Source organism: Citrobacter sp. Ca225, from assembly GCF_030337175.1.
GTDB classification, from domain to species: Bacteria; Pseudomonadota; Gammaproteobacteria; order Enterobacterales; family Enterobacteriaceae; genus Citrobacter_A; species Citrobacter_A amalonaticus.
The window spans coordinates 1-56664 of record NZ_JAOWCD010000049.1; the positions used below are offsets into that span (position 1 = coordinate 1).

56 protein-coding genes and 2 pseudogenes (1 of these 58 only partly in view) are annotated in these 56664 nt (G+C 52.0%); 29 read left to right on the forward strand and 29 right to left on the reverse strand.

Features of this window, described 5'->3' with window-relative positions:
- Positions 1 to 223 (forward strand): annotated as a pseudogene (locus OGW13_RS02710) (hypothetical protein); the annotation flags it as partial.
- A 168-nt stretch (positions 224 to 391) separates the two neighbouring features.
- Here the strand turns inward: OGW13_RS02710 and OGW13_RS02715 are convergent.
- The gene (locus OGW13_RS02715; protein ID WP_287115588.1) at positions 392 to 2125 is read right to left on the reverse strand and encodes an AsmA family protein; all 1734 of its coding nucleotides are present in this window, start codon (positions 2123 to 2125) and stop codon (positions 392 to 394) included.
- A gap of 121 nt (positions 2126 to 2246) precedes the next feature.
- Complete coding sequence (xanP, locus tag OGW13_RS02720) at positions 2247 to 3638, reverse strand: xanthine/proton symporter XanP (RefSeq protein WP_042998645.1); 1392 nt, start codon at positions 3636 to 3638, stop codon at positions 2247 to 2249.
- 230 nt (positions 3639 to 3868) lie between these two features.
- Here xanP and gltS point away from each other — a divergent pair, with 230 nt between their 5' ends.
- On the forward strand, positions 3869 to 5074 hold the full coding sequence (gene gltS / locus OGW13_RS02725) for a sodium/glutamate symporter (protein WP_042998644.1): 1206 nt from the start codon (positions 3869 to 3871) through the stop codon (positions 5072 to 5074).
- A gap of 51 nt (positions 5075 to 5125) precedes the next feature.
- On the opposite strand, the gene recG is transcribed toward gltS, so the two are convergent.
- From recG to gmk, 5 genes are read right to left on the reverse strand one after another with little or no spacing between them, the layout of a single operon-like run.
- The gene (gene recG, locus OGW13_RS02730; RefSeq protein WP_042998643.1) at positions 5126 to 7207 is read right to left on the reverse strand and encodes an ATP-dependent DNA helicase RecG; all 2082 of its coding nucleotides are present in this window, start codon (positions 7205 to 7207) and stop codon (positions 5126 to 5128) included.
- Between the two features lie 3 nt (positions 7208 to 7210).
- The gene (trmH, locus tag OGW13_RS02735) at positions 7211 to 7900 is read right to left on the reverse strand and encodes a tRNA (guanosine(18)-2'-O)-methyltransferase TrmH (protein WP_058587384.1); all 690 of its coding nucleotides are present in this window, start codon (positions 7898 to 7900) and stop codon (positions 7211 to 7213) included.
- 4 nt (positions 7901 to 7904) lie between these two features.
- Positions 7905 to 10016, reverse strand: a complete 2112-nt coding sequence (spoT, locus tag OGW13_RS02740; protein ID WP_044254385.1) for a bifunctional GTP diphosphokinase/guanosine-3',5'-bis pyrophosphate 3'-pyrophosphohydrolase — start codon at positions 10014 to 10016, stop codon at positions 7905 to 7907.
- An 18-nt stretch (positions 10017 to 10034) separates the two neighbouring features.
- The gene (gene rpoZ / locus OGW13_RS02745) at positions 10035 to 10310 is read right to left on the reverse strand and encodes a DNA-directed RNA polymerase subunit omega (protein ID WP_000135058.1); all 276 of its coding nucleotides are present in this window, start codon (positions 10308 to 10310) and stop codon (positions 10035 to 10037) included.
- Between the two features lie 54 nt (positions 10311 to 10364).
- Complete coding sequence (gene gmk / locus OGW13_RS02750; protein ID WP_042998640.1) at positions 10365 to 10988, reverse strand: guanylate kinase; 624 nt, start codon at positions 10986 to 10988, stop codon at positions 10365 to 10367.
- A 257-nt stretch (positions 10989 to 11245) separates the two neighbouring features.
- On the opposite strand from gmk, the gene ligB reads away from it, so the two are divergent.
- Positions 11246 to 12931: an NAD-dependent DNA ligase LigB gene (ligB, locus tag OGW13_RS02755; RefSeq protein ID WP_287115590.1), complete on the forward strand. Its 1686-nt coding sequence runs from the start codon at positions 11246 to 11248 to the stop codon at positions 12929 to 12931.
- Here ligB and OGW13_RS02760 read toward each other — a convergent pair.
- Positions 12928 to 13545 carry a trimeric intracellular cation channel family protein gene (locus OGW13_RS02760; RefSeq protein WP_042998638.1) on the reverse strand — a complete coding sequence of 206 codons (618 nt, stop codon included), beginning with the start codon at positions 13543 to 13545 and terminating at the stop codon, positions 12928 to 12930. The genes ligB and OGW13_RS02760 overlap by 4 nt on opposite strands.
- 254 nt (positions 13546 to 13799) lie before the next feature.
- Complete coding sequence (locus OGW13_RS02765) at positions 13800 to 14663, reverse strand: YicC/YloC family endoribonuclease (RefSeq protein WP_042998637.1); 864 nt, start codon at positions 14661 to 14663, stop codon at positions 13800 to 13802.
- A gap of 124 nt (positions 14664 to 14787) precedes the next feature.
- Here OGW13_RS02765 and rph point away from each other — a divergent pair, with 124 nt between their 5' ends.
- Positions 14788 to 15504, forward strand: a complete 717-nt coding sequence (rph, locus tag OGW13_RS02770; protein WP_044254376.1) for a ribonuclease PH — start codon at positions 14788 to 14790, stop codon at positions 15502 to 15504.
- A gap of 78 nt (positions 15505 to 15582) precedes the next feature.
- Positions 15583 to 16224 (forward strand): orotate phosphoribosyltransferase, encoded by a 642-nt coding sequence (gene pyrE / locus OGW13_RS02775; RefSeq protein ID WP_287115591.1) that lies wholly within the window; start codon positions 15583 to 15585, stop codon positions 16222 to 16224.
- 39 nt (positions 16225 to 16263) lie between these two features.
- Here pyrE and slmA read toward each other — a convergent pair whose 3' ends face one another.
- From slmA to coaBC, 3 genes are all read right to left on the reverse strand, one after another.
- A complete protein-coding gene (slmA, locus tag OGW13_RS02780) occupies positions 16264 to 16860 on the reverse strand; it encodes a nucleoid occlusion factor SlmA (RefSeq protein ID WP_042998634.1) in 597 nt (198 codons plus the stop codon).
- 108 nt (positions 16861 to 16968) lie between these two features.
- Positions 16969 to 17427, reverse strand: coding sequence for a dUTP diphosphatase (gene dut, locus OGW13_RS02785; protein WP_042998633.1), 459 nt, complete (start codon positions 17425 to 17427; stop codon positions 16969 to 16971).
- Positions 17405 to 18625 (reverse strand): bifunctional phosphopantothenoylcysteine decarboxylase/phosphopantothenate--cysteine ligase CoaBC, encoded by a 1221-nt coding sequence (gene coaBC / locus OGW13_RS02790; protein WP_287115664.1) that lies wholly within the window; start codon positions 18623 to 18625, stop codon positions 17405 to 17407. Before coaBC ends, dut begins: the two co-directional genes overlap by 23 nt.
- A 173-nt stretch (positions 18626 to 18798) precedes the next feature.
- On the opposite strand from coaBC, the gene radC reads away from it, so the two are divergent.
- The 4 genes from radC to mutM all read left to right on the forward strand — a co-directional run bounded on the left by radC (position 18799) and on the right by mutM (position 21063).
- Positions 18799 to 19464 (forward strand): RadC family protein, encoded by a 666-nt coding sequence (gene radC, locus OGW13_RS02795; RefSeq protein WP_042998631.1) that lies wholly within the window; start codon positions 18799 to 18801, stop codon positions 19462 to 19464.
- A 266-nt stretch (positions 19465 to 19730) separates the two neighbouring features.
- Positions 19731 to 19967: a 50S ribosomal protein L28 gene (gene rpmB, locus OGW13_RS02800; protein WP_002436699.1), complete on the forward strand. Its 237-nt coding sequence runs from the start codon at positions 19731 to 19733 to the stop codon at positions 19965 to 19967.
- Positions 19968 to 19987: 20 nt separating this feature from the next.
- A complete protein-coding gene (rpmG, locus tag OGW13_RS02805) occupies positions 19988 to 20155 on the forward strand; it encodes a 50S ribosomal protein L33 (RefSeq protein WP_003024094.1) in 168 nt (55 codons plus the stop codon).
- A 98-nt stretch (positions 20156 to 20253) separates the two neighbouring features.
- Positions 20254 to 21063, forward strand: a complete 810-nt coding sequence (gene mutM, locus OGW13_RS02810) for a bifunctional DNA-formamidopyrimidine glycosylase/DNA-(apurinic or apyrimidinic site) lyase (protein ID WP_044328861.1) — start codon at positions 20254 to 20256, stop codon at positions 21061 to 21063.
- A gap of 25 nt (positions 21064 to 21088) precedes the next feature.
- Here the strand turns inward: mutM and coaD are convergent, their stop codons facing one another.
- Positions 21089 to 21568, reverse strand: coding sequence for a pantetheine-phosphate adenylyltransferase (gene coaD, locus OGW13_RS02815; protein WP_287115592.1), 480 nt, complete (start codon positions 21566 to 21568; stop codon positions 21089 to 21091).
- Between the two features lie 8 nt (positions 21569 to 21576).
- Complete coding sequence (gene waaA, locus OGW13_RS02820; RefSeq protein WP_044263542.1) at positions 21577 to 22854, reverse strand: lipid IV(A) 3-deoxy-D-manno-octulosonic acid transferase; 1278 nt, start codon at positions 22852 to 22854, stop codon at positions 21577 to 21579.
- 411 nt (positions 22855 to 23265) lie between these two features.
- Here waaA and rfaQ point away from each other — a divergent pair, with 411 nt between their 5' ends.
- From rfaQ to OGW13_RS25810, 11 genes are all read left to right on the forward strand, one after another.
- A complete protein-coding gene (gene rfaQ / locus OGW13_RS02825; protein ID WP_072185418.1) occupies positions 23266 to 24336 on the forward strand; it encodes a lipopolysaccharide core heptosyltransferase RfaQ in 1071 nt (356 codons plus the stop codon).
- On the forward strand, positions 24333 to 25457 hold the full coding sequence (locus OGW13_RS02830) for a glycosyltransferase family 4 protein (RefSeq protein ID WP_287115593.1): 1125 nt from the start codon (positions 24333 to 24335) through the stop codon (positions 25455 to 25457). The genes rfaQ and OGW13_RS02830 overlap by 4 nt, the downstream gene beginning before the upstream one ends.
- On the forward strand, positions 25450 to 26247 hold the full coding sequence (gene rfaP / locus OGW13_RS02835; RefSeq protein WP_099433931.1) for a lipopolysaccharide core heptose(I) kinase RfaP: 798 nt from the start codon (positions 25450 to 25452) through the stop codon (positions 26245 to 26247). The genes OGW13_RS02830 and rfaP overlap by 8 nt, the downstream gene beginning before the upstream one ends.
- A gap of 50 nt (positions 26248 to 26297) precedes the next feature.
- A complete protein-coding gene (locus OGW13_RS02840) occupies positions 26298 to 27242 on the forward strand; it encodes a WaaS/CpsH family glycosyltransferase (protein ID WP_054177217.1) in 945 nt (314 codons plus the stop codon).
- A 34-nt stretch (positions 27243 to 27276) separates the two neighbouring features.
- Positions 27277 to 28356 (forward strand): lipopolysaccharide 1,6-galactosyltransferase, encoded by a 1080-nt coding sequence (waaB, locus tag OGW13_RS02845; protein WP_287115666.1) that lies wholly within the window; start codon positions 27277 to 27279, stop codon positions 28354 to 28356.
- A gap of 5 nt (positions 28357 to 28361) precedes the next feature.
- Positions 28362 to 29375: a lipopolysaccharide 3-alpha-galactosyltransferase gene (gene waaO, locus OGW13_RS02850; RefSeq protein WP_287115596.1), complete on the forward strand. Its 1014-nt coding sequence runs from the start codon at positions 28362 to 28364 to the stop codon at positions 29373 to 29375.
- A gap of 20 nt (positions 29376 to 29395) precedes the next feature.
- Complete coding sequence (locus tag OGW13_RS02855) at positions 29396 to 30412, forward strand: glycosyltransferase family 8 protein (RefSeq protein ID WP_287115597.1); 1017 nt, start codon at positions 29396 to 29398, stop codon at positions 30410 to 30412.
- Between the two features lie 13 nt (positions 30413 to 30425).
- Positions 30426 to 31124, forward strand: coding sequence for a lipopolysaccharide core heptose(II) kinase RfaY (rfaY, locus tag OGW13_RS02860; RefSeq protein ID WP_044267560.1), 699 nt, complete (start codon positions 30426 to 30428; stop codon positions 31122 to 31124).
- Positions 31125 to 31304: 180 nt separating this feature from the next.
- Positions 31305 to 32159: a 3-deoxy-D-manno-oct-2-ulosonate III transferase WaaZ gene (waaZ, locus tag OGW13_RS02865; RefSeq protein WP_287115599.1), complete on the forward strand. Its 855-nt coding sequence runs from the start codon at positions 31305 to 31307 to the stop codon at positions 32157 to 32159.
- Between the two features lie 37 nt (positions 32160 to 32196).
- Positions 32197 to 33273: a glycosyltransferase family 9 protein gene (locus tag OGW13_RS02870; protein ID WP_287115600.1), complete on the forward strand. Its 1077-nt coding sequence runs from the start codon at positions 32197 to 32199 to the stop codon at positions 33271 to 33273.
- Between the two features lie 99 nt (positions 33274 to 33372).
- Positions 33373 to 33465, forward strand: coding sequence for a hypothetical protein (locus OGW13_RS25810; RefSeq protein WP_418225177.1), 93 nt, complete (start codon positions 33373 to 33375; stop codon positions 33463 to 33465).
- A gap of 53 nt (positions 33466 to 33518) precedes the next feature.
- On the opposite strand, the pseudogene OGW13_RS02875 reads toward OGW13_RS25810, so the two are convergent.
- The 4 genes and pseudogenes from OGW13_RS02875 to rfaD all read right to left on the reverse strand — a co-directional run.
- Positions 33519 to 34571, reverse strand: a pseudogene (locus OGW13_RS02875) (O-antigen ligase family protein); the annotation flags it as partial.
- Between the two features lie 10 nt (positions 34572 to 34581).
- Positions 34582 to 35544, reverse strand: a complete 963-nt coding sequence (gene rfaC / locus OGW13_RS02880) for a lipopolysaccharide heptosyltransferase RfaC (protein WP_042998617.1) — start codon at positions 35542 to 35544, stop codon at positions 34582 to 34584.
- A gap of 3 nt (positions 35545 to 35547) precedes the next feature.
- Positions 35548 to 36594: an ADP-heptose--LPS heptosyltransferase RfaF gene (gene rfaF, locus OGW13_RS02885; protein ID WP_042998616.1), complete on the reverse strand. Its 1047-nt coding sequence runs from the start codon at positions 36592 to 36594 to the stop codon at positions 35548 to 35550.
- A gap of 12 nt (positions 36595 to 36606) precedes the next feature.
- Complete coding sequence (gene rfaD, locus OGW13_RS02890) at positions 36607 to 37539, reverse strand: ADP-glyceromanno-heptose 6-epimerase (protein ID WP_287115601.1); 933 nt, start codon at positions 37537 to 37539, stop codon at positions 36607 to 36609.
- A gap of 215 nt (positions 37540 to 37754) precedes the next feature.
- Between rfaD and kbl the strand changes: the two genes are divergently transcribed.
- From kbl to OGW13_RS02905, 3 genes are all read left to right on the forward strand, one after another.
- Complete coding sequence (gene kbl / locus OGW13_RS02895; protein ID WP_042998614.1) at positions 37755 to 38951, forward strand: glycine C-acetyltransferase; 1197 nt, start codon at positions 37755 to 37757, stop codon at positions 38949 to 38951.
- A 9-nt stretch (positions 38952 to 38960) separates the two neighbouring features.
- On the forward strand, positions 38961 to 39986 hold the full coding sequence (gene tdh, locus OGW13_RS02900) for an L-threonine 3-dehydrogenase (RefSeq protein WP_042998613.1): 1026 nt from the start codon (positions 38961 to 38963) through the stop codon (positions 39984 to 39986).
- Between the two features lie 236 nt (positions 39987 to 40222).
- On the forward strand, positions 40223 to 41257 hold the full coding sequence (locus OGW13_RS02905) for a glycosyltransferase (RefSeq protein WP_042998612.1): 1035 nt from the start codon (positions 40223 to 40225) through the stop codon (positions 41255 to 41257).
- Here OGW13_RS02905 and OGW13_RS02910 read toward each other — a convergent pair.
- From OGW13_RS02910 to gpmM, 3 genes are read right to left on the reverse strand one after another with little or no spacing between them, the layout of a single operon-like run.
- Complete coding sequence (locus tag OGW13_RS02910; RefSeq protein WP_044254340.1) at positions 41244 to 42203, reverse strand: divergent polysaccharide deacetylase family protein; 960 nt, start codon at positions 42201 to 42203, stop codon at positions 41244 to 41246. The two genes, OGW13_RS02905 and OGW13_RS02910, sit on opposite strands and share 14 nt — an antisense overlap.
- A 3-nt stretch (positions 42204 to 42206) precedes the next feature.
- Positions 42207 to 43490, reverse strand: a complete 1284-nt coding sequence (gene envC, locus OGW13_RS02915) for a murein hydrolase activator EnvC (RefSeq protein WP_287115602.1) — start codon at positions 43488 to 43490, stop codon at positions 42207 to 42209.
- A gap of 9 nt (positions 43491 to 43499) precedes the next feature.
- Positions 43500 to 45044 (reverse strand): 2,3-bisphosphoglycerate-independent phosphoglycerate mutase, encoded by a 1545-nt coding sequence (gpmM, locus tag OGW13_RS02920; protein ID WP_044254337.1) that lies wholly within the window; start codon positions 45042 to 45044, stop codon positions 43500 to 43502.
- A gap of 247 nt (positions 45045 to 45291) precedes the next feature.
- Here gpmM and OGW13_RS02925 point away from each other — a divergent pair, with 247 nt between their 5' ends.
- The 5 genes from OGW13_RS02925 to cysE all read left to right on the forward strand — a co-directional run bounded on the left by OGW13_RS02925 (position 45292) and on the right by cysE (position 48457).
- Positions 45292 to 45723 (forward strand): rhodanese-like domain-containing protein, encoded by a 432-nt coding sequence (locus OGW13_RS02925; protein ID WP_042998608.1) that lies wholly within the window; start codon positions 45292 to 45294, stop codon positions 45721 to 45723.
- A gap of 32 nt (positions 45724 to 45755) precedes the next feature.
- Entirely contained in the window at positions 45756 to 46007 is a 252-nt protein-coding gene (gene grxC, locus OGW13_RS02930; protein WP_012908148.1) for a glutaredoxin 3, read from the forward strand.
- A gap of 62 nt (positions 46008 to 46069) precedes the next feature.
- The gene (gene secB, locus OGW13_RS02935) at positions 46070 to 46537 is read left to right on the forward strand and encodes a protein-export chaperone SecB (protein WP_003024155.1); all 468 of its coding nucleotides are present in this window, start codon (positions 46070 to 46072) and stop codon (positions 46535 to 46537) included.
- Positions 46537 to 47556: an NAD(P)H-dependent glycerol-3-phosphate dehydrogenase gene (gene gpsA, locus OGW13_RS02940; RefSeq protein ID WP_042998607.1), complete on the forward strand. Its 1020-nt coding sequence runs from the start codon at positions 46537 to 46539 to the stop codon at positions 47554 to 47556. The genes secB and gpsA overlap by 1 nt, the downstream gene beginning before the upstream one ends.
- 79 nt (positions 47557 to 47635) lie before the next feature.
- Positions 47636 to 48457: a serine O-acetyltransferase gene (gene cysE / locus OGW13_RS02945; protein ID WP_022646641.1), complete on the forward strand. Its 822-nt coding sequence runs from the start codon at positions 47636 to 47638 to the stop codon at positions 48455 to 48457.
- A 78-nt stretch (positions 48458 to 48535) separates the two neighbouring features.
- On the opposite strand, the gene trmL is transcribed toward cysE, so the two are convergent.
- From trmL to OGW13_RS02970, 5 genes are all read right to left on the reverse strand, one after another.
- Positions 48536 to 49012, reverse strand: a complete 477-nt coding sequence (gene trmL / locus OGW13_RS02950) for a tRNA (uridine(34)/cytosine(34)/5-carboxymethylaminomethyluridine(34)-2'-O)-methyltransferase TrmL (RefSeq protein ID WP_042998605.1) — start codon at positions 49010 to 49012, stop codon at positions 48536 to 48538.
- A 39-nt stretch (positions 49013 to 49051) separates the two neighbouring features.
- Positions 49052 to 50239 carry an FMN-dependent L-lactate dehydrogenase LldD gene (gene lldD, locus OGW13_RS02955; protein WP_200016173.1) on the reverse strand — a complete coding sequence of 396 codons (1188 nt, stop codon included), beginning with the start codon at positions 50237 to 50239 and terminating at the stop codon, positions 49052 to 49054.
- Positions 50236 to 51012, reverse strand: a complete 777-nt coding sequence (gene lldR / locus OGW13_RS02960; RefSeq protein WP_042998603.1) for a transcriptional regulator LldR — start codon at positions 51010 to 51012, stop codon at positions 50236 to 50238. Before lldR ends, lldD begins: the two co-directional genes overlap by 4 nt.
- The gene (lldP, locus tag OGW13_RS02965) at positions 51009 to 52664 is read right to left on the reverse strand and encodes an L-lactate permease (RefSeq protein ID WP_042998602.1); all 1656 of its coding nucleotides are present in this window, start codon (positions 52662 to 52664) and stop codon (positions 51009 to 51011) included. Before lldP ends, lldR begins: the two co-directional genes overlap by 4 nt.
- A 256-nt stretch (positions 52665 to 52920) precedes the next feature.
- A complete protein-coding gene (locus tag OGW13_RS02970; RefSeq protein ID WP_042998601.1) occupies positions 52921 to 53283 on the reverse strand; it encodes a YibL family ribosome-associated protein in 363 nt (120 codons plus the stop codon).
- 287 nt (positions 53284 to 53570) lie between these two features.
- Between OGW13_RS02970 and OGW13_RS02975 the strand changes: the two genes are divergently transcribed.
- Positions 53571 to 53777 carry a hypothetical protein gene (locus tag OGW13_RS02975; RefSeq protein WP_042998600.1) on the forward strand — a complete coding sequence of 69 codons (207 nt, stop codon included), beginning with the start codon at positions 53571 to 53573 and terminating at the stop codon, positions 53775 to 53777.
- A 15-nt stretch (positions 53778 to 53792) separates the two neighbouring features.
- Here OGW13_RS02975 and mtlR read toward each other — a convergent pair whose 3' ends face one another.
- The 3 genes from mtlR to mtlA form a co-directional block, all read right to left on the reverse strand.
- On the reverse strand, positions 53793 to 54380 hold the full coding sequence (gene mtlR / locus OGW13_RS02980; protein ID WP_046401674.1) for a mannitol operon repressor MtlR: 588 nt from the start codon (positions 54378 to 54380) through the stop codon (positions 53793 to 53795).
- A gap of 2 nt (positions 54381 to 54382) precedes the next feature.
- Complete coding sequence (mtlD, locus tag OGW13_RS02985; protein ID WP_042998598.1) at positions 54383 to 55528, reverse strand: mannitol-1-phosphate 5-dehydrogenase; 1146 nt, start codon at positions 55526 to 55528, stop codon at positions 54383 to 54385.
- A gap of 136 nt (positions 55529 to 55664) precedes the next feature.
- Positions 55665 to 56664 carry the 3' portion of a PTS mannitol transporter subunit IICBA gene (mtlA, locus tag OGW13_RS02990; RefSeq protein WP_042998597.1) on the reverse strand. 914 nt of this gene lie beyond the right edge of the window, so only the last 1000 of its 1914 coding nucleotides appear in the window; its start codon lies off the right edge, out of view; its stop codon occupies positions 55665 to 55667.

A 56664-nucleotide genomic window follows, 5' to 3' on the forward strand; every position in this document is an offset into this window, starting at 1 on the left:
AATCGGCCCAGATCCGCGAAATTTTAATCAGCGAGTCAGCTTGGGAAGAAATGACCTGCTTATTCGCACCTTCCCTAAGGATCATAACTGTATTGAAGTCTATGGCGTACCCACAAAAACGGGCGCTATAAAAATAAATATTAGCGGTGGAATATATGGAAGCATGATCGCTCCAGCTAGCTATTTCAGTAAAGATTATACGTTAAATATAGTGAAGCCCTGAAGCAGAAAGGAGCTTCTTAAAAGAGTTTGGTATGAACACTGAACTGCCCCATCAAGATATGAGAGGGTAAAAAACAATCTTGATATGCAATAATTTTTAATATCCAAACCGCCCCTTCAGAGACAGAACGCTTCCGGATAATGAATATCCGGGAGCGCTAAGGAGAGATTATGGCGTAACGGGCGCGGGGGAAACGGGGGCAGGTTCGGTCGACGTCACTTCACCCGCGGAGACGACTCCGGCCTGCATGGTTTGCGTGACCTGCTGTTTATTCGCATTCACGGCGTGCAATTGCCCATTCACTGTGGGCTTGAGCGGCGCGTCTGCCTGCACCGTTCCGCTGGCTGTCAGCTGAATATTACCGTCACCGGCGATCGGCAGTGCCGGCCAGCCCCATTGCTGTAGAACGTTCACCGGGACACCGCGGCCATTCAGGCTGATCTGTGTCTGGCGCGGCGGTAACTGTGACACGCTGGCGGTCGCTTCCAGAATCCCTCTTTCCGTAAAAGCGCTCAGTTCGCTGATATTCACCGTGTTGGCGTTGGCAGCTAAAGACAAGGAGGGGCGGCGCACGTCAACGCGGTTGAAGGTGGCGGCGGCGGCATTCAGGGTCGCGTTTCCGCTCCAGACGCCCCATTTCTGGTTCTGGACCAGACCCAGATTCGCGCCATAACCATCCAGCGCGGTCAACTGCCAAGGGAATGTCGGGTCGATATCAATCACCAGGTTGCGGCTGGCAGTAAATTTCTTCAGCGTCAGGCTGTTCAGCCATGTCGGCAGCGGTTGCATCCAGCGCTGTTTCCAGTTTTCCGGCAGGGTGTACTCGATGCCCGCGATGGCTGCGTCATCGAGGATAAGGGCTTTACCTTCCCGCAGCCAGTTGCCGGAAGTCCTGACCATTCCGCCTTCCCAGCGGGTAGTGAACTGGCGCAGCGCGATACCTTGCGGCGAAAACTCGGCATTCAGAATAGGGTCGAACAGATGCAACGAGCCAAAAATGAACTCGCTGGCATTCATCGACAATTTGCCTTCCTGCGTCTGCCAGTCGTCCTTGCTGAAGGTCAGATTGCGCAAACTAAGGTCAAGGTCAGTGACTGCCCAGTCTGGTCCCTGTAGACGCGCGTCAGTGACCTCAAGGCGATTAATCTGTAGCGATGGAATGGCGTTCAGCGGCGCGAAAAAGTCGGCCAGCGATTTATCGCTTTGCAGTCGGATGTCGTTCAGCCGCAGATTCTCCACCATCCAACTGCCATCAGCATGGCGTTTTGCCACACCGGTTAACGCACCGCGCGCGATATCTGCGCCGATAGTGCTTAATGTCACCTGTTCGTTATCGATACTGCCTTCAATCAGTACGTTAGCAGCAGGAACGTCATTTAATGTCAGAGAACCCGCGCTGAGCTGAATCTGCGCTTTGCTGCCGAGCACTTTACCGGCTTCGGGCAGCCAGGGAATGATGCCACCATTAACCCGCTGAGCGCTCAGATCCCACTCGCTGCCCGGGCTATTAAGCGCCATATCCTGCAACTGCAGGCGGTCAGACTGAAAGGGGAGCGGTGCCGTCTGAGGCGAAATATTAAGGGTACCGTTTTGCAGCAGGATCGTATCGACATGCCGTGGATGTGTCAGTTGGCGAGTACTCAGCCCAATATCGACCGCTTTTGCCACGAGCGTGGCTGGTTGACCGTCACGCCCAAAGGTGACGTTTTTCAGCAGGATATGTGAAGGAGAAGAAAAACGATGGTCCATCGCCTCAAAGGATAACTGATAGTCGCTGTGCTCAGATATCAAGGCACTGATGTGTTCTGCGCCCCAGCGCGTTTGCAGCAGGAAATAGAGGCCGAGAATCACCACCAGAAGGGCGATCAGTACATAGAGAATCAGCTTTCCAATAAATTTCATGGTCTTCCATCCTGCGAAGGGCACATAGTTGAGTTATGCACGATTTACGCGCAATCCTCAAGGCAGGAATCGTGAAAGAGTATGATAGCGACGGTGAATTTGAATCACCGTCGCATAGCCTTTACTGCTTTTCAGGCGGGAAAATCAGGTTCAGTACGATAGCGGTGATACCACCCGCAGCAATACCGGAAGAGAGCAGGTTTTTCACCCAGTCAGGCGCGAACTGGAGGATCAGCGGCTGCTGAGAGACGCCAAGACCAACAGCCAGTGACAGCGCAATAATCAGGATCGCGCGGCGGTTCAGGGGTTCGCGGGAAACAATCCGCACCCCAGACGCCGCGATAGTCCCGAACATAACCAGCGTCGCCCCGCCGAGTACAGGCTCAGGGATATGCTGCACAAAGCCGCTCACCGCCGGGAACAAACCGAGCACGATCAGCATCAGCGCAACCACAAAGCCAACGTAGCGGCTGGCCACGCCGGTTAACTGAATGACCCCGTTGTTCTGTCCGAAACAGGAGTTTGGGAAAGTGTTAAAGACCGCAGAGACGAAGGAGTTCAGGCCGTTTGCCAGCACACCGCCCTTCAGACGCTTCATGTACAGCGGGCCAGAGACAGGCTGTTCGGAAACGTCGGACGTTGCGGTGATATCGCCGATGGTTTCCAGCGAGGTAATCATAAACACCAGCATCAACGGCAGCAGCAGATTCCAGTCAATGCCCAGCCCGTAGTACAACGGCGTCGGCACCATGATCAGATCCTGGGAGGCTGGCGCGTTGTTTTCCGGCAGCATGCCCATAAACCATGCCAGCGCATAGCCCGCCGCCATAGCGATAACCAGTGAAGCCACGCGCAGGTACGGGTTACGCTGGCGGTTGAGCAGAATAATCAGCAGCAGCACAACGCCTGCCAGCATCAGATTCTTGGGCGCTCCAAACGTGTTGTCGCTCATCGCGGCATAACCACCACCGATGGACGTCAGCCCCACCTGAATCAACGACAGACCGATAATCATCACCACTACGCCCGAGACCAGCGGGGTGATGATACGACGCGCGAGATGCAGAATCCGGGAGAGCACCATCTCCGTGCAACTGGCCAGCATCAGGGTGCCAAACAGCGCCGCCATCATCGTGGGGACGTCTGCACCGCCGGTTTTCAGTGCGGTACCGCCCATAATCAGCGGTGCCACGAAGTTAAAACTGGTGCCCTGAATCGATAACAACCCTGAACCCACCGGACCCCAGGCTTTAATCTGAATAATGGAGGCCACGCCAGAGGCGAACAGCGACATACTGATAATGTGTTGCGTATCCTGAGCCGGTAACCCCAGCGCCTGACAGATGAGCAGCGCCGGCGTAATGACCGCAACGAACATCGCCAACAGATGCTGACAGGCGGCAAACAGGGTTTGCGGAAGCGGCGGGCGATCTTCAAGACGATAAATCAGTTCGCTGTTTTGAGTCTGCGCAACCGGTTGCGCATTTTCCGACTCGAGGGTGTTAACAGACATCAATGATAATCCCGTGATGACAAAGCGGGCATTTTATCTGACCAGATGGTAAAAGCAAACGTTTGCGAGTGGGTATTCTTAATATTTAAAATGGATGAAATCACATTTTTATATAACTTTTCCCTCTTTTCTGCTTAAAATCCATGCCGAATTACTACTAAAAGCTAAAAATATCCGCAGGAATAAGACATCAGTGCGTAACTGATTCAGACGTACTCAAGGAGCTTTGTATGTTTCAACTCGATACCTTATCAACCCTCGTTGCCGCAACGCTGACGTTGCTACTGGGGCGTAAATTGGTTCAGTCAGTCTCCTTCCTCAAGAAATATACGATTCCTGAACCCGTTGCTGGTGGGTTGCTGGTCGCATTGGCCCTGTTAGTACTGAAAAAGAGCATGGGCTGGGAAGTGAATTTCGATATGACGTTGCGCGATCCGCTGATGCTGGCGTTTTTCGCCACCATCGGTTTAAACGCCAACATCGCCAGCTTACGGGCGGGCGGTCGCGTGGTGGGAATTTTCCTGATCGTCGTCGTGGGGTTGCTGCTGATGCAAAATGCCATCGGCATTGGGATGGCCAGCCTGCTGGGACTTGATCCACTGATGGGGTTGATTGCTGGTTCGATCACGTTGTCTGGCGGCCACGGTACTGGTGCCGCCTGGAGCAAGCTGTTTATCGAACGCTACGGCTTTGCTAACGCGACGGAAGTGGCGATGGCGTGCGCCACCTTTGGTCTGGTTCTTGGTGGGCTGATCGGCGGGCCTGTGGCACGTTATCTGGTCAAACACTCCACCACGCCGGACGGTATTCCGGACGATCTGGAAGTGCCTACCGCCTTTGAAAAGCCGGACGTCGGGCGCATGATCACCTCGCTGGTACTGATTGAAACCATTGCGCTTATCGCCATCTGTCTCACCGTGGGTAAGATCGTTGCGCAATTGCTGGCGGGGACAGTGTTTGAGCTGCCCACGTTTGTCTGCGTGTTGTTTGTCGGCGTGATTGTCAGTAACGGCCTGGCGCTGGTAGGTTTTTATCGCGTTTTTGAGCGTGCAGTCTCTGTTCTCGGGAACGTCAGCCTGTCGCTGTTTCTGGCCATGGCGCTGATGAGCCTGAAGCTGTGGGAACTGGCTTCACTGGCGCTGCCGATGCTGGCAATCCTGGTGGTGCAGTCCATCTTTATGGCGCTGTACGCGATATTTGTCACCTGGCGAATGATGGGCAAAAACTACGATGCAGCTGTGCTGGCGGCGGGACACTGCGGCTTTGGTCTGGGGGCGACGCCAACCGCGATTGCCAATATGCAGGCGATTACCGAACGTTTTGGTCCATCCCATATGGCGTTTCTGGTGGTGCCGATGGTCGGCGCGTTTTTCATTGATATCGTCAACGCGCTGGTGATTAAATTGTATTTACTGTTGCCTATTTTTGCGCAATAACGAGAAGGTGCGGTGGTGATGAACCACCGCGCTTTTGCATCGCCATCAGGATCAGGCGTTAGAATAGCGTTCTGTTTCAGGCATCCAGCGTTCGATTAACGCTTTTGCCTCTTGTGGGTAACGTTCATGAATATGACGAGCAATACGCTGAACTTCCGGAATAATGGCCTGATCTCGCAGTAAATCCGCCACTTTGAATTCGGCATTCCCCGTCTGCCGCGTACCCAGCAATTCACCGGGTCCGCGAATTTCGAGATCTTTTTGCGCAATCACAAAGCCATCGCTGCTGTCGCGTAACACCTGCAGGCGTTTCTGGGCCGTTTTCGATAACGGCGACTTGTAGAGTAGTACGCAGTGTGAGGCCACCGCGCCACGGCCGACGCGTCCACGTAGCTGGTGTAACTGTGCTAAACCGAGACGTTCCGGGTTTTCGATGATCATCAGACTGGCATTGGGGACATCCACACCGACTTCAATCACCGTGGTGGCGACAAGCAGGTGCAGTTCGCCCTGTTTAAACGCCGCCATCACCGCCTGTTTTTCGGCAGGCTTCATGCGCCCATGGACCAGGCCGACGTTCAGTTCTGGTAGCGCGAGTTTTAACTCTTCCCATGTAGCTTCAGCGGCCTGCGCTTCTAACAAATCAGATTCTTCAATCAGCGTACAGACCCAGTAGGCCTGGCGACCTTCCTGCGTACAGGCGTTGCGCACGCGGTCAATAATATCGCTGCGACGCGTATCCGGAATGGCAACCGTTGTGACGGGAGTGCGTCCGGGGGGCAGTTCGTCAATGACGGAGGTATCGAGATCTGCGTAGGCGGTCATCGCCAGCGTCCGAGGAATAGGCGTAGCGGTCATGATCAACTGATGCGGATGGAAACCCTGTTGCTGGCCTTTTTCCCACAGTGCGAGGCGCTGATGCACGCCAAAACGATGCTGCTCGTCGATGATGACCAGCGCAAGACCGTTGAACTGCACCTGTTCCTGAAAGATCGCGTGCGTTCCTACCACCATTTGTACCTGTCCGCTGGCAATCGCATCTTGTTGCGCCAGACGCGCTTTGCCTTTCTGCTTGCCCGCCAGCCAGCCGACTTCTACACCCAGTGGAGCAAACCAGTTACGGAAGTTGTTGGCATGCTGCTCCGCCAGTAACTCGGTCGGGGCCATCAGCGCGACCTGTTTTCCATGCGCAATCGCTCGCAGAGCGGCGAGTGCGGCGACCAGCGTTTTACCGGAGCCGACATCACCCTGCACCAGACGCATCATGGGGATATCGAGCGCCATATCGTGCTCGATTTCCGCTACCACGCGGGCTTGCGCGCCAGTCGGCTTAAAGGGCAGCGAGGCTAACAGTTGATTTTTCAGCGTGTCGTTGGCGCTCAGTGGTTGAGCATGAAAACGCTGTGCGCCTGCACGGAGCGCCAGCATGCTCAGGTTATGCGCCAGCAACTCTTCCAGAATCAGACGACGTTGCGCCGGGTGCTGTCCGGTTTCGAGATCGCTTAACTGGAGCGTCGGCGGTGGGCGATGCAGCGTACGAAGCGCTTCAGGCAGACTGAGCATGCCCTGCAGCAATTCCGGCGGTAAGAGTTCGGCAATGGCGCAGGTATCCAGCAGATCCAGCGCCTGATCGGTGAGCTTGCGCAGTGTTGCCTGTTTCACCCCTTCGGTAGTGGGATAAACCGGGGTGAGGGTTTCCTGCAATGCTGGTGTACTGAGATCGCCCTGGACACGGTATTCCGGGTGGATCATCTCTGCACCGTACTTCCCGCGCTTCGCTTCGCCATAAGCCAGTACGCGTCGTCCGGTGGCGAGGCTGTTTTTCATCGCCGCGTTGAAGTTGAAAAAGCGCATTGTCAGGATGCCGGTACCGTCGCTGATCTGACAGGTCATCATCCGGCGCCCCCCGAAAGTGATGTTACAGTTCAGCACTTCCCCTTCGACAGTGGCGTATACGCCGGGCAGCAGTTCGCCAATGGGATAGAGTTGGGTGCGGTCTTCATAACGCAGAGGGAGGTGTAACAGCAGATCCTGCACGGTGTGCAGACCAATTTTTGCCAGTTTGCTGCTCTGCGCTGCGCCAACGCCCGTTAGTGAACTGAGCGGGACAGCATCTAACAGGCGCCCACTCATGATTTACTTCGCCGCCTGCATGGTGGACCACCAGGTATCATCGGCTTCAATCGCACCTTGCTGATTGATATGCGGATAGGGCAGCCCTTTGCGTTTGGCGACTTTCGCCAGTACCGGATAGCCGCCTTCAAACAACAGGCGCTGCTGTTCGCCTTCCGGCAACATGCTGTTTTCGCGCAGATACATCCCGGCATTCTGCCGCTGGCGCTGCGCTTCATACAGAATCAGCGCTGAGGCAACGGAAACGTTAAGCGATTGAACCATGCCGATCATCGGGATGATGATATCCTGATCCGCCAGGTCCAGCGCTTCCTGGGTAATACCCGTTTTCTCCTGCCCCATCAGGATACAGGTCGGACGTGTGTAATCGATTTCGCGGAAATCGACAGCATTATCAGAGAGATGAGTTGCCAGAACCTGCATGCCCCGGCCTTTTAAATGCGTGACAGCATCGCCAATTGTGCGGTGGGTTTTCACCTGCACCCAACTGTTGCTGCCGGCTGCTGCTGAGGCCATGGTGCGCATACGACTGCCTGGCCAGACGGCGTGGACTTCGTGGACGCCGACGGCATCTGCGGTACGAATAATCGCAGAAACGTTATGAGGTTTGTGGACCTGCTCCATGCAAACGGTCAGGTCCGGCTGGCGCCTGGCGAGCATCTCACAAATACGTGCATAGCGCTGTAGGTTCATAAAACTAGTTTCGGTTACGGGTGACTTTTATCACGTCAGGCATCACGCGAATTTTGCGCATGATATTCGCCAGGTGCACACGGTCGCGCGCAGTAAGGCGAATAAAGGCGCTGTAGACGCGACCATCCTTCTCTTCAGTATTCAGGCTCTGAATATTAGAGGTGGTGGTGTTGATCGCCGCCGTCAGATTTGCCAGCGCACCCTGGTGGTTAAACATATCCACTTTGATCTCGGTGATGAATTCCTGCTCCGTCTCTTTGTCCCATTCCACCGCCATAAATTTTTCTGGCTCTTTCTGGTAACCACGGATGTTACGGCAGGATTCATGGTGAATGACCAGGCCTTTACCCGGACTGACGTGGGCAATGATCGGATCGCCCGGAATCGGACGACAGCACTTGGCAAAGGTAATCAGCACGCCATCTGCGCCTTTAATAGGCAAATGACCGTGGCCGGGCACAGCAGGTTGGATTGCGGAGGCATCGCCCTGCTGCAGGTTTTTCGCTACCACCACGCTCATGGCATTGCCGAGGCCGATTTCTGCCAGCAGATCGTCAAGCGTCGCAAGCTTCATCCGCTCAAGTTCACGCTGGATACTTTCTTGCGGGATTTCGGCCAGCTTACGACTGCCACCTAACGCATGGTTGAGCAGGCGACGTCCCAGACTGACAGAATCATCGCGCTTGAGGTTCTTCAGCAACTGGCGGATCTTGGCGCGGGCTTTTGAACTGACGACGAAGTTAAGCCATGCCGCGTTCGGACGAGCCCCCGGCGCGGTAATGATTTCGACCGTCTGACCGCTGGTCAGCGGCTGTGACAGCGGATAGGGCTGTCTGTCGACGCGTGCGCCGACGCAGGCATGACCGATATCGGTATGCACCGCATAAGCAAAGTCGACAGGAGTGGCACCGGCAGGCAGTTCGACAATGCGCCCTTCCGGTGTGAAAACGTAAATCTCATCCGGGAACAGATCGGATTTCACGCTCTCGATAAATTCAAACGAGCTACCTGCGCTTTGTTGCAGTTCCAGCAGGCTTTGCATCCAGCGCTGGGCACGAATCTGCGCGGTAGTACTGGTTTCGCCGTGCTCTTTATAAGCCCAGTGCGCCGCGACCCCCATTTCGGCCATCTGGTCCATATCCTCTGTACGGATCTGGACTTCAACCGGAACGCCGTGCGGACCGATCATCGACGTGTGCAAAGACTGATAGCCGTTCGCTTTTGGAATGGCGATGTAGTCTTTTACCCGTCCAGGACGCGGTTTATAGAGGCTGTGCATCTGGCCGAGCACGCGATAGCAGGTGTCGGCGTCATGGACGATTACGCGGAACGCATAGATATCCATGATCGAATGGAAACGTTGCTCTTTAAGCACCATCTTGCAATAGATGGAATAGAGGTGCTTTTCACGACCACTCACACGGCATGGAATTCCCGCTTCCTGCAGTCGTCCTTCGATTTCAGAGAGGATTTTTTGGATCATCTCTTTTCGGTTGCCGCGAGCGGCTTTAACCACCTCTTTAATCACGCGATAGCGGTTCGGGTACAGCGCCTCAAAACCCAGCTCTTCAAGCTCGGTTTTAATGTGATGAATACCTAAACGGTGCGCCAGCGGGCTATAGATCTCGAGGGTTTCACGGGCGATGCGGCGACGTTTGTCCGGGCGTAATGAGCCCAGCGTGCGCATGTTGTGGGTACGGTCGGCGAGTTTGATGAGAATGACGCGTATATCCTGCACCATCGCCATAATCATCTTGCGAAAGTTTTCGGCCTGCGCCTCTTTCTTATCGCGGAACTTGAGTTTATCAAGTTTCGACACCCCCTCTACCAGTTCAGCAACGCTTTTACCAAACAGCTGCTCCATGTCCTGGTAGGTGGCGGGAGTATCTTCGATCACGTCATGCAGCAACGCAGCCATCAGCGTTTCATAGTCGAGTTTCATCTCGGCCAGAATACAGGCTACGGCAACAGGGTGCGTGATATAAGGTTCACCGCTTGAACGTGTCTGGCCCTCGTGAGCGTCACGTGCAACGAGATACGCCTGCCGAAGACGTTTGATCTGGTCTTCCGGCAGGTAGTGTTGAATCAGTTGATTCAGGCTTTCAAACAGATACAAGGGCGACCCGCTTTGTGATTAACGACGACCTTCAGCAATGGCGGTTACGGCTTGTAATTCAGCGGCTTCCTGCTCTTGCTGTTCCTGGCGCTCACGGACGTCGAGGATCTGGTTGTTGATCAGACCTTCTTCGATTTCGCGCAGCGCGATTACGGTAGTTTTATCGTTTTCTTCCGGTACGAGCGGATCCTTTCCGCCTACCTGCATCTGACGAGCGCGACGCGCGGCGACCAGTACCAGGTCAAAACGGTTACCAATTTTCTCTACAGCGTCCTGAACAGTTACGCGTGCCATACTTAAAATGCTCCACAGGTGAAGAAATGACTGGGCATGATACTGAAAGTGGGTTCAGTCTGCCAACAGTTTGCTGATTAAAGCGTCATGACGCTGCTTTTGGCGGCTCATGCGCAGACGTTCGGCGCGAATAATGGTTTTCAGATCGCCCAGGGCGGTGTCGAAGTCATCATTCACAATAAGATAATCATATTCGGCGTAATGGCTCATTTCTGCAACAGCTTGCGCCATACGTTTCGCAATCACCTCTTCGCTATCCTGTCCACGACCCCGCAAACGACGGTCCAGTTCCAGTTTAGACGGCGGCAAAATAAAGATACTGCGCGCATGCGGCATCTTCTTACGAATTTGTTGCGCGCCCTGCCAGTCGATATCGAGAAAGACATCTACCCCGGAAGCCAGCACTTGCTCAATGGCTTCACGCGAGGTGCCATAGTAATTGCCAAAAACTTCTGCGTGTTCCAGAAACGCGTCGTTGCCAATCATGGTTCTGAATTCGTCATGATCCACAAAGAAATAATGTTCGCCGTGAACTTCACCCGGGCGCGGAGCGCGCGTCGTGTGCGAAACAGAAACCTGGGTGTCATACAACGGTTGGGTTTTTAACAAAGCCTGAATCAGGCTGGACTTACCCGCGCCACTGGGGGCAGAAACAATATAAAGCGTGCCTTGAGCCATGAGTATCTTACGTATGTGATTATCGAAAATGAACCTACATACGGGCTTATTATACACGTCACCGCTACGCGACGTAGTCTTTGTCACACTTTTTACGCCAGATTATTGCTTTTTGCGCGCCTGTTTCCTGATTTACGCAACATTCTCTGCAAATGAGCGGAATCACTGGAAGCCTGAACGCAATCTACACTTTTGTCGCTCGGCGCTGCCCACACAACGCGCTATATCTGCCTGGAAACGTACAGCGGAGAGTGGCGATGAAAGTTGGGACAGCGATATTGATGGGGTTGTGGTTATGGCAGGCGCAGTCCTGGGCGGTATGTCCGGTATGGTCGTCTGCGAGGGCTCACGAAGAGATCTCTCGTTTGCAACAGCAAATTGCGCAGTGGGATGACGCCTACTGGAAAGAGGGAGTGAGTGTGGTCGAAGACGGCGTCTACGATCAACTGCATGCACGACTGCTTCAGTGGCAGCACTGTTTTGCTGACGACTCTCCGCCCAGCCAGGCGTTGCCTTCACCGGGTGGTACGGTCCCTCATCCCGTCGCCCATACCGGGGTACAAAAGCTGCCTGACAAGCGAGCTGTGCAGCAATGGATGCGCGGGCACAACGATTTGTGGGTACAGCCGAAGGTTGATGGTGTGGCGGTTACGCTGAAATATCAACATGGCAAACTGACGCAGGCGATCAGCCGTGGCGATGGTCTGAAGGGCGAAGACTGGACGCAAAAAGTACAGCTGATGCCAGCCGTGCCGCAAACCGTGGCGGGGGCGCTGACAAACAGTGTGTTACAGGGTGAGATCTTTTTGCGACGGGAAGGGCATATCCAGCAAAAAATGGGCGGGATGAATGCCCGTTCGAAGGTGGCGGGTCTGCTGATGCGCAAGACCAGCGTAAGCGACTTATCATCACTGGGGATTTTTATCTGGGCCTGGCCTGATGGCCCGCAGACAATGTCCGAAAGAGTCAACCAGTTGAGTGCAGCGGGTTTTACACTAGCGAAGGCATTCACGCTGCCAGTTGACAACGTTGAGGCCGTGGAGCGGGCGCGTACGCACTGGTGGACGTCCGCTTTGCCCTTCGTTACCGATGGGGTCGTTGTGCGAATGGACAAGGAACCTGCGTCCCACCAGTGGTTACCAGGGCAAGGGAGTTGGCTGGTTGCCTGGAAATACCCACCCGTTGCGCAGGTGGCGGAGGTCACAGCGATTCAATTTACGGTCGGCAAAAGCGGAAAAATCGCCGTTGTAGCAACACTTGCCCCCGTCATGCTGGATGATAAACGGGTACAACGGGTGAATATCGGTTCCGTAAATCGCTGGAAAGAGTGGGATATCGCCCCTGGCGATCAAATCCTGGTGAGCCTTGCCGGACAGGGGATCCCACGTATTGACGATGTCGTCTGGCGGAGTTCAGACCGGGCTAAACCGATACCTCCTGATAATCGCTTCAATTCATTGACTTGCTTTTTTGCTTCCGCATCATGTCAGGAACAGTTTATTTCCCGCCTGGTCTGGTTGGGCTCTGGCGCTGTTTTAAAGCTGGACGGTGTGGGTGAGGCGGGCTGGCGGGCGCTTCATCAGCAGCATCACTTTGAACATATCTTTTCATGGCTGGCTTTAACTCAGGAGCAGATTCAGCACACGCCGGGATTTGCGAAAGCAAAAGGTGAGCAGGTATGGCATCAGTTTAATTTGGTTAGAAAACAGCCTTTTATTCGCTGGATACAAGCGTTAGGCATCCCGTTACCACTGGTGGCGCTCAATGCCAGTGGCGATCGTTCATGGCGGCAGTTGTCAGGGCGAACTGAATTGTACTGGCAACAACTTCCGGCAGTCGGCCCGCGTCGCGCACGTCAGGTGATGACATGGCTGGACAACGCGGAGGTCAAACAGCTGAGCCACTGGTTGGCAGCTCAGCAGATTGAGAGCTTCATTCCTTAGTGGCTTTCGTGGTGGTAGTAAAACACCGGCAAACCCAGTTTAAGGCGCAGCGCCAGAAGCCGGGCGACAAAGCCAAACATCAGGGTTGAGATAACCACGATATCCTGACTGGAAACATAGTGTTGCAGGACGATATACAGCACGGCAGAGGCGAATGAAACCCCGGCGTACAGCTCTTTCTGGAAAACGAGCGGAATACGTTTACAGAACATATCGCGCAGCACTCCACCGAAGACGCCGGTGGTGACTGCTGCAACGACGGCAATGATTGGCCCATGCCCCATATCCAGGGCCACCTGGGCGCCGATAATGGAAAAAACCACCAGGCCTAAGGCATCAAGTACCAGGAACACCTTGCGCAGGTAGGGCATGACGGGAGCCACAATAGTCGTCAGGACTGCCGCTGTGGCGACAATAATCACGTATTCGGGATGTTTAACCCAGCCCAGAGGATAGTGGCCGAGCAGAATATCGCGGACAGAGCCACCGCCGATGGCTGTTGCGGTGGCAATAATAATGACGCCGAATGTATCCATCCGACGACGACCCGCCGCCAGCGCGCCGGTCATGGCTTCGGCAGTGATCCCTATCAGGTACAAAACGTGTAACAGCATGACTCCCCCCAGTATTTTGGGGACAAAGAGTAACGATTTGTGCTCGTCGTCACGATTGAGATTTTCTAAGGTGAGTGATTTTTAATAACTTCAGGTAATGTGAAATCGTTATTCTTCTGCGGTGGTGCGTGGTATGAGGGTTTTTTTATCAATAAAATGAATGAGAAAAACTAAACTGAAGATGTCCACAATTTAGCGTGAGTCATGAAAAACGTAGCACCGCCATTGGCTGACGGGCTACGCGGAAAGACACCTTACTCGATGTTCTGGATCTGCTCGCGCATTTGCTCGATTAAAACTTTCAGTTCGATGGCGGAATTGGTCACTTCCGCATTAATGGATTTTGACGCCAGCGTATTCGATTCTCGATTGAATTCTTGCATCATGAAGTCCAGACGGCGGCCTACTGCCTCTTTTTTCTTCAGGATGTTGTAGGTTTCTTTAACGTGGGCGTCCAGGCGATCCAGTTCTTCTGCCACATCAATGCGCTGTGCCATCAGGACCAGTTCTTGTTCCAGACGGTTATTTTCCAGTTGGACCTGAGCGTCTTCAAGCTTAGCGACCAGACGCTCGCGCTGCCATTGTAGAATTTCTGGCATATGGGCGCGGACCTTAACAACTTCAGCGCTGACGCCTTCCAGACGTTGTTCGATCAGCGTTTTCAGTGCCTGACCTTCCGTTTCGCGGGCAACGATGAAATCGTCGAGCGTGCCGTCGAGTGCGGTCAGGATTTCTGCAGCAATGGCGTCCAGATCCTGCTCCTGTGCTGCCATAACACCGGGCCAGCGCAGGATATCGACCGGATTGATTTCCCCTTCATCACTCTGCATTTTGACCCAGTTAGCTGCATTCACGAGTTGTTTTGCGAGCTTTTCATTCAGGATGAGCTCGCCCTGCGCGCTGGCATCGGGTTCAAAGCGCAGCATGCATTCGACTTTACCGCGCGTCAGGCGCGTACGAATGCGTTCACGAACAACAGGCTCAAGGCTACGGAACTGTTCCGGCAGACGAAAGTAAGTTTCCAGATAACGCTGGTTTACCGAGCGCATTTCCCAGGTGGCGCTACCCCATTCACCCTTGATTTCACGCCGGGCGTAGGCGGTCATACTGCGGATCATAGACGTTCCTGTTTTTAAAGGAGAGATGGGAGGATTATAGCCATCCCGGCCTTGTCAGGATAGGAATAACCGCCGGAAGTCCGTATAATGCGCAGCCACATTCGTTTAAGCCGGAGATCTCAATATGCGTCCAGCAGGCCGTAGCGCTAATCAGGTGCGTCCCGTAATCCTGACCCGTAACTATACAAAACACGCTGAAGGCTCGGTGCTGGTCGAATTTGGAGATACCAAAGTGCTGTGCACGGCCTCGATTGAAGAAGGCGTACCGCGTTTTCTGAAAGGTCAGGGCCAGGGCTGGATCACCGCTGAATATGGCATGTTGCCGCGTGCAACACATACCCGTAACGCGCGTGAAGCCGCAAAAGGCAAGCAGGGCGGCCGTACTATGGAAATTCAGCGTCTGATCGCCCGTGCGCTGCGCGCTGCAGTCGATCTCAAAACGTTGGGTGAATTTACTATCACCCTGGACTGCGATGTGATCCAGGCCGATGGCGGCACGCGTACCGCTTCCATTACCGGTGCCTGTGTGGCGCTGGCAGATGCGCTGAACAAACTGGTGGCCAGCGGTAAGCTGAAAACTAATCCGATGAAAGGGATGGTTGCTGCGGTATCCGTGGGGATCGTTAACGGCGAAGCGCTCTGCGATCTGGAGTACGTTGAAGACTCAGCGGCGGAAACCGATATGAACGTGGTGATGACCGAAGATGGACGAATCATTGAGGTGCAGGGGACGGCAGAAGGTGAGCCGTTCAGCCATGAAGAACTTCTCACCTTGCTGGCACTGGCCCGAGGGGGAATCGAATCCATTGTTGCGACGCAGAAGGCGGCGCTAGAGAATTGATTTTAAGGCGACCAATGAGTCGCCTTTTTTTTGTCCGTAGATTTTGTCAATGATGAAAGTGAAATGAGGAGCGAATCCATGAAACCCTATCAACGCCAGTTTATTGAGTTTGCGCTTAACAAACAGGTACTCAAGTTTGGCGAGTTCACGCTGAAATCTGGGCGCAAGAGCCCCTATTTCTTCAACGCCGGCCTGTTTAATACCGGGCGCGATCTGGCACTGTTAGGCCGTTTTTACGCTGAAGCATTAGTGGATTCTGGCATTGAATTTGATCTGCTTTTTGGCCCGGCTTACAAAGGCATTCCCATTGCGACGACCACGGCGGTCGCGCTGGCGGAACATCATGACAAAGACCTGCCGTACTGCTTTAACCGCAAAGAAGCCAAAGATCACGGAGAAGGTGGCAATCTGGTTGGCAGCGCATTACAAGGCCGCGTGATGCTGGTAGATGATGTGATCACCGCTGGTACGGCCATCCGGGAATCGATGGAAATCATCCAGGCCAATGGTGCAACGCTGGCTGGTGTGCTGATCTCTTTGGATCGTCAGGAACGCGGACGTGGCGAGATTTCTGCCATTCAGGAAGTCGAGCGCGATTATGGCTGTAAGGTGATTTCCATCATCACCCTGAAAGACCTGATTGCCTATCTGGAAGAGAAGCCGGAAATGGCAGAGCATCTGGCAGCGGTGCGGGCGTATCGGGAAGCGTTCAGCGTTTAACGTGAGTGGCCGGATAACGCGTGCGCTATCCGGCAAACATTACTGCAGTTGCGCGGCGAGCAGTGGCCAGCGGGCGTCAAAATCATCCGTAGGACGGTATTTGAATTCGCTACGCACAAAGCGCGACAGCATACCTTCGCAGAAGGCGAGCAGTTGACTTGCCAGTAACGTTTCATCCGTCACGTACCCTTCACCTTCACGCATCCGCTTTTCCCGCAATACCTGGCGCAGTTGTGCTTCAATGCGTTCGAACAGTTGGTTGATACGTCCTTGCAGGCGATCTTGTTCAAACATCAACGCATGTCCAGTCAGGATGCGCGTCAGGCCAGGATTGCGTTCGCCGAAACCCAGAATCAATAACACAATCAGGCGCACACGCGCGTGAGTATCTTTTTCATCTTTCAAAATCAAATTGATACGGGTGATCAGGCTGTCTTCGATAAACTCAATCAGGCTATCGAACATGCGGGTCTTGCTGGGAAAGTGGCGATACAATGCCGCTTCGGAAACGCCGACAGAAGCCGCCAGTTTTGCTGTTGTGATGCGCTGGCTTCCATCACTGGATTCCAGCATCAGCGCCAGAGACTGAAGTATTTCTTCGCGACGATTCCTTTTCGCAGTTTGTTTTTCTGCCATGTTACAAAATACCCCTGAAAATAAGCACTTGCAGGCGAGCATCCACACTATGACCGCAAACCCAGGGCTTGCGGTGATGTTATGACGTTATCGGGATGCGTAACTTTCTTACTTACGACCGGAATGGCCGAAACCGCCTTCACCACGGTGGGTGGCATCAAACTCTTCCACCAGATTAAATTCGGCCTGCACGACTGGCACAAAGACCATCTGTGCGATACGTTCGCCCGGCTCAATGGTAAAACTGTCCTGACCACGGTTCCAGACGGACACCATTAGCTGCCCCTGATAGTCAGAATCAATCAACCCCACCAGGTTGCCCAGCACGATACCATGCTTATGGCCCAGACCCGAACGCGGCAGGATGACGGCAGCCAGAGACGGATCGGCGATGTGAATAGCCAGCCCGGTTGGCAGCAGCGTGGTTGCGCCCGGCGCCAGTTCTACGGCGTCATCGAGACAAGCCCGCAGGTCAAGTCCGGCGGAGCCGGAGGTGGCATACGTCGGCAGCGGGAATTGCTTGCCGACACGCGGGTCCAGAATCTTAACGTCGATTTTTTTCATCATAACGGGTCACGATCTCGTCGAGTAATAATTGGCCCAGGAGTGCTTTGCGCTCAAGCGGTAAGACTTTATCTCCATCCTGCCAGAAAAGGTGTAAAGCGTTGCTGTCGCTATTAAATCCTTGAGTTGAAAGCGAAACATCGTTTGCACAGATCAAATCAAGGTTTTTACGGATACGTTTTTGCCGGGCATATTCTTCCACATTATTCGTTTCCGCGGCAAACCCAACGACATAGGGGCGATGGTCTTTACGTGCGGCAACCCCGGCGATGATGTCTGGGTTCTTGACCATTTTTATTGTTAATTCATCACCTTGTGTTGCCTGTTTCTTAATTTTTTCCGGGGCGACAATCGCGGCGCGATAGTCTGCTACGGCAGCGCAGCCGATAAAAATATGTTGCTGTTGGACGGCGGATTGCACCGCCGCTTCCATTTCCAGAGCGGTCATCACATCAACACGCTGTACAAAAGGCGGCGTGGGTAATGATACCGGGCCGGCGACCAGCGTAACGTTCGCCCCGCGACGGGCTGCGGCGGCGGCGATGGCAAACCCCATTTTGCCGGAGCTGTGGTTGGAAATGTAGCGCACCGGATCGAGCGGTTCGCGCGTCGGGCCCGCGGTAATCATGATGTTAAGATGTTGCAGATCGTTGACAGGGGCGAAATGTGCCGCGGCCATATCGACAATCGTTAAAGGATCCAGCATACGGCCCGGCCCTACATCACCGCATGCCTGGCTGCCGCTGTCTGGTCCCCAGATGAGCAACCCACGAGAAGCCAGAACGTCCAGATTATGCTGCGTTGCCGCAGCCCGGTACATCTGCTGGTTCATTGCCGGTAAAACAGCAACGGGCGCAGGAGTAGCCAGACAAATCGTAGACACCAGATCGTTTGCCATGCCGGCTGCGACACGCGCGATAAGGTCTGCGGTGGCCGGGGCGAGAATCACCAGGTCGGCCCATTTCCCCAACTCAATATGGCCCATTGCGGCTTCTGCCGCGGGATCCAGCAGACTGTCAGAAACGGGATACCCGGAAACCGCCTGTAAGCTGAGTGGAGTAATAAAGGCTTTAGCCGCCTCGGTCATTGCCACTCGGACATCAGCGCCGCGTTCGCGCAGACGACGCACCAGTTCAGGGGCTTTGTAGGCAGCAATGCCGCCGCTGACGCCGAGAACGATTTTTTTACCGGCCAGGCTCATCATGATCATTCCTGTTGGATTACACCAGAAGGCGGATATTTTATCACAATCCGTAAACTGTCGTGCGTTCACCCATGAATCACTTTGCGAGGCGCTACGCAGGAGTGGAAATTGTACGTCGATTCCCCCTCCGGCCCATGCCACCATGCGTGCTGGCATGAGGAGGTGTGGGGATGGAAACTGCTGAATATGTGCTGCCGAGGGAAAAACTGTTGGCGCTTGGGGTCGATACGCTGACGGATGACGAACTACTGGCGCTCTTCTTACGGACCGGAACGCCCGGGAAAGATGTCTTTGCACTGGCAAAAGAGATCCTGGAACATTTTGGCTCTCTTTATAGCTTGTTGACGGCGGACTACTCTCAATTCAGCGCGGTGACAGGGATTGGCGTAGCAAAGTATGCGCAGCTTAAAGGCATCGCGGAACTGGCCAGGCGCTTTTATGAAGTGCAAATAAAAGGTACGAACCCATTACTCAGCCCGGTGTTAACACGGGATTTTTTGCAGAGCCAATTAGCGGGGGAGGCGCGGGAAGTTTTCATGGTGGTTTTTCTCGATTCTCAACACCATGTCATTAAACATAGCCGCCTTTTCTCTGGCACACTCACCCATGTTGAGATCCATCCGCGTGAAATTATTCGTGAAGCGATAAAAATCAATGCATCTGCGGTGATCCTTGCCCATAATCATCCGTCGGGGTGTGCAGAGCCGAGCAAAGCGGATAAACTTATCACCGAGCGTGTCGTAAAATGCTGTCAGTTCATGGATATCCGTGTGCTTGATCACCTTGTCATTGGACGCGGAGAGTACGTTTCGTTTGCGGAACGAGGTTGGATTTGACGCACTTTGCGCGATCCATCGGGATCTTTGTCTGTTCGGGACTTGAGCACATCGCTGACTCAGCGTATACTACGCCACCTTTGAGAATCTCGGGTTTGGCATTTGGGCCTGGCAATCGAGTGTTCACTTAGACACCCAATCATTCACGTTGCGTTAAGGCAGCTTGAAGGGTGAGGTGTAGAACCGCGATGACCGGGCTGTAAAGCCTGACGAGGCGCCGATACCCCATACGAAGCTCGAGCTAATTTGATTTTTGGAGAATAGACATGTCCCGAGTCTGCCAAGTTACTGGCAAGCGTCCGGTGACCGGTAACAACCGTTCCCACGCACTGAACGCGACTAAACGCCGTTTCCTGCCTAACCTGCACTCTCACCGTTTCTGGGTTGAGAGCGAAAAGCGTTTTGTCACCCTGCGTGTATCTGCTAAAGGTATGCGTGTAATTGATAAGAAAGGCATCGATACAGTTCTGTCTGAACTGCGTGCCCGTGGCGAAAAGTACTAAGTACTAAGAGGAAATAAATCATGGCTAAAGGTATTCGTGAGAAGATCAAGCTGGTTTCTTCTGCTGGTACTGGTCACTTCTATACCACCACGAAGAACAAACGTACTAAGCCGGAAAAACTGGAACTGAAAAAATTCGATCCAGTTGTCCGTCAGCACGTTCTCTACAAAGAAGCGAAAATTAAGTAAGTCTCGCTTTGCTGTAATGAAAAACCTCGCTTCGGCGGGGTTTTTTGTTTTCTGGCCATCCCCATATTAGTGAGACCTGATACACAGCCGGAGACGTTATGCCTGAATTACCTGAAGTCGAAACCAGCCGCCGCGGTATTGAACCGCATCTGGTCGGGGCAACCATTCTGCATGCCAATGTGCGTAATGGACGTCTGCGTTGGCCGGTATCAGAAGAGATCTACCGTCTGAGCGACAAACCGGTGCTCAGCGTTCAGCGCCGTGCGAAATACCTTCTGCTGGAGCTACCCGATGGCTGGATCATCATTCACCTGGGGATGTCAGGCAGTCTACGTATCCTTCCTGAAGAACTGCCGGCAGAAAAACATGACCATGTCGATTTAGTGATGAGTAACGGTAAAGTCCTGCGCTACACCGATCCCCGTCGCTTTGGTGCCTGGCTGTGGACGAAAGAACTGGAAGGGCACAACGTACTGGCGCATCTCGGTCCTGAACCGCTAAGCGATACTTTCAACGGCGAATACCTGCAACAGAAATGTGCGAAGAAGAAAACGGCGATTAAACCCTGGTTGATGGATAATAAGCTGGTCGTGGGGGTCGGAAATATCTACGCCAGTGAATCTCTGTTTGCTGCGGGTATTCATCCTGACCGTCTGGCGTCGTCATTGTCGCCGGCTGAATATGAACTGCTGGTGCGCGTGATTAAGGCCGTCCTGCTGCGTTCAATAGAACAGGGGGGAACGACGCTGAAAGATTTTCTGCAAAGCGATGGTAAACCGGGCTATTTTGCTCAAGAGTTGCAGGTCTATGGCCGTAAAGGTGAGCCATGCAGAGTGTGCGGAACGCCGATCGTAGCATCGAAACACGCGCAGCGTGCGACGTTCTATTGCCGTCAGTGCCAGAAGTAAGACGGGGCGTCCCGGATGCGGGGCGCTATTTGAGCTTTGCCAACAGCGCCTGATGAATATTCTCGGGCAGGAAGTGGGTGACATCACCCTGATGGCGGGCCACTTCTTTCACCAGTGACGATGAGATGAAGGACCACTCTTTAGAAGGCATCAGAAAGACGCTTTCCAGCTCTGGCATCAAATGCCGATTCATGTGGGCCAACTGCATTTCGTATTCAAAATCCGCGACGGCGCGCAATCCACGAATCAGGATGTTGGCCTGTTGCCCACGCGCAAAGTTGGCCATCAGATCGCTAAAACCTAGCACTTCAACGCCAGACAGATGGGCAGTGGCCTGCTGAGCCAGCGCGACACGTTCTTCAAGGCTGAACATCGGTTTTTTACCGGGACTTGCCGCAATCGCCAGAATGACATGATCAAACATCTGCGTAGCACGCGTGATGATATCGATATGGCCGTTCGTCAACGGATCAAAAGTACCTGGATAAATCGCCCGTTTTTGCATAACAGCCCTCAATGCGTTTTCGGTGGCAGATAAGGTTCCAGCAGCTGTAGCAGGCGCTGTAACGCCCCCTGGTTTTGATAGAGAACTTCAACTGCGTGACGACCATAGAAATTACGATAATCGGCATCGGTCAGTAAAGAGGAAACCTCTTTGGCAAGACTTGTGGCGTCCGTGACCGTAATCAAACCGCTGGCCTGCTCCAGACGGGCGCAAATATCTTTGAAATTGAAGGTATGAGGTCCCATTAGCACCGGAATCGCGTGTGCCGCGGCTTCCAGCGGGTTATGTCCGCCACGTTCAACCAGTGAGCCTCCGACAAACGCCAGATCCGCAATTCCATAAAGCAGCATCAGTTCACCCATCGTATCACCTACAACGACCTGGGTACTGGCCGAGGGGACTTCGCCGGAGGAACGTGTGGTATAGCTTAGCCCGGCTTCACGCACGAGGTTAATCGCATCCGGGAAGCGTTCCGGATGACGCGGGACCAGAATCAACAGCAGGTTGGGGAACTGGTGTAACAATGCCTGATGTGCGGCGATGATAATACTCTCTTCACCATCATGAGTACTGGTTGCGATCCACACTGGGCGATGAGGCGCCCACTGGCGACGCAGCGTAACAGCTTTTGCGGCAAGCTGTGGCGTCACGGAAATATCGAACTTCAGACTGCCGGTGACGGTCACCTGATTGTTCTTCGCGCCCAGCGTCACAAAGCGCTGACCATCCTCTTCATTTTGCGCTGCAATTAGCGTAATACGACGGAGGATTCGGCGGATAAATTTCCCCAACTTCGCGTAACCGTCAGCGGAGCGGGCAGAAAGACGCGCATTGGCGATGACCAGTGGAATATGGCGTTTATGCAGCGCGGCAATCAGGTTCGGCCATAGCTCCGTTTCCATAATCAGTACCAGCTTAGGATCAACCTTGTTCAGGAAGCGACCCAGCGCATCGGGTAAATCGTAAGGCAGGTAGACGTGCTGAACATCGCTACCGAAGGCTGACTGGACACGCTCGGAGCCGGTTGGCGTCATCGTGGTGACCGTGATCGGTAGATCGGGGTAGCGATGTCGCAGGGCGCGAACCAAAGGAATGGCTGCCAGTGTTTCGCCGACAGAGACGGAATGGAGCATAATCCCGCCCGGTTTCAGGGGGCGACGGTAAAAACCGTAGCGTTCACCCCAGCGTTTACGGTAGGCCGGGGCCTTACGTCCGCGCACCCAAAGCCGTATCCAGATCAAAGGCTGAATAAGGTAGAGAAGGGCGGTGTAAAGCAATTCGAGCATAGTAAATAGCTGACTTATGGATGTGCTGGGGATTCTATGTATTTAGCCAGGGCTTTACCATTACTTTTCCTGTTTTTGACTTAAATAGCTTTAAGTCCGACTTATTCCGCCAGCCCGGCTCATCTTTTTTGAATTTTTATGCCATTTATTGATTTTTACTGCTATTGCCGTTGTTAACCGAGCCAATCGGTGACGAAAAAAACGATGCTCAGGTTAATATCGATTTGATTTAAAAAAGAAAAACACCCACTTTGCGGTTAATTTATTCGAGTCGGATCGCAGCGAAAGAAGTGATACACTAGCGCGTAAAAGTCAGTGCAATATCAGTGATCGGGTAGCTGTTGAGCCTGGGGCGGTAGCGTGCTGTTTTCTGCTTAACTTTATCGGACAATCACAACAAAAGAGTCGCGTGTGGAAAAGCCTTTTCGAAAAATTCTGGTCATCAAGATGCGTTTCCACGGGGATATGCTATTAACCACTCCCGTTATCAGTACGCTGAAGCAGAACTATCCTGACGCCAAAATCGATATGCTTCTTTACCAGGATACGATGCCTATTTTGTCGGAAAACCCCGAGATTAATACCCTTTATGGCATCAGTAATAAGGGAACAGGGGCGGCAGAGAAGATTAAAAATACGCTTTCGCTGATTAAGACCTTACGCAACAACCAATATGATCTGGTCATCAACCTGACCGATCAGTGGATCGTGGCGCTGATTGTCCGTTTTTTACACGCAAAAGTAAAAATATCCCAGGATTTCGCCAACCGGCAGTCTGCATTCTGGAAACAGAGTTTTACCCATCTCGTTCCCTATTCCGGCGAACACGTTGTCGAACGTACGCTGTCAGCACTCAAACCGCTGGGGCTGGAGCATATTGTTACTGAAACGACGATGAGCTATCGGCCTGAACACTGGGAGAATATGCGTCGGCAGTTGCGCCAGCTTGGCGTGACGCATCAGTATGTGGTGATTCAACCTACGGCAAGGCAGTTATTTAAGTGCTGGGATAATGACAAATTTTCCCGCGTCATTGATGCTCTTGAACGTCGTGGTTATCAGGTCGTGCTGACGTCCGGCCCTTCTGCTGACGATTTAGCCTGTGTGGAAGAGATTGCGCTGGGGTGCGAAACCAAACCGGTAACCGGGCTGGCAGGTAAAACCCGATTCCCGGAATTAGGCGCGCTGATTGATCATGCCGCCCTTTTTATTGGCGTTGATTCAGCCCCAGGGCATATTGCCGCGGCGGTCAAAACGCCGGTGATATGTCTGTTTGGCGCGACAGACCATGTCTTCTGGCGCCCCTGGACTGACAATATTATTCAGTTCTGGGCAGGGGACTATCAGCCGATGCCTAAACGATCTGAACTGGACCGTAACAAAAAATATATGTCCGTTATTCCCGTTGAGGATGTGATTGCGGCAACGGAAAAACTGTTGCCGCAGAACGCGCAAATTATCGAAATGGATGCGCCAGTATGATCGTGGCTTTTTGTTTGTATAAGTATTTTCCGTTCGGCGGACTACAACGTGACTTTATGCGCATTGCGCAAACCGTCGCAGCCCGAGGTCATCAGGTCCGTATTTATACCCAATCGTGGGACGGAGAGTGCCCGGATGCTTTTGAGCTCATTCGTGTACCGGTTAAATCGCGGACCAACCATGGGCGTAATGCGGAATATTATGCCTGGGTACAGGCGCATTTGCGTGAGCATCCCGTTGACAGGGTCGTAGGGTTTAACAAGATGCCAGGCCTGGATGTCTATTTTGCCGCGGATGTCTGTTATGCCGAAAAAGTTGAGCAAGAAAAAGGCTTTTTCTATCGTCTGACCTCCCGTTATCGTCATTATGCGGCGTTTGAACGGGCAACGTTTGAACAGGGTAAACCGACGCAGTTATTAATGCTGACGGATACGCAGATTGCTGATTTCCAGAAGCATTATCAAACCGAAGCGGAGCGTTTTCATATTCTCCCTCCGGGGATTTACTCGGACAGAAAATACAGTGCGCAAATCCCGAATGCCCGTGAAATCGTTCGCCAGAAGAACGGTATTTCGGAGCAGCAAAACTTACTGTTGCAGGTTGGCTCTGATTTTACCCGCAAAGGGGTGGATCGTTCGATTGAAGCACTTGCGTCACTTCCGGCGGCGCTGCGGCATAACACACTTTTGTATATTGTCGGTCAGGATAAGCCACGCAAATTTGAAGCGCTGGCAGAAAAACGCGGTGTGCGCAGTAATGTACATTTTTTCTCCGGACGCAATGATGTCTCGGAGTTGATGGCTGCCGCCGATTTGTTACTGCACCCGGCCTATCAGGAAGCGGCAGGTATTGTTCTGCTGGAGGCGATTACTGCTGGCTTGCCAGTGTTGACCACGGCCGTTTGCGGTTATGCGCATTATATTACGCAGGCTAACTGTGGCGATGTCATTGAAGAACCCTGGCGGCAGGACGCGTTGAACGACATTTTGCGTAAAGCGCTGACCCAGCCGTCATTGCGTGCAGCGTGGGCAGAAAACGCGCGGCATTATGCGGATACGCAAGATTTGTACAGTCTGCCGGAAAAGGCGGCGGACATTATTACAGGTGGTCTGGATGGTTGAATTGAAAGAACCGTTAGCCACATTATGGCGCGGGAAAGACGCGTTTGAGGAAGTCAAAACGCTGCAGGGTGAAGTCTTCAGGGAGCTGGAAACTCGTCGTACGCTGCGATTTGAACTGGCGGGGAAAAGCTATTTCCTTAAATGGCATCGGGGTACTTCTCTCAAGGAAATTGTCAAAAACCTTCTCTCGCTGCGGATGCCGGTTTTGGGCGCTGACAGAGAATGGAACGCTATTCATCGCCTCCAGGATTTAGGCGTGGATACGATGTATGGCGTTGGTTTCGGTGAGAAAGGGCTCAACCCTCTGACCAAAACGTCGTTCATTATTACCGAAGATCTCACGCCGACCATCAGTCTGGAAGACTATTGTGCGGATTGGGCAACGAATCCACCGGACGTCAACGTCAAGTGGATGATTATTGACCGTGTGGCCACGATGGTGCGCAAGATGCACGCTGGTGGAATCAATCACCGTGATTGCTATATCTGCCACTTCCTGCTGCATCTGCCTTTTTCAGGCAATAAAGAAGACTTAAAGATTTCGGTTATTGATCTACACAGGGCACAGATTCGTACGAAAGTTCCTCGCCGCTGGCGTGATAAAGACCTGATTGGCCTCTATTTTTCGTCGCTAAACATCGGGTTGACACAGCGGGATATCTGGCGGTTTATGCGGGTTTATTTTGATGCTTCGCTGAAAACGATTCTGCACGAAGAATCGAACCTGATATCACATGCCGAGACAAAAGCTGTGCAAATCAGAGAGCGGACACAACGTAAAGGTCTATGATTTAGATTTTTTATTTGTGTATTTATAAAACACTGATAGTGTGATCTTAGATGACAGTATATTTTATAAACTGGAAAGCTGATTATGAACTAAACATGATTGGTTACCTACAAAAACATTATCAGGTAGCTAATATTTCAGTCCCATCCCGGTATGTGTGGGTTGCAAAAAAAATAAGAAAACTAGACATTAATACCAATTGGTTGGGGAAGCAGTTTATTAAAACCTATCTCCAGGGGTTGGAATCGCACGACATTGCCGTATTTAATGATAGTGTTATAACTAAAGGCATCACCCCTCAAATCATTACTAATCTAAAATGTCATAAAGTTCTTCTGTTAAGAAACTCTGTGAATGAGTCATTTATTGAAAAACATGCAGACTCTTTTGATTTTATTTATGATTTTGAGCGAAAGGATATTAAGGTTCAAAAAGTAAAACATTTAGAGCAATTTTTCCCTGTTGGACTCCATGAAGTAACACAGTATATTTCTGATGAAAGAAGAAACGAAAAATCAGTTTGCTATTTCTTGGGTAAAGATAAAAACAGGTTAAAGTTATTAACGGAACTTGCAAGCACGTTAATGTCATACAATGTCACCCTGGATTTTAACGTTGTCGGTGATGATAACATCAAGTATGATTCGAGTTATATAATAAATAAACCTTTATCCTTTAATGAAAATTTAAAACGCTCGTTGGCATCAGATGTACTTATTGACATAACACGGGAAGATCAAACTGGCTGGACTTTACGTATATTAGAAGCCCTGTATTTTAATAAAAAAGTAATCACCAATAATAAAAGTATATTGAATTCTGATATATATGTAAAAGAACGTTTCTTTATCCTAGGATATCATGTGTGGGATCAGTTTGAGTCTTTTCTTGATGCGCCTGTCGAGCCTGTTACACATGATATTTTATATAAATACAGTCCTGACTGCATGTTGGAAACGATAATCAACGAATTCAAGAACAATGAGTATCAATAACGATGGCTCAATTTTTAATGTAAAGCAAAAAATTATGAAAATCGCATTTATTGGCGAAGCTGTGTCCGGGTTTGGTGGAATGGAAACGGTCATCCGGGATGTTATCAACAACTTTCAGGCTGAACATTCTGCAATCCAGTGTGAGATGTTTTTCTTTTGCCGACATGACAAAATGGATAAGGCATGGTTAAGTGGTATTAACTACTCATGCTCTTTCTCCACTATCCGTCTGGGCTTTTTACGTCGGGCAAAGCATATCCATACGTTTAGCCACTGGCTAAAGAAAACAGAACCCGATGTGGTGATCTGTATTGATGTGCTGTCTTGCCTGTTCGCCAGAAAAGCGCGGAAGAAATCAGGCCAGAATTTTACGATATTCTCCTGGCCACATTTTTCGCTGGATCATAAAAAACACGCCGAATGTGTTAGCTGGGCAGATTATCATCTGGCAATCAGTAGTGGTATCAAACACCAGATGATCGAACGGGGTATTGATCAAAAAAACATTACCGTTGTTTATAATCCCGTTTCCAGAAAGTCAGAAATTATTCCGCAACCAGAAAAAGGCCAACCCGCGGTCTTTCTGTATGTCGGAAGGATGAAGTTTGAAGGGCAAAAAAGGATTAAGGATCTGCTGGATGGATTATCCCATGCGGAAGGCGAATGGCGGTTGCATGTGGTTGGTGACGGTTCAGATTTTGAAAAATGTCGGTCCTATGGACGTGAACTGGGGATTGATAATCGTATTACCTGGCATGGTTGGCAGGTCAATCCATGGCAGGTGGTTCGAAATGACATTAAAAAAGTATCGGCATTGTTGCTCACGTCATCCTTTGAGGGATTTGGCATGGCGATACTTGAAGCCATGTCGTATGGCATTCCTTGCATTAGCTCTGACTGTATGTCTGGTCCACGGGATATGATCAAACCGGGTATCAATGGTGAATTGTATCCTCCGAAGGATCTCCAACAGTTTACTCATCTGCTCAATCAAATCCTCTCAGGTCAGATGAAGTATGATAGTCATCTTATTCCTGAGACGATAGAAAACTTCTATAATGAAGTCTATTTCCAGCATTTAAGAAGTGCGATATTTTCCAAAATCAATAAGTGATCACTATGACTCAAACGTATTTTGAAGAAAAAGTCATTCAGCAGACTTTAGATTATAACTATGCAGAATATAGTGATGTTGATAACTTTAATATTGCGTATGGCATCGACAAGAACTTCCTTTTTGGTTGCGGTGTGTCCATTGCGTCAATACTGATTGCTAACCCCGATACACCATTTTCCTTTCATGTCTTTACGGACTCATTTAGCAATGATGAACAGGCGCGATTTAATGCGTTGGCAAAGCAATACGCCACCCAAATCGTGGTGTATCTCGTTGACTGTGAGCAGTTGAAATTATTACCAAGTACTAAAAACTGGTCATATGCAACGTACTTCCGGTTTATTATCGCCGACCACTTCGCTGGAAAAATAGACAGGGTACTGTATCTGGATGCAGATATTGCCTGTCAGGGAAGTGTACAAGAACTGATTGACCTCCAGTTTGCTGAACATGAAATTGCGGCCGTGGTAGCGGAGGGAGAGTCAGAGTGGTGGACGAAACGCTCAGTCAGTCTGGCAATGCCGGGACTGGTTTCTGGCTACTTTAATGCGGGCTTTTTGCTGATTAATCTTCCTGTCTGGACTGCTGAAGATATTTCCCGCAAGGCTATCGAGATGTTACGCGATCCGGATGTAGTACAGCGTATCACTCACCTGGACCAGGATGTACTGAATATGTTGCTGGTCGGCAAGACGCGTTTTATTGGCAAGAAGTTTAATACCCAATTCAGCATCAATTACGAATTAAAGCGTGATGTGGTTAACCCTGTGGATGAAAATACGGTGTTCATTCATTATATTGGGCCGACTAAGCCCTGGCATCAATGGGGCAACTACCCTATCGCGCAAAGCTTTTTGAATGCGAAAAAGTTATCACCCTGGTGTAATGTTGAATTGCTGAAACCTAACAACAGTCATCAGTTGCGTTATGCGGCGAAGCATATGTTCAACCAGAAGCAATATTTCTCTGGTCTGGTAGATTATGCACTTTACTTTAAAAGCAAAATTATTAAATAAATATAATTATAGGTGGCGCAGTGGACTCATTTCCTGAAATAGAGATAGCAGAATATAAAGTTTTTGATGAGCGCTATGATACTAATGGTAATACATTAAATATTTCTTATGGAATTGATGAAAACTATCTTGATGGTGTCGGGGTGTCTATTACCTCGGTATTAATTCATAATGATATAAATGTTGCTTTTCATATTATCTGCGATAACTATACACAAAGCTTCGTTGATAAGATTGAAGCGCTGGTGCAAGAGCATAAGATAAAAATTTCATTATACCTTATCAATGTCAAATGCCTTGAGGTATTGCCGAAAACACAGGTCTGGTCAAGAGCCATGTATTTTCGACTTTTCGCTTTTGATTTTTTTCACTATAAACTGGAAAAATTGCTGTACCTTGATGCTGATGTCATTTGCAAAGGCTCTCTGGACTATCTTCTGGACCTTGATCTCAATGATAACGTCGCTGCCGTGGTAAAAGATGTTGACTCAATACAGTCCAGGGTAAATGAAAGGCTACCCTCTTTTAATCTTCAGGGTCGATATTTCAACTCCGGTGTTGTCTTGATAAATCTCAGGCGATGGGCTGAGAACCAATTAACTGCCAGGGCGTTGTCTCTTTTGACAGACAGTGATGGAAGTGCAACCTTTTTTAAATATCCGGATCAGGATGTCCTAAATATACTGCTGCGCGATAAAGTTTATTTTTTACCTCGTGAATACAATACAATTTATACCATTAAAAGTGAATTAAGCGATAAGACGCATAAAAAATATTTAAATATAATCCATGCTGATACAAAGCTGATTCACTATACAGGGGCGACAAAACCCTGGCATGCTTGGGCAAATTATCCCTCCGCGATTTATTATACTAATGCATTTATTAAATCACCGTGGAAAGGGGTTCCTGCCAAAGATGCGCGAACGATGGTTGAGTATAAAAAAAGATATAAACATCTTTTGGTTCAAAAACATTATCTGCGTGGAGTAATTGCGGGTGTAGCGTACCTCTATCGTAAAATTTTAGCGAAATAATACCTTTATAATTATGATCACTGAAACAAAAATTAAAAACTATACCGTATTTGTAAAACAAGATGGCGAGAAATACATTGATATTTTCAATGATTTTTTAACGCATAATCTTAAAGTGTTAAGAGTCTTTCGTAGTATTGAGGATACCAAGGTCGTATTAATTGATACTGACCATGGAAAATATATCCTGAAAGTATTTCACCCTAAAGTAAAAAATACTGAGCGATTTTTTAAGTCGTTGGTTAAAGGGGATTACTACGAAAAGCTTTTTTACCAGACCGATCGCGTGCGGCAGGAAGGTTTTGACGCCTTAAATGACTTTTATTTGCTTGCTGAAGTGAAGACCCTTCGTTATGTGCATACTTACATCATGATCATTGAGTATATCGAGGGGGTTGAACTGGTAGACCTGCCTGTCATCTCCGATGATGTGAAAGAGAAGATAAAGCAATCCATTCAAGGGTTGCATCAGCATGGTATGGTCTCAGGTGATCCGCATAAAGGTAACTTCATATTACAAAATGATGAAATAAGAATAATCGATCTGTCCGGAAAAAGACCTTCCCGACAGAGAATGGCGAAAGATCGTATTGATTTAGAACGCCACTATGGTATTGAAAATAATAGAAAAGACTTGGGGTTTTATCTGCTGGTTTATAAGAAAAAATGGCGGAATTTCCTGCGCCGTCTGAAAGGTAAAAGTGTGCGCTAAGCTTCAATGTGATTATTTAGAATATTGCTTTTAGTCGTTCTAAATGCAAAAATGAGTTTGTATATTTTGTGAGCAAATCAGGTCAGTCTGGTTTGCTCATCCTCGCTAAAGATAAACCATGAACACTTTCCTCAAAGATTCATCGTGATTTAAGTTGCATGACAAACCTACAGGTTTCATATGAGTAATGTTAAGTTTATAACTCGAGCAGGTGTTCAGCAACTTATTGCCAACAGAACATCTGATAACGTGATCATTTTCTTATCGGGACCCACCTCCCGAGGGACACCGCTTTCTCTTTTGCAGAACAATGATGTCATTACTGTTAACGGCGCTGCGGAATACTTGCTCAGTAATAGTATTACTCCCTTCATTTATATCTTAACAGATGCGCGTTTTTTGCTACAAAGACGTCACGATTTTTATAAATTTAGCCGGGCGAGTAAGTTTACTGTCGTTAATATGGATGTTTATGAAGCCGCTACTGAAGAAGATAAGAAATATATGCGGACTCATTGTTTGATTTTACGCGCATTTTATAAACGTGAAAAAGGCGGCTTTTTCAAGAAACTGAAGCTAGAAATGCTTTCAAAATGGAATAAGAACCTCTTGATTCGGGTGCCCATTTCTAAACGTAAAAGACTGGTGGGATTTAGTAAAGATATCAGTTTAGGTTACTGCTCATGCCATACAGTGGCGTATACGGCGATGCAGATAGCGTATTCATTAGGTTATGACAACACGATCTGTTCCGGATTAGATATCACCGGGAGCTGTGCGCGTTTTTATGATGAGAGTCGCAATCCAATGCCTTCTGAACTGAGCAAGGATTTAATCAAAATTCTGCCATTTTTCCAGTTCATGTGTGAGAGCGTTGATGACTTTAATATCTATAATCTGTCTGACGATACCGCAATAAGCTATGATATTATTCCCTATATTAAGGCAGCGGATGTCGCAGCGTTACCCTCCAGACAGCACATCAGGAACAATGCGCACGATCTTCACGATCGTGCCGATTCTTATGTAAGTTAGTATTAACCTCTTTTATATTTGTAGTGTGGTAACTCGCATGGGTTTAGGTGCTTTTCATAAGAAAAAAAGATTCTGCATTAATAAAATCAAGATTAATTTTTTGTCATTTTTCTTCAACAGGAAAAAGAATGCAAAAATTAATGCAGACAAGATTCAGACTTGCTTGCTAATCCATGATAACAACAAGTTAGGCGATTTAATTGTATTGAGTTCGCTGTATCGCGAACTGACTAATCGTGGTGTACAACTGTCAATATTAACCACGGAAACGGGGAAAGCGTTTCTTTCTGGTAATCGTCGCATACATCAGTTTTATATTAAAAAATCAAATGCAATCAGTGATGTACTGGCATTACGTAAATGTCTTTCCCGCGAATCTTTCGATATCGTACTTGATCCTTTTGAAACCATGCCTTCCTTTGGTCACAGCCTGTTGCTGTCGGGTGTCAGACGCGCTCATATCCTGGGTTTTGATAAGTGGTATAAACGTTACTACACCGTTTACCATCCGCATGATGAGAAGTTAACGGCGCACATGTGTACACGGGCCAGTGAAATACTGCGTTATTTTTATGGCGATGAACGTCATGAATTTGATGTGAGTTATGATTTACCGCTGCCAGAGTCGGTTGAAAAAGATGTTCTGAATTTTGTTGGCGACTCAAAAATAATTATTATCAATGCATTAGGGGCAAAGAAAATCTGCCGCCTGTCTGATGAGCAGATCGGTACGATTTATTCGCATCTCTGTAAACAGTATCCGGATTACCGAATTATTTTTACCGGCTTAGCCGAAGATATTCGCTCTATTGCGATACCGGGCATTGAATCACTGCCCTTTAAAGAATTCATTTATACGGTTGCACTGACAAAATTCAGTCAGTATGTCATCTCCGTGGATACTGCATTGGTCCATATTGCATCGGCATATGAAATTCCTACGCTCGCGCTTTATCCAAATGCGCGACAAACGACCTACCCCTCACACCTCATCTGGGCACCGAATAACTGCAATGCGTTACAGGTGGTCTCTCCGACGTATACGGTGAAGGATATTAGCCTGAAGGTGCTGACTGAATCGGTAGAGGGGTTGCTGTCAAAACACCAGAAGTGAGTGATAGCTCACTTCTGATCGTCAGGTTATTGTGACGCAATATCGCCGTGCTGTCGGTTTTTCTTGAGGAAAAGCATTAAAACGATCGCGGTTATTAAGATGATTGGTACGCTCCGAGACCAGAGAATAACATCACTCAGCCCGATTCCAATGGCGGCTAACGTTAATGCAAACAGTCCCAGCGAACGGTGATAATAGACCGTAAAGAACAACGCGATATAGAAGAAAAGCGTCGACAGAACCCCGGCAATCCCTTTCAGTGAGGCGGCTTCGATGAGCTCATTGTGCAAATGGACATTCGAAAATTCGAGTGCGCCTTGCAGGTACTTATGTTCTTTCGCTAATTCCGTCATTCGCTCTGCCCGCGTATCGGCCGAGCGTGCCGCGAACGGCGCGTCTTTAAAGATATCAAAGCCAATCTCATACATCGCCAGCCGTGCGCCCAGAGAACTATTACTGTTGCCCTGACTGTAGCGATTCAAATCTGAAACACCTTCATGGTAACGGTTATAAATCGGCTTACTGAATATGGCGATCAGGACAACCAGCGCAATCAAAAAGCCGATGACTGAAAAGAAGAGTTTTTTTGGCGACTTGATATACCCGGCAACCAACGACAGCGCACAGATCACCGGGAAGATCAACAGCGTGGAACGCGTCTGGGTAAGTGCCAGGGCATAGAATATCGCGATGGCATTCAATAAAAATAATATCGGGTGATTCCGCTGGGTGTAGAGAATCGATATTCCGCTGACAATCCCGACAAACATAATGGAGTAGGCGGCGCCCGTAGCCGTACCAATGCCGAAATCAAGACGAGCCATGCCAGTAGTGGATTTTATGTAATATGCATATCCCGCGATAAAAAATGACAGCGAATACAGGATATAAAGCGGTAACTCTTTCTTAATGCGAATTCTTGACGTCAGCGCCAGCAAAGTAAGAAAAGCGCCAAAGAGAAAAATTTTCGCCGTGTTCAAATAACTGTGATAGGTCGCGCGAAAGGGAGAATGATCAACCTTAAAGGCGGAATACCAGACGACGTCCAGCGCGCCGATGATAAAAATAGCGAGCGGTAGCAACCAATACTGTACCGAATAGCTTTCAGGTTTACCGCGTAATAGCAGCGCCAACAGACCCAATATCGCCGTAACATTATATAACTTCATGCTTAGCGTATTATCAAACATTGCGACAATCAGCGTGATGGCACAGAGCAAATAAGTTGTTACTTCCAGTGCTGAAGACGTCTTCGTGGCGTAGTGACGCCAGGGACTGATAAGACTCAAGGTTGGCATTCAATTACCTTTATAATAATGATGATAGTTCGTCGCGGACTGAATCAGCGTTTAGCATTGCTAATTGATTTCCTGGCGCACGACACGCCACCTGGTTCTTCCCGTAACCACCAATGAGCCCTGGATCCGTAGGACCGTACAACGTGACATTAGGTCGATCGAGTGCGGCGGTCAGATGGCTTAACCCCGTATCGACTGAAACGACAAATTTTGCTCCCGCCAGCACGCGTGCGACGCCTTCCAACGTCATTCGCGGTAATACCTCAACGTGAGCGAATCCCTCAGATAACCTCTTCGCCCGTGCTTCTTCATGAGGCGCGCCCCAGGGCAATTTAATGCTTATCCCACTGTCAGCTAACAGACCGATTAACGCTCGCCAGTTTGCCTCCGGCCAGTGCTTATCATCGCGCGTTGTGGCATGCAAAAAGACGGCATAGGGCTGTTCACCCGTACTTCCGAAGGTAAGGAAATGCTGCGCAATGGCATAATCGCCCTGCGACGCCGGTTTTTGATAGCCTAAACTTTTTGCAAACAGTTCGCGCGTACGCTCTACGGCATGCTGTTGTCTGGCAATATGATGGCGGCGATTATAGAACAGGCTGGCCAGCGGTTCACGCGCGGTTTGCCAGTCCATGCCGTGTTTTACCCCGTGCGCCAGACGTGTGACCAGCGCCGCGCTTTTCACCAGTCCCTGGGCGTCGATGATAGCGTCATAGTGCTCAGCCTGTACGGCATCGCGAAAGGCTTTGCGTTCTGCTTTAATCGGCGCGGAAAACCAGGTTTTACGCCAACGGCGAATCGCCACGGGGATGACACGGTTCACCGCGGCATGCCAGGACGGTATCTGCGCAAACCCTTCTTCAACCACCCAGTCAAACTGAATATCGGGGATGGCCTGTTGTGCATCCGTGAGTGCCGGCAGGGTATGTAGCACATCACCCATTGAGGACGTTTTGACGATCAGAACCCGCATTCGTCAGGCTTCCTCTTGCAGTAACAGACTGTTGAGTTCTTCCAGTACGCGCGCCGGCGTAATGTCGATCAGACTCTGATGATAGCCTTCGGCGGCATCGCCTTTGCGTACTTTGTGATAGCCCGTTATCAGGCGAATTACACGTGCTTTATGTGACAGAGGCGGGGTGAAATCCGGGCTACTTGGGCCATAGAGAGCGACCAGCGGGCGATTCAGCGCCGCGGCGACGTGCATCAGGCCGGAGTCGTTGGTGACAACGGCTTTACACGCGCCAATCAATATGACCGCCTGTTCGAGCTGTGTTTCGCCCGCCAGGTTACGACACCACGCCTGTTGTTCATCACTCAATGTCGCCAGAATTTCGTTTCCAGCCTCATGATCTTTCGCCGAGCCAAACAGCACTATCTGATAGCCTTCATCGATGAGCTGTTTCGCCAGTTCCGCATAATGGTAGTGCGGCCAGCGTTTTGCCGGACCGAACTCCGCGCCGGGGCAAAAGCCAATCATCGGACGTTCGTCAGAAAGCGAAAACGCGCTGCAGGTTAACGACTTTTCACCTTCGCTCACCTGGAGTTGCGGCCACAATAGCGGCTGCGGCAGATCTTTCGCCGTGCGCATCACGCCTTTATCGTAGGCCAGCGCCACGTAACGCTCGACCATTAAGGGCCAGGCGGCTTTATCCAGTACGCGCGCATCGTTAAGCAGGCCGTAGCGCATTTCACCGCGCCAGCCCGTACGGTGAGGGATACCGGCAAAGAAAGGAACCAGCGCTGATTTAAACGAGTTGGGCAACACGTAAGCGCGATCGTAGCGTTTTTCACGCAGACTGTGACCCAGTTTGCGGCGTTCGCCAAGTTCGAGTGCGCCGTGGCCGAGCGGCATTGGAATTGCCTCGTTGACTTCCGGCATCCGCGATAACAACGGACGGCACCATGCCGGTGCCATCACATCGATTATCGCCTGGGGATAGCGCGCCTTGAGCGTGCGATAGAGACTTTGCGACATCATCATGTCGCCTACCCAGGACGGGCCAATCACCAGAATCCTCATAGATTGCCTGCCTTACGCGTCGCGGTTCAGCCAGGTCATATATTCCGTAACGCCTTCGGCAACGGTCTTGAAGGGCTTATCGTAGCCCGCAGCGCGCAGGTTGGTCAGATCGGCCTGAGTAAATGCCTGGTAGCGACCTTTCAGTTTTTCCGGGAACGGAATGTACTCAAGTTCACTTTTCTTATGGTATGCCAGCGCGGCATCTGCCACCGTCTGGAAGGATTCTGCACGACCGGTACCCAGGTTAAAGATGCCGGACACGCCGTTCTCCCAGAACCACAGATTTACATCCGCCACGTCGCCGACGTACACGAAGTCACGCTTGAAGTTTTCGCTACCTTCAAACAGCTTCGGCGTTTCGCCGTTGTTGAGTTGCGTATTGAGATGGAAAGCCACGCTTGCCATGCTACCTTTATGGCCTTCGCGGGGTCCGTAGACGTTGAAGTAACGGAAGCCGACGATCTGTGAATTGGCTTCTGGCAGGATCTGACGCACATACTCGTCAAACAGGAATTTAGAGTAACCGTAAACGTTCAGCGGTTTCTCATATTCGCGGGATTCGATGAAGTCAGACGTGCGACCGCCATAGGTGGCAGCGGAAGAGGCATACAGGAACGGAATTTCGCGCTCCAGGCAGTAATGCAGCAGCTCTTTGGAGTACTGATAGTTGTTATCCATCATGTACTTGCCGTCCCACTCGGTGGTGGAAGAGCAGGCCCCTTCGTGGAAAATGGCTTCGATCTCGCCGAACTCTTCGCCCGCCATAATCTGGATTAAGAAATCTTCTTTATCCATATAGTCGGCAATGTTCAGATCCACCAGGTTAACAAACTTGGTGCCGTCTTTCAGGTTGTCCACCACCAGGATATCGGTGATACCTTTATCATTCAGGGACTTAACGATGTTGCTGCCGATAAAGCCCGCGCCGCCGGTAACGATGATCATAACTGTAACCTATGAATTATGGAGTCAGAGACAATCTCAGACACGAATACCTCTTATCATATCACTACATAGCGTTGGCTTCAGCCATTCACCGAATGGTCGTGTGGGTACGCGTGATTTATCCTGCATTTTAAAGAAGTGATAATGCGTCATCTCGTATCAGCGTCCAGGGTTAGGTAAGATGTGCTGAAATTTGCCCAGTCTGGAGAATCGCAATGCGTGGGGATTTTTACAAACAGTTAACCAACGATCTGCAAACCGCCCGTGCGGAAGGATTGTTTAAAGAAGAGCGCATTATTACGTCTGCTCAGCAGGCCGATATCACGGTGGCGGATGGTAGCCACGTCATTAACTTCTGTGCCAACAACTATCTGGGGCTGGCGAACCATCCAGAGCTGATTGCTGCGGCAAAAGCCGGTATGGATTCTCACGGATTCGGGATGGCGTCGGTGCGCTTTATCTGCGGCACCCAGGACAGCCATAAACAGCTTGAGCAAAAGCTGGCTGAATTCCTCGGCATGGAAGATGCCATTCTTTACTCCTCCTGCTTTGATGCCAACGGCGGCCTGTTCGAAACGCTGCTCGGCGCCGAGGATGCGATTATTTCCGATGCCCTGAACCATGCCTCTATCATTGACGGCGTGCGTCTGTGTAAAGCAAAGCGCTTCCGCTATGCCAACAACGATATGCAGGAACTGGAAGCGCGTCTGCAAGAAGCGCGCGACGCCGGGGCTCGTCATGTGCTGATTGCCACTGACGGCGTGTTCTCAATGGACGGCGTCATCGCCAACCTGAAGGGCGTGTGCGATCTGGCTGACAAATACAACGCGCTGGTGATGGTCGATGACTCTCACGCGGTGGGGTTTGTCGGAGAGAACGGTCGTGGTTCCCATGAGTACTGCGACGTGATGGGCCGCGTAGATATCATCACCGGCACGCTGGGTAAAGCGCTTGGCGGCGCGTCTGGTGGCTATACCGCCGCGCGCAAAGAGGTGGTTGAATGGCTGCGTCAGCGCTCTCGCCCGTATCTGTTCTCTAACTCGCTGGCGCCGGCGATTGTCGCTGCCTCCATCAAAGTGCTGGAGATGGTTGAGTCTGGTGGTGAACTGCGCGATCGCCTGTGGGCTAACGCGCGTCAGTTCCGTGAGCAAATGTCTGCCGCCGGGTTTACTCTGGCGGGTGCCGATCACGCGATTATCCCGGTGATGCTGGGTGACGCGGTGATTGCACAAGATTTTGCCCGCGAGCTGCAAAAAGAGGGCATTTACGTCACAGGATTCTTCTATCCGGTTGTTCCGAAAGGCCAGGCGCGCATTCGTACTCAGATGTCTGCGGCGCATACTCCGGAACAAATCACCCGCGCGGTGGAAGCCTTCACCCGCATTGGTAAACAACTGGGCGTTATTGCCTGAGGATGTGAGATGAAAGCGTTATCCAAACTGAAAGCGGAAGAGGGCATCTGGATGACCGACGTTCCGGAACCGGAAGTCGGCCACAACGATCTGCTGATTAAAATCCGTAAAACAGCCATCTGCGGCACTGACGTTCACATCTATAACTGGGATGAATGGTCGCAAAAAACCATCCCGGTTCCTATGGTTGTCGGCCATGAGTACGTTGGCGAAGTGGTCGGTATCGGTCAGGAAGTGAAAGGCTTCAAAATCGGCGACCGCGTGTCTGGGGAAGGGCACATTACCTGCGGACACTGCCGTAACTGTCGTGGCGGACGCACGCACCTGTGCCGTAATACCACAGGTGTGGGCGTGAACCGTCCGGGCTGTTTCGCAGAATACCTGGTGATCCCGGCGTTCAACGCGTTCAAAATTCCGGACAATATCTCGGATGACCTGGCCTCCATCTTTGACCCGTTTGGCAATGCGGTGCATACGGCGTTGTCGTTCGATCTGGTCGGCGAAGACGTGCTGGTGTCGGGGGCTGGCCCTATCGGTATCATGGCGGCGGCGGTAGCGAAGCACGTGGGCGCACGCAACGTGGTGATCACCGACGTGAACGAATACCGTCTTGAACTGGCGCGTAAGATGGGTATCACCCGCGCAGTCAACGTGTCGAAAGAGAGCCTGAATGAGGTGATGGACGAACTGGGCATGACTGAAGGGTTTGATGTTGGCCTGGAGATGTCCGGTGCGCCGCCAGCATTCCGCGCGATGCTTGACACCATGAATCACGGTGGTCGGATTGCGATGCTGGGCATTCCTCCCTCAGACATGTCTATCGACTGGACGAAGGTGATCTTTAAGGGGCTGTTCATTAAAGGCATTTACGGCCGCGAGATGTTCGAAACCTGGTACAAGATGGCCGCGCTGATTCAGTCTGGTCTGGATCTGTCGCCGATCATCACCCACCGCTTCTCGATTGATGAGTTCCAGAAAGGCTTTGACGCCATGCGTTCAGGCCAGTCCGGGAAAGTCATTCTCAGCTGGAATTAATCAGATAAGGCCGGAAAATCCGGCCTTATTTCCTGAGGAATATCTGGAAAGCTGTAAAGAATTGTCATTGTCATAAATAATTCGTAATTGCGTCGTAGTCTTATATTGCTGTTTACCTGATGCCCCTAAGCTGAAGTCTCCTGGAGCCTTTACAAATATTATTATCAGCCTTAATCGTTTCTTAATACAAAGGCTGTAAAAAGGCGGATAACTTCAAAGGCATTCGGTAATTTATTATGATGAAAAGTACAAACAGACTCAGTGTTATTATCCCGTTATATAATGCGGGTAATGATTTTAAAGCCTGCATGGAATCTCTCATCGCGCAAACATGGACTGCCCTGGAAATTATTATTGTCAATGACGGGTCAACGGATAATTCTGTTGATATAGCAAAGTATTACGCCGAAAACTATCCTCATGTACGACTGCTCCACCAGGCGAATGCCGGAGCATCGGTCGCCCGTAACCGCGGGATGGAGGTGGCGAGTGGTAAGTACATCGCATTTGTTGATGCCGATGACCTCGTCTATCCGCACATGTACGAAACGCTAATGACAATGGCGCTGGAGGACGATCTGGACGTCGCGCAGTGCAATGCCGACTGGAGCGAGCGGGATACCGGCGTGACCTGGCAATCTATTCCGACCGACCGGATCCGTTCAACCGGCGTACTCACCGGTCCTGACTGGCTGCGTATGGCGCTTTCATCCCGCCGCTGGACCCACGTGGTGTGGATGGGGGTTTATCGTCGGGATGTGATTGAAAAGAATAACATCCGCTTTATTCCCGGATTACATCATCAGGATATTGTGTGGACCACGGAATTTATGTTTAACGCGCTGCGTGCGCGTTATACGGAAGAATCCTTGTATAAATATTTCTTACATAATAATTCTGTCAGCCGACTGAAACGTCAGGGTAATAAAAATCTGAACTATCAGCGACATTACATTAAGATCACCCGATTATTAGAGAAGCTGAATCGGAATTACGCAGACAGGATTACAATCTATCCTGAATTTCATCAACAAATAACGTATGAAGCATTGCGTGTTTGTCATTCCGTGCGCAAAGAACCCGATATTTTGACGCGTCAGCGAATGATCGCCGAGATTTTTACTTCGGGGATGTATAAACGTATGATAATGAACGTGCGCAGCGCCAAGGTCGCCTATCAGGCGTTACTGTGGTCAGTGAGATTGTACCAATGGCGCGACAAAACGCGTTCGCACCATCGTACTGCACGTAAAGCGCTTAACCTGGGTTAACGCTGTTATCGCGGGGCGATTTTCCCCAGCCTTGCCACTGATTCTGGAACCAGTTCACCAGCGTGCTCTGACTGATGCTTTCACTTAACACGCTGAAGAATCGACTGGTATAGACCGGTTCTACAGGTTTCTTCGCTTTACACAACGCCACGCCGCGGAATGGATTTCGCGGAGCGTCGTTGGTTTTCGGCGGTGTCAAATTCGGCGTGGAGGTATCTACCTGCGGCTCATTGAGCAGGCTGCTCGGACGGACAAGGGTGATGTCGGCTGGCAGGTTATACACCATTTGCTGTAACACACGTACCGTCGACGGATGAGGGTGGCCTATCGCGATGGCAGAACCGTTGCGGCGTGCCAGATCAATCGCGCGGGTAAACTGGCGGCGAATGTCCGCGTCGTTTTGCGTGTCGTCGAGAAACACTTTCCGTTTAATCACTTTTACGGCGGTTCCGGATGCGGCACGCATCGCCTGACTGTTACCGATGGTCATACTGTCGAGAAAATAGAGATCGTAGCGTTCCAGCGCCTGCATCACTTTTTGCATACCAAACAGGCTGGAAGTCATTGCGCTGCCCATATGGTTGTTGAGCCCCACCGCGTAAGGCACTTTGCCAACCGCCTCGCGTATGATCCGTTCAATTTCGTCGCTGCTCATCTCCGGACGTAGGGTGTCTTTCTCCAGCGGCTGTTTACTCAGCGGTGCCATCGGCAGATGGATCAGCACTTCATGACCGCTGTTATGCGCTTTGGTCGCCATTTCGCGCGCATGAGGCGCATTGGGTAGCACGGCGACGGAGATTTGAGAGGGCATCGCCAGCACCTGATTTTCGTAATGCGGTCGGTAGCCAAAATCGTCAATGACGATGGCGAGTTTGCCAGCAAAAACAGGGGAGGCGAATGCCAGCAGGCTGGCGAATGAAAGAACAGTACGACGAAACTGAGGCAAAACTTATCTTCCCAACCACGGTTGTGGATTGACGGCCTGACCCTGGCGACGAATTTCGAAATAGAGCGACGGTCGACCCTGACCCCCGCTGCTACCCACCAGCGCAATCGGCTGGCCGGCGCGAACCTGCGTACCGACACTGACCAGCGCACTCTGGTTGTAGCCATAAAGACTCATGTCGCCCTTGCCGTGTTCAACGACGACGACCAGTCCGTATCCCTGCAGCCAGTCCGCCAGAATGACGCGACCATCGGCAATGGCTTTCACTTCAGTGCCTTCAGACGCACCGATAACCATCCCCTTCCAACGTAGCTCACCTTGCAGTTGTTCGCCATAGCGATGCAGCGTGGGACCGCGAACGGGCCAGAATGCCTGGCCGCGTGGCGAACCCAGACCGCCGGTGCGCGACATCAGCGATTTCTCACTGTCTGTGGGCTTGTACGTGGTGCCTTTGCGGGTGGCCTCTTTCTGGCGATTACGTACCGCTTCCGCCTCGCGTGCTTCGCGTTCGGCACGGGCTTTGGCGGCCGCCTCGGCACGGGCAATGCTGTTACGCAAACGGGATTCGTTGGCGCGCAGTTCACTGAGCTGTTGCTGGCCTTGCTGAATGGAGGATTCCAGCCCGGCGAGGGTTTTCTTACGTTCGTTACGCGCCTGTTCAAGCTTCGCCTGCTGGGCGCGCTGTTCATACAGCAGCGTCTGTTGCTGACTCTGCTTCTCTTCCAGTTCGGCACGCTGGGCGGCGACCTCTTCGCGAGTCTGCTTCAACTTGTTGATCGTCTCCTGGCGCGCCTGGTTCAGATAACCAAAGTAGGCCTGCAAACGCTGGCCGCGCTGGCTCTCTTCACCGCTGAGGATAAGCTGAATACCGGTGTGTTCACCCTGGCGAAACGCGGCATCCAACTGCGCGGCGAGGCTGCGCTCCTGGTTGGCTTTCTGCCGTTCCAGCTTCGCAATAGAAGCATTCATCTCATCGATTTGTTTGTTCAGCTGCGCAAGCGTGTTTTGCGTTTCACGTAACTGGCGTGCGGCGGCGGAGATGGCCTCTTCCTGCGCCTTCAGTTGCGCAAGCAGGCCAGAACGTTGTTGCTGTTGCTGACGAACAGCACGTTCTTTGGCGGCGATATCTGCCTGAATGGATTTAAGCTGATCGCGGTCATCCGCGTGGGCGGAAAAGGCGCACAACAATACGCCAGCGCTCACCACGCTGGCGTAAATCAAGGGCCTGACTGAAAACCGTCTTGGTTTCATGGCCCCATTTTCGCTATTTATCGTCTTTCCCCTCATGGGGAAGGATTATTCCACGATGAACAGCGGCTTACCAGTCATCTCTTGCGGGATTTCCATGCCCATCAGCGTCAACATGGTGGGGGCGATATCGGAAAGTTTGCCGCCTTCCACCGCTTTCACATTTTTGTTGCCGACATAAATCAGCGGAACCGGCAGGTTAGTGTGCGCGGTGTGCGCCTGACCGGTTGCCGGATCGCGCATTTGCTCGGCGTTGCCGTGGTCAGCGGTGATCAGCAGTTGACCGCCAACGGACTCAACCGCTTTTGCCACCTGCTCAACACAGTGGTCCAGCGCTTCAACCGCTTTAACCGCCGCTTCCATCACACCGGTATGACCGACCATGTCGCCGTTCGGGTAGTTACAGATGATGGTGTCGTATTTCCCGCTTTCGATAGCGGCTACCAGTTTTTCGGTCAGCTCTGCGGAGCTCATTTCCGGCTGCAGATCGTAGGTCGCCACTTTCGGTGAGTTGATCAGGATGCGGTCTTCACCGGTGAACGGTTCTTCAACGCCGCCGTTGAAGAAGAAGGTGACGTGGGCGTATTTTTCGGTTTCAGAGATACGCAGCTGCGTTTTGTCATTCTTCGCCATCCACTCGCCAAACGTGTTCGCCAGCGAGGCGGGCGGATAGGCAACGGCCGTTTTGATGTCCGCAGCGTATTCGGTCAGCATCACGAAGTTCAGATTAACCACTTTCTTGCGCGCGAAGCCGTCGAAGTCGGCGTTAACAAAAGCACGGGTGATTTCACGCGCGCGGTCAGCACGGAAGTTCATGAAAATGAGCGCGTCGCCGTCTTCCATCGCGGCATCGGCCTGGCCTGCGGCGCGGATCACGGTGGCTTTCACGAATTCATCGTTTTCATCGCGGGCATAGGCGGCCTGCAGACCTTCAACGGCGGTATTAGCCTGGAATTCACCCTGCGCCAGCGTCATCAGGTCATACGCTTTCTCCACGCGATCCCAACGGTTGTCGCGGTCCATCGCGTAGTAACGGCCAATGATGGAGGCGACGCGACCTTTGCCCAGCGCGGCAAATTTCTCTTCGAATTTTTTCAGCGAAGACTCTGCGCTGCGTGGCGGCGTATCGCGGCCATCGAGGAAAGCATGCAGATAGATTTTCTCTGCGCCACGCTCAGCGGCCAGTTCAACCATCGCCATGATGTGATCTTCGTGGCTATGGACGCCACCGGCAGAGAGCAGACCCATGATGTGCACGGCTTTACCGGCATTTTTCGCCTGGTCAACCGCGGCGGTCAGCGTTGGGTTGGCAAAGAAAGTGCGTTCTTTAATTTCAACGTCCAGACGGGTCAGGTCCTGATACACGATGCGGCCCGCACCCAGGTTAACGTGACCGACTTCGGAGTTACCCATCTGACGATCGGGCAGGCCCACTTCCAGACCGGAAGCATCGATCAGGGTATGCGGGCGTTTTGCCCACAGCGCATCCATTACCGGGGTTTTGGCATTAAAAATGGCGTTATCCTGGCTGTCTTCACGGTAGCCATAGCCATCCAGAATCACCAGTACCATAGGTTTTTTAGAAACCGACATTGCGAAACCTCACACTCAAGAGACAAAAATAATTGCGTAATTTTACTACAGCTGAATCGATAAAATAGCCTCAGAAGATCAAAGAATGGGGCAGGCTGGTTCACGGATGGTACGGATTTGCACTTTTTTTTCCGTAGTGCCCCGCAAAAATGCAATCCATTGCACGCGCTGGCTGTATTTGCGCCAACGCGCAGGTATACTCCTGTCCTGGTTTTTTTAATCACTGAGTCGGGAGTTGTTACCCCCCATGCAAGAAATTATGCAATTTGTTAGCCGCCATCCCATACTGAGTATCGCCTGGATTGCGTTACTGGTGGCGGTTTTGTTCACCACGTTTAAAGGCCTGACGTCGAAAGTTAAGGTCATCACTCGCGGCGAAGCCACGCGTCGTATCAACAAAGAAGACGCCGTTATCGTGGATTTACGTCAGCGTGACGATTTCCGCAAAGGCCATATCGCGGGTTCCATTAACCTGCTGCCGAGCGAAATCAAAGCGAACAACGTGGGCGAGCTGGAAAAACACAAAGACAAACCGGTTATCGTGGTCGATGGTTCCGGCATGCAGTGCCAGGAAGCGGCAAACGCGCTGATCAAAGCAGGCTTTGAGAACGTGTCTGTGCTGAAAGAAGGCGTTGCGGGCTGGAGCGGTGAGAATCTGCCGCTGGTTCGTGGGAAATAATTTTCCCGACGTAAACGAATTTGGAGATAAGTATGGCCAATATCGAGATCTACACTAAAGCAACCTGCCCGTTTTGCCATCGTGCGAAAGCGCTGCTGAACAGCAAGGGTGTGAGCTTCCAGGAACTGCCGATCGACGGCGATGCCGTGAAGCGTGAAGAGATGATCAAGCGCAGCGGTCGTACGACGGTTCCACAGATTTTTATTGATGCACAGCACATTGGCGGCTGTGATGACTTGTATGCGTTGGATGCGCGTGGTGGACTTGATCCCCTGCTGAGCTAACGCTGGGCCATGTTATTGGCATCAAGCGCTATTTAAGGACAACACTAAAGGGTTTTCTACACATGTCAGAACAAAACAACACCGAAATGGCTTTCCAGATCCAGCGTATTTACACCAAAGATGTCTCTTTCGAAGCGCCAAATGCGCCGCATGTTTTTCAGAAAGATTGGCAGCCAGAGGTTAAACTTGATCTGGATACAGCATCTACTCAACTGGCAGATGACGTATACGAAGTGGTGCTGCGTGTTACCGTAACGGCTTCCCTCGGTGAAGAAACGGCGTTCCTGTGCGAAGTTCAGCAAGGCGGTATCTTCTCTATCAGCGGAATCGAAGGCACCCAGATGGCGCATTGCCTGGGCGCATACTGCCCGAACATTCTGTTCCCGTATGCCCGCGAATGCATCACCAGCCTGGTTTCACGCGGTACGTTCCCGCAACTGAACCTTGCGCCGGTTAACTTTGATGCGCTGTTCATGAACTATTTACAGCAGCAGGCTGGCGAAGGTACTGAAGAACATCAGGATGCCTGATGAACCAAAGTAATGCTTCAATGACTGTGATCGGTGCCGGCTCGTACGGCACCGCTCTTGCCATCACCCTGGCAAGAAATGGCCACCAGGTTGTCCTGTGGGGCCACGATCCTAAACATATCGCGACCCTTGAGCACGATCGCTGCAACGTCGCGTTCCTCCCGGATGTGCCTTTCCCCGATACGTTACGCCTCGAAAGCGACTTAGCTACTGCGCTGGCGGCCAGCCGCGATATTCTGGTGGTCGTGCCAAGCCATGTCTTTGGCGAAGTATTGCGACAGATTAAGCCTCTGCTGCGTCCTGACGCGCGTCTGGTCTGGGCAACCAAAGGGCTGGAAGCAGAGACGGGACGCCTGTTGCAGGATGTTGCCCGTGAAGCGCTGGGCGATAAAATCCCGCTGGCAGTGATTTCCGGACCGACGTTCGCGAAAGAGCTGGCGGCAGGCATGCCGACGGCCATCTCCCTGGCCTCCACTGACGACACCTTTGCTGACGACCTACAGCAACTGCTGCATTGCGGTAAGAGTTTCCGTGTCTACAGCAACCCGGATTTCATCGGCGTTCAGTTGGGCGGCGCGGTGAAGAACGTGATTGCGATCGGCGCAGGAATGTCTGACGGCATTGGTTTTGGCGCTAATGCCCGTACTGCGCTAATTACGCGTGGCTTGACAGAGATGTCGCGTCTGGGCGCGGCGCTGGGTGCCGATCCCCAGACCTTTATGGGAATGGCCGGGTTAGGCGATCTGGTGCTGACCTGTACCGACAACCAGTCGCGCAACCGCCGTTTTGGCATGATGCTCGGTCAGGGCATGGATGTACAAGGCGCGCAGGACAAGATTGGACAGGTGGTTGAAGGCTACCGCAATACAAAAGAAGTTCGCGAGTTGGCGCACCGTTTTGGTGTCGAAATGCCAATAACCGAGGAAATTTATCAAGTATTATATTGCGGAAAAAACGCGCGCGAGGCAGCATTGACGTTATTAGGTCGTGCACGCAAGGATGAGCGAAGCAGCCACTAGTCTCAAGGATCCGTTTTTAAAAAATGACCCGGCCCGCGAAGAACGGGCCGGTCGTTAGCCTCATTACCTGGAGCCCGCAATGCCGTGTGAAGAACTGGATATCGTCTGGAACAATATAAAAGCCGAAGCCCGCGCTCTGGCAGACTGTGAGCCTATGCTGGCCAGTTTTTACCACGCAACGCTACTCAAGCATGAGAATCTGGGCAGTGCGCTAAGCTACATGCTGGCGAACAAACTGGCATCGCCCATTATGCCCGCCATAGCGATCCGTGAAGTGGTCGAAGAAGCGTATGCGGCAGACCCGGAAATGATCGCCTCAGCAGCCTGTGATATTCAGGCCGTCCGCACGCGTGACCCGGCGGTCGATAAATACTCCACTCCGCTTTTGTACCTGAAAGGTTTTCATGCCTTGCAGGCCTACCGTATTGGTCACTGGTTATGGAATGAAGGCCGCCGCGCGCTGGCAATCTTCCTGCAAAACCAGGTCTCCGTGACGTTCCAGGTGGATATTCACCCCGCGGCGAAGATTGGTCGTGGGATCATGCTCGATCATGCCACCGGCATTGTCGTCGGTGAGACGGCGGTGATCGAAGATGACGTGTCGATCCTGCAATCGGTCACCCTCGGCGGGACCGGTAAAACCAGTGGCGATCGTCATCCCAAAATTCGTGAAGGCGTGATGATTGGCGCGGGGGCGAAAATCCTCGGCAATATCGAAGTCGGACGTGGGGCAAAAATTGGCGCCGGTTCCGTGGTGTTACAGCCCGTTCCGCCGCACACCACCGCCGCTGGCGTCCCGGCGCGCATTGTCGGTAAGCCAGACAGCGATAAGCCGTCAATGGATATGGATCAGCATTTCAACGGGATACACCATACGTTTGAGTACGGCGACGGTATTTGATCTCTTGCCCGGTGGCGCTGTGCTTACCGGGCCTACAAAACCGCAGGTCGGATAAGGCGACAGCCGCCATCCGACGATTCAAAGTGTGCGCAAGACTGCGCCAGGATATCCCAACTGGCGCCACGCCTCATACACCACCACCGACACAGCATTTGACAGGTTCATACTGCGGCTGTCCGGCATCATCGGAATACGTATTTTTTGTTCAGCGGGCAGGGCATCGAGAATGCTGGCTGGCAGACCGCGCGTCTCCGGACCAAACATCAGATAGTCGCCATCCTGATAGCTCACCGCGCTGTGTGCAGGCGTGCCCTTGGTCGTCAGCGCGAACATGCGCTGCGGTTTTTCAGCTTCGAGAAATGCAGCGTAATCATGATGGCGAACCACCGCAGTAAATTCATGATAATCCAGTCCCGCGCGGCGCAGGCGTTTGTCGTCCCAGGTAAAGCCCATCGGCTCAATAATATGCAGACGAAAGCCTGTGTTTGCGCACAGACGAATGATGTTGCCCGTGTTCGGCGGGATTTCTGGTTCAAATAAGACGATGTTGAGCATGCTGCCCCCTTAATTACGGGGGGCAGAATAACACTTTCATTACGCCGCATCACCTTGCGATAGCGGTGCCAGTGCGGCAGGGAGCTTGTTGATTTCCTGTACCAGGGAATCCTTGCTGATGTCGGTGATGGATTTCGCACCGGTCAGCGTCATGGCAACTTTCATCTCTTTTTCAATCAGATTCAGCAAGTTTGCCACTCCCCCCTGACCTGCCGTCGCCAGCGCGTACAGATACGCACGGCCCAGCAAAACGGTATCTGCGCCCAGCGCAATCATTCGCACCACGTCCAGCCCGTTACGGATACCGCTGTCCGCGAGAATGGCGATATCGCCTTTAACCGCATCGGCAATGGCGGGCAGTGCGCGCGCGGAAGAGAGCACGCCGTCCAACTGACGGCCTCCGTGGTTAGAGACCACAATCCCATCGGCACCAAAGCGAACGGCGTCGCGGGCGTCTTCCGGATCGAGGATCCCTTTTATCACCATCGGACCATCCCAGAACTCCCGGATCCACTCAAGGTCCTTCCATGAAATTGACGGATCAAAGTTGTTTGCCAGCCAGCCGATGTAATCTTCCAGTCCGGTTGGCTTGCCGAGGTAAGCGGAGATATTGCCGAGATCGTGAGGACGACCGTTCAGACCGACGTCCCACGCCCACTGTGGATGAGTGACCGCCTGCCAGTAGCGACGCAGCGCGGCATTCGGGCCGCTCATCCCGGAGTGAGCGTCACGATAGCGTGCCCCCGGCGTCGGCATATCGACCGTAAAGACCAGCGTTGAGCAGCCCGCCGCTTTTGCGCGTTCCAGCGCATTACGCATGAATCCACGGTCGCGCAGAACATACAACTGGAACCACATCGGACGGTTAATAGTGGGCGCGACTTCTTCTATCGGGCACACGGAGACGGTGGAAAGGGTAAACGGGATCCCTTTCGCATCGGCTGCCGCAGCGGCCTGCACTTCGCCACGGCGGGCATACATGCCGCACAGCCCGACCGGCGCCAGCGCCACGGGCATCGACAGTTTTTCGTTAAACAGCGTGGTTTCCAGGCTCAAGTCAGACATGTTTTTCAGCACGCGCTGGCGTAGCGCCACGTCCGATAAGTCTTCCACGTTACGCCGCAGGGTATGTTCCGCATACGCACCGCCGTCGATGTAGTGAAACAGGAACGGGGGCAGAATGCGCTGGGCTGCGGCGCGATAATCGCTGGCGGCTGAAATAATCATGCTTTGTTCTCCCTGGGATTTTCATTGTGGTCGCCGGGCAGACGGGTAATGCGCGCCTGGCGAGCCTGGTCTTCATCAAATTGTTTAATGGTGGTATGGACGAAACTGAGGTGCGCCATCATCGCCTTACGCGCGCCGTCGGCGTCGCCCGCGAGAATGGCATCCAGTACGGCCTGATGTTGCTCCGTCAGCCGGGAAAAGACGGGCGGAACGAGATACATGCGCTGTCGGCTTTGTTTCACCGACGAATGCAGAACGTCGAAGAACCCGCGCATCGTTTGTAACAGCACCACGTTATGCGAGGCTTCGGCGATAGCCAGATGAAAACGAACGTCGGCCTGTGAGGCAAGATCCGGGTCTTCGCTGAGCGTGGCGTCAAAGCAGAGTTTGATTTTCTCTTTGTCGGCCGTGGTGGCGCGTATCGCCGCATGCCAGGCCGTACTGGCTTCGATGGCGTGTCGGGCTTCGAGAATATCGAAACTGTAATCCGGGTCGTCGGCCATCAGGGTTTTCAGCGGCTGAACGATGTTCTGTTCAGACCACTCTTCATGCTGCCAGCGGACAAACGTGCCGCCGCCGCGACGGCTGAGTAGCACGCCTTCGCTGACGAGCTTTGCCAGCGCTTCGCGCAGCGAGTTACGCGAGACGCCAAGCTGTACCGCCAGTTGGCGCTCGGCGGGCAATTTCATGCCCGCTTCCAGCTGTTGTTCTTCAATCAGCGCCCGCACACGAGAGGCAACCTCGTCCGACAGGCGTCTGGGCATCACGATCATGGAATCATCCAGGTTAAGACGTAAGCCTGAAGCGTGGTGATCACGCCCACCATGCAGGTGAAAATCAGGCTGTGTTTGACGGTAAAACGGAACAGATCCGACTCTTTGCCGACCAGTCCGACCGCCGCACAGGCGATGGCGATGGACTGCGGCGAAATCATTTTTCCGGTGACGCCACCAGTGGTATTGGCCGCCACCATCAGCACATCGGACACGCCGATTTGCTGTGCGGCAGTTGCCTGCAGGGCGGCAAACAGCGCGTTAGATGAGGTATCTGAACCGGTCAGGAATACCCCCAGCCAGCCGAGGAACGGCGAGAAGAAGGTAAAGGCGCTGCCCGTGTGCGCCAGCGCTAACGCCAGCGTCGAAGAGAGCCCGGAATAGTTGGAGATAAACGCAAAGGCCAGCACCATCCCGATGGAGTAGATCGGCAGCGCCAGTTCCTTCAGCGTGCTGCCGAAGGTCTGAATGGCGGCGGAAGGCTTCATCTTCAGCCAGACGATTGACAGCAGTGCGGCGAACAGGATGGCGGTGCCGGTCGCGGAGAACCAGTCAAATTTATACACTGCCGCGTAGGCGGTGGCTTCGTGAACCACGGGCGGCATGCGGGCAACCAGTTTGTCGAGGAACGGGACCGGGATGTTAATCACCCAGTCGTACAGCGCGCCGCCGGGAGCGAACAGGGCTTTAAACGGCGGCACGCTCCAGAGGGTTACGGTGGCCGTCAGGAACAGAAACGGCGACCAGGCGCGAACAACCTGTCCGGCGGTATAGTTCGTGCGTGCCAGCGTCTGATCAACTTGTGATGCGCCCATATCGCCAAAGCGGAAGATGCGAACCGGCTGCCAGCGTTTCAGGAACAGCGTCAGACAGACCAGCGAGACCAGCGAGGAGATGATGTCCGGCAATTCCGGGCCGATAAAGTTGGAGCTGAGGTACTGAGCAATAGCGAATGAACCACCCGCCACCATGACCGCAGGCCAGGTCTCTTTCACGCCGCGCCAGCCATCCATGATCGCCATGATCCAGAACAGTACGATAATTGTCAGGAACGGTAACTGACGACCCACCATCTGGCCGATTTCAAAGCTGTCCAGCCCGGTCACCTGGCCGGCGACCAGAATCGGGATCCCCATGGCACCAAACGCCACGGGCGCGGTATTGACGATCAGGCACAGTCCAGCGGCATACAGCGGGTTAAACCCGAGACCTACCAGCAGCGCGGCAGTGATGGCAACGGGGGCACCAAATCCCGCCGCCCCTTCGAGGAAGGCGCCAAATGAGAAGCCGACGATCAGCATTTGCAAACGCTGGTCAGGGGTAATCGACAGAATGGACGAGCGGATGATGTCGAACTGCCCGGTTTTCACCGAGATTTTGTAAACAAACACTGCGGCGATAATGATCCAGGCAATCGGCCATAGACCGTAGAAGAAACCGTACACCACCGAGGCCAGTGCGTGATCGACCGGCATTTTGTAGAAGAGCAGCGCCACGGCCAGCGCGATCACCACCGTCCACGAAGCGGCAACATAGCCTTTCAGCTTGAGCTTAATCAGCGCGAAAAAGAAAAACAGAATCGGGAGCGATGCGATCAGACTGGAAAGCCAGATGTTACCGGCCGGATCGTAGTTTTGTTGCCAGAGATTCATTGCAGGTCTCCTGAGGACCACACGCACAATGCAGTGAGTCTGTGCTCATCTTTTCGTCACATTGTGTGTAAAAGTGGTCCTGCCAATATTGTTGTGTAGGGATAATGACAACGAATGGTTAATCAAATGTTATTTATTGGCAACGGCAGTGTAGGCTTAAATTAATGAATTGTGAACCAGTGGTCGTAACTGAAGGGGATTGGTAGGGCCAATTAAGGGAGGGCCGGACAGCGGACGTGCTGCCCGGTATAAAAAATCAAAACTCGGTCTTTGCGAAGCCAGTCATCTCTTGCAGGCCCATTTCGCGGCCTAAGGCGGTCATTGGATGAACCACTACCAGACCGCGCACGCTTTTCTTCAGCTTGCCCATATCGGCCTGCTCTTTTTTGCTGATCGCACGACGGTACGGCAGGTTCATCAGTTTCTGCGCCTCTTTGCTCAGTTTTTGACTGTGAACGTCACGCAGACGGGCGATTTCTGCTTCCAGTGTGGCTTTCTCTTTTTCCAGCTCAGCGTATTTATCGGCGGCTTCAACCAGGGACAGATCGGCCTGCTGGTGGCGGATAGCGTCGAGGCGATCGCTCAGACGTTTGATTTCGTTTTTTTCGACTTCTTTCATGGGATGGCTTCTGATAGAAATAAGGTGAATGGCCTATAGTATGCGCGCAGAGCGGGTTTATTCACAACTAATGGGATAATAATAATCAAATAACGCGAGTATTCATTTGCTAACTATTTTTATAACGGACTGATTAATTAAACATTTTAGACCATAACAGGATCATGTAAGAGATAATTTGCCGCCAATGGATTAAGCACGTTTTCCTTAATGTTATGACGCGGGCGATCCTACACTAAAATTGACCGTTGCGCTTAAGCACGGCGGGACCGCATGGAGGAGATAACATGGCAAAAATAGGCGAGAATGTTCCGCTTCTGATTGATAAAGCTGTGGATTTTATGGCCTCAAGTCAGGCGTTTAAAGAGTATCTGAATAAAATGCCTGCGCGTGATGACGTTCCGAGCGAAGTGCCTGCAGAAAATGCGCAGATGTACCTGCAACGACTGAATTATTACCGGCGCCTGTATCAACCCGTGCAGGAAAAGGAGTAGCAGGCAGAGCGAGGCCTACTTCTGGAAGGCTTTTTTTAAGCTGATTTTAGAAATCAGCTCAGTCAGGGAGAGAACCATCGTCGAGCGCACCGCTTGCTGGTAGCGCTGGATTTGCATGGCGTACAAACTGGGGTCGGCGGCGTCAAACTGCGGCGGGGGTGGCAGCGCCAGTACGCAGTGCAGTTCACCGAACGGCCCGAGAATCTCATCATCCGTAAAGGCATACTCATTGCCGTCATGATTCATCTCTTCGCGCATCGCCATCAGCAGCTCTGCGTCTTCATATTCAGGACGACTGAGGACGCCCAGACCGTAGATCAGTTTCAGGCGCACAGACAGATCGCCCAGCGGTCCGTCGCCGTCGAGTAACGGTTCTACAGCGTACTTCACTGCGTAGTCATCTTTGCGAAACACCTGAAGCACCAGAATGTTTACCGCCTCGGTGAGTAACTCCACGGCGGTGATCAGGAAGCTCCGTACGGTTTTGCCAGCATTCAGACGCTCAAGCACACGATTTTCAAAGGCCTGGGTTTGTTCCATTATTGCCTGCATATCTGACAATCTATTAATCAGGCGCAGGGGCTCCTGCGCCAGTTCCAGCATCATTACTTTGCGTTATATGCGCTAACGGCCTCGGCAACGACATCGCTGTTGATATCCAGCCCGGAAATCTGGGCCAGCGCAGTCTGTGGGCCTTTCTCGGCGATCAGCGCGGCCAGCTCCTGCGCCTGCGGATCGTCTTCGCTACGGAAGTGCATCGCGGCAGCAATCCCTTTGACCAGGTTAGCGTGCGGCAAATGGTATTCCAGCGTACCCAGCAACGGTTTGATTAAACGGTCACCCGCGCTCAGTTTACGCAGCGGCTGGCGACCAACGCGCTCAACGTCATCTTTCAGATACGGGTTTTCAAAACGACCGAGGATTTTCTGAATGTATGCCGCATGCTTGTCGGCATCAAAACCGTAGCGTTTGATCAGCACCGCGCCGCTCTCTTCCATCGCCCCTTTGACCACTGCGCGGATTTTCTCGTCGAGAATCGCGTCGCGGATGGTCTGATGACCGGTCAATTTTCCGAGGTACGCGGTTATAGCATGCCCGGTGTTCAGCGTGAAGAGTTTACGTTCGACAAATGCCATCAGGTTATCAGTTAATTCCATTCCCGGGATGTTCGGCAGCTCGCCTTTGAACTGGGTCTGGTCAACGATCCACTCGCTGAAGGTTTCGACAGTCACTTCCAGCGGGTCGTGGGTCGCAGAGGCTGACGGCGGCACGATGCGGTCAACGGCGGAATCCACGAAGCCGACATGGGTGTCAACCCAGGCTTTGTCGTCTTCAGCCAGCGCGTTCAGCACATGACCTTTCAGTTGAGTGGTGCCTCGTACCATATTTTCACAGGCGATGATGTTTAGCGGGGTGGTGATCCCTTGCGCTTTGCGTTTGACCAGGCCTTTGGCGATGGCCGGAGCGATGCGCTCCAGCACGACCGGGCCAACGGCCGTGGTGACCAGGTCAACCTGGGCGATCAGCTCAACAACATCATCGCCAATGCTGCTTACCGCATTGACGCCAGTCACGGTATCCACCTGCTCATTTTCACCCACAACGTGAACCTGGTAGCTATGACGGGCATTCAGGGCGTCGAGCACGACCTGATTTACATCAGCGAATGTCAGTTGTATCCCCGCGTCCGCCAGCAGTTTGCCGATAAAGCCACGACCGATATTACCTGCGCCAAAATGTAATGCTTTCATAGTAGTAACCTTCATTAATGTTTTTACCCGAGAGGGCTGGGGTGAGGGGTTATCTGTTGCTCCCTCACCCAAACCCTCTCCACAAAGGAGAGGATTGGGTCGGCCCGATAAGCGCAATGTCACCGGGCCTCGGGGTTTACTTACGACCCGCCAGCAGCGCCAGCACTTCATCAACGCTGGTGGTGTTAGCCAGGCGTTCGATGACGGATTCGTCATCCAGCGCGTTGGTCAGGCTGGTAATCACCTGAATGTGCTCGTTGTTGCGAGCGGCGATACCGATCACCAGACGGGCGATGTCGTCGTCTTCTTCACCGAAACGAACGCCTTGCGGGTACTGGCAGAACACGACGCCGGTTTTCAGTACGCGGTCTTTCGCTTCAACGGTACCGTGCGGAACGGCGATAGACTCACCCAGATAGGTTGGGGTCAGTTTCTCACGTTCCAGCATCGCATCGACATATTCTGGCTCAACGTAACCGCCTTTCACCAGCTGCTCACCGGCGAAGCGAATCGCTTCTTCTTTGGTCGTTGCCGTACGTCCGAGGAAGATATTCTCCGCACCCAGTTTGAACAGGTTGTTATCCCCTTCGTCAAAGCTGTCTTTCAGGCTGTCGCGGACTTTGACTTCATTGTCAGTGTGGCGCTGAGCGGCAACCAGACGCTCGGTCAGGCTGGAGTACAGGCCGCTGTCGAGGAAGTTGGTCAGCGAAATATGCTGCGCCTGCGGTACCTGACGCATCGCACGTTCGGTGAGATCGCGGTGAGTGATGACCAGGTCAACATCCGGCGGCAGGTTGTTAATCGCGCTGTTGGTGACCGAGATCTGGCTCAGACCGGCATCCTGCACTTTCTTACGCAGTACGCCGGCGCCCATTGCGCTGGAACCCATACCGGCATCACAGGCAACGATGATTTTACGCACGTGGCTCAGGTCGTTGGTGACATCGCCAGCAGACAGCGGAGTACCGCCTTTGGATTCTGCTTTCATGTCATGCATACGGCGGGTCGCCGCTTCAATGTCATCGTCTTCTTTCACTTTGCTGGTTTTCAGCAGAATGGCAGAGACAACGAAGGAGACCGCCATCGCCGCACAGATTGCCGCGATGTTAGCGAAGTAGGCGCCTTTTGGCGTCATC

What these genes read in the sequence shown, in the direction of transcription:
- OGW13_RS02715 (WP_287115588.1), bottom strand. Translation starts at nt 2,125, where the DNA reads ATGAAATTTATTGGAAAGCTGATTCTCTATGTACTGATCGCCCTTCTG.
- xanP (WP_042998645.1), bottom strand. Translation starts at nt 3,638, where the DNA reads ATGTCTGTTAACACCCTCGAGTCGGAAAATGCGCAACCGGTTGCGCAG.
- gltS (WP_042998644.1), top strand. Translation starts at nt 3,869, where the DNA reads ATGTTTCAACTCGATACCTTATCAACCCTCGTTGCCGCAACGCTGACG.
- recG (WP_042998643.1), bottom strand. Translation starts at nt 7,207, where the DNA reads ATGAGTGGGCGCCTGTTAGATGCTGTCCCGCTCAGTTCACTAACGGGC.
- trmH (WP_058587384.1), bottom strand. Translation starts at nt 7,900, where the DNA reads ATGAACCTACAGCGCTATGCACGTATTTGTGAGATGCTCGCCAGGCGC.
- rpoZ (WP_000135058.1), bottom strand. Translation starts at nt 10,310, where the DNA reads ATGGCACGCGTAACTGTTCAGGACGCTGTAGAGAAAATTGGTAACCGT.
- gmk (WP_042998640.1), bottom strand. Translation starts at nt 10,988, where the DNA reads ATGGCTCAAGGCACGCTTTATATTGTTTCTGCCCCCAGTGGCGCGGGT.
- ligB (WP_287115590.1), top strand. Translation starts at nt 11,246, where the DNA reads ATGAAAGTTGGGACAGCGATATTGATGGGGTTGTGGTTATGGCAGGCG.
- OGW13_RS02760 (WP_042998638.1), bottom strand. Translation starts at nt 13,545, where the DNA reads ATGCTGTTACACGTTTTGTACCTGATAGGGATCACTGCCGAAGCCATG.
- OGW13_RS02765 (WP_042998637.1), bottom strand. Translation starts at nt 14,663, where the DNA reads ATGATCCGCAGTATGACCGCCTACGCCCGGCGTGAAATCAAGGGTGAA.
- rph (WP_044254376.1), top strand. Translation starts at nt 14,788, where the DNA reads ATGCGTCCAGCAGGCCGTAGCGCTAATCAGGTGCGTCCCGTAATCCTG.
- pyrE (WP_287115591.1), top strand. Translation starts at nt 15,583, where the DNA reads ATGAAACCCTATCAACGCCAGTTTATTGAGTTTGCGCTTAACAAACAG.
- slmA (WP_042998634.1), bottom strand. Translation starts at nt 16,860, where the DNA reads ATGGCAGAAAAACAAACTGCGAAAAGGAATCGTCGCGAAGAAATACTT.
- dut (WP_042998633.1), bottom strand. Translation starts at nt 17,427, where the DNA reads ATGATGAAAAAAATCGACGTTAAGATTCTGGACCCGCGTGTCGGCAAG.
- coaBC (WP_287115664.1), bottom strand. Translation starts at nt 18,625, where the DNA reads ATGAGCCTGGCCGGTAAAAAAATCGTTCTCGGCGTCAGCGGCGGCATT.
- radC (WP_042998631.1), top strand. Translation starts at nt 18,799, where the DNA reads ATGGAAACTGCTGAATATGTGCTGCCGAGGGAAAAACTGTTGGCGCTT.
- rpmB (WP_002436699.1), top strand. Translation starts at nt 19,731, where the DNA reads ATGTCCCGAGTCTGCCAAGTTACTGGCAAGCGTCCGGTGACCGGTAAC.
- rpmG (WP_003024094.1), top strand. Translation starts at nt 19,988, where the DNA reads ATGGCTAAAGGTATTCGTGAGAAGATCAAGCTGGTTTCTTCTGCTGGT.
- mutM (WP_044328861.1), top strand. Translation starts at nt 20,254, where the DNA reads ATGCCTGAATTACCTGAAGTCGAAACCAGCCGCCGCGGTATTGAACCG.
- coaD (WP_287115592.1), bottom strand. Translation starts at nt 21,568, where the DNA reads ATGCAAAAACGGGCGATTTATCCAGGTACTTTTGATCCGTTGACGAAC.
- waaA (WP_044263542.1), bottom strand. Translation starts at nt 22,854, where the DNA reads ATGCTCGAATTGCTTTACACCGCCCTTCTCTACCTTATTCAGCCTTTG.
- OGW13_RS02830 (WP_287115593.1), top strand. Translation starts at nt 24,333, where the DNA reads ATGATCGTGGCTTTTTGTTTGTATAAGTATTTTCCGTTCGGCGGACTA.
- rfaP (WP_099433931.1), top strand. Translation starts at nt 25,450, where the DNA reads ATGGTTGAATTGAAAGAACCGTTAGCCACATTATGGCGCGGGAAAGAC.
- OGW13_RS02840 (WP_054177217.1), top strand. Translation starts at nt 26,298, where the DNA reads ATGACAGTATATTTTATAAACTGGAAAGCTGATTATGAACTAAACATG.
- waaB (WP_287115666.1), top strand. Translation starts at nt 27,277, where the DNA reads ATGAAAATCGCATTTATTGGCGAAGCTGTGTCCGGGTTTGGTGGAATG.
- waaO (WP_287115596.1), top strand. Translation starts at nt 28,362, where the DNA reads ATGACTCAAACGTATTTTGAAGAAAAAGTCATTCAGCAGACTTTAGAT.
- rfaY (WP_044267560.1), top strand. Translation starts at nt 30,426, where the DNA reads ATGATCACTGAAACAAAAATTAAAAACTATACCGTATTTGTAAAACAA.
- waaZ (WP_287115599.1), top strand. Translation starts at nt 31,305, where the DNA reads ATGAGTAATGTTAAGTTTATAACTCGAGCAGGTGTTCAGCAACTTATT.
- OGW13_RS02870 (WP_287115600.1), top strand. Translation starts at nt 32,197, where the DNA reads ATGGGTTTAGGTGCTTTTCATAAGAAAAAAAGATTCTGCATTAATAAA.
- OGW13_RS25810 (WP_418225177.1), top strand. Translation starts at nt 33,373, where the DNA reads ATGATTGGTACGCTCCGAGACCAGAGAATAACATCACTCAGCCCGATT.
- rfaC (WP_042998617.1), bottom strand. Translation starts at nt 35,544, where the DNA reads ATGCGGGTTCTGATCGTCAAAACGTCCTCAATGGGTGATGTGCTACAT.
- rfaF (WP_042998616.1), bottom strand. Translation starts at nt 36,594, where the DNA reads ATGAGGATTCTGGTGATTGGCCCGTCCTGGGTAGGCGACATGATGATG.
- rfaD (WP_287115601.1), bottom strand. Translation starts at nt 37,539, where the DNA reads ATGATCATCGTTACCGGCGGCGCGGGCTTTATCGGCAGCAACATCGTT.
- kbl (WP_042998614.1), top strand. Translation starts at nt 37,755, where the DNA reads ATGCGTGGGGATTTTTACAAACAGTTAACCAACGATCTGCAAACCGCC.
- tdh (WP_042998613.1), top strand. Translation starts at nt 38,961, where the DNA reads ATGAAAGCGTTATCCAAACTGAAAGCGGAAGAGGGCATCTGGATGACC.
- OGW13_RS02905 (WP_042998612.1), top strand. Translation starts at nt 40,223, where the DNA reads ATGATGAAAAGTACAAACAGACTCAGTGTTATTATCCCGTTATATAAT.
- envC (WP_287115602.1), bottom strand. Translation starts at nt 43,490, where the DNA reads ATGAGGGGAAAGACGATAAATAGCGAAAATGGGGCCATGAAACCAAGA.
- gpmM (WP_044254337.1), bottom strand. Translation starts at nt 45,044, where the DNA reads ATGTCGGTTTCTAAAAAACCTATGGTACTGGTGATTCTGGATGGCTAT.
- OGW13_RS02925 (WP_042998608.1), top strand. Translation starts at nt 45,292, where the DNA reads ATGCAAGAAATTATGCAATTTGTTAGCCGCCATCCCATACTGAGTATC.
- grxC (WP_012908148.1), top strand. Translation starts at nt 45,756, where the DNA reads ATGGCCAATATCGAGATCTACACTAAAGCAACCTGCCCGTTTTGCCAT.
- secB (WP_003024155.1), top strand. Translation starts at nt 46,070, where the DNA reads ATGTCAGAACAAAACAACACCGAAATGGCTTTCCAGATCCAGCGTATT.
- gpsA (WP_042998607.1), top strand. Translation starts at nt 46,537, where the DNA reads ATGAACCAAAGTAATGCTTCAATGACTGTGATCGGTGCCGGCTCGTAC.
- cysE (WP_022646641.1), top strand. Translation starts at nt 47,636, where the DNA reads ATGCCGTGTGAAGAACTGGATATCGTCTGGAACAATATAAAAGCCGAA.
- trmL (WP_042998605.1), bottom strand. Translation starts at nt 49,012, where the DNA reads ATGCTCAACATCGTCTTATTTGAACCAGAAATCCCGCCGAACACGGGC.
- lldD (WP_200016173.1), bottom strand. Translation starts at nt 50,239, where the DNA reads ATGATTATTTCAGCCGCCAGCGATTATCGCGCCGCAGCCCAGCGCATT.
- lldR (WP_042998603.1), bottom strand. Translation starts at nt 51,012, where the DNA reads ATGATCGTGATGCCCAGACGCCTGTCGGACGAGGTTGCCTCTCGTGTG.
- lldP (WP_042998602.1), bottom strand. Translation starts at nt 52,664, where the DNA reads ATGAATCTCTGGCAACAAAACTACGATCCGGCCGGTAACATCTGGCTT.
- OGW13_RS02970 (WP_042998601.1), bottom strand. Translation starts at nt 53,283, where the DNA reads ATGAAAGAAGTCGAAAAAAACGAAATCAAACGTCTGAGCGATCGCCTC.
- OGW13_RS02975 (WP_042998600.1), top strand. Translation starts at nt 53,571, where the DNA reads ATGGCAAAAATAGGCGAGAATGTTCCGCTTCTGATTGATAAAGCTGTG.
- mtlR (WP_046401674.1), bottom strand. Translation starts at nt 54,380, where the DNA reads ATGCTGGAACTGGCGCAGGAGCCCCTGCGCCTGATTAATAGATTGTCA.
- mtlD (WP_042998598.1), bottom strand. Translation starts at nt 55,528, where the DNA reads ATGAAAGCATTACATTTTGGCGCAGGTAATATCGGTCGTGGCTTTATC.